The sequence below is a fragment of the Niallia sp. Marseille-Q9988 genome (genome assembly GCF_976954375.1).
The window spans coordinates 57,672-115,342 of sequence record NZ_CDRJSZ010000005.1 but is presented as its reverse complement, the minus strand read 5'-3'; the positions used below and the strand labels follow the sequence as shown (position 1 = coordinate 115,342).

General features: G+C 34.8%; 52 protein-coding genes and 2 riboswitches (2 of these 54 cut by a window edge). Of the genes, 8 read left to right on the top strand and 44 right to left on the bottom strand.

The genetic code is table 11. The features are described 5' to 3' along the window. The 10 genes from ACWNMZ_RS10440 to ACWNMZ_RS10395 form a co-directional block, all read right to left on the bottom strand. Positions 1 to 487, bottom strand: partial view of a glycoside hydrolase family 13 protein gene (locus ACWNMZ_RS10440; protein ID WP_251627390.1) — the 5' end (the start) only. 1,139 nt of this gene lie to the left of the window's left edge; only the first 487 of its 1,626 coding nucleotides appear in the window; its start codon is at positions 485 to 487; its stop codon lies off the left edge, out of view. A gap of 54 nt (positions 488 to 541) precedes the next feature. Then, on the bottom strand, positions 542 to 1,549 hold the full coding sequence (locus ACWNMZ_RS10435) for a LacI family DNA-binding transcriptional regulator (RefSeq protein ID WP_031540693.1): 1,008 nt from the start codon (positions 1,547 to 1,549) through the stop codon (positions 542 to 544). 122 nt (positions 1,550 to 1,671) lie between these two features. Next, positions 1,672 to 2,982: a DUF4179 domain-containing protein gene (locus tag ACWNMZ_RS10430; protein ID WP_031540692.1), complete on the bottom strand. Its 1,311-nt coding sequence runs from the start codon at positions 2,980 to 2,982 to the stop codon at positions 1,672 to 1,674. After that, a complete protein-coding gene (locus tag ACWNMZ_RS10425; RefSeq protein WP_031540691.1) occupies positions 2,975 to 3,493 on the bottom strand; it encodes a sigma-70 family RNA polymerase sigma factor in 519 nt (172 codons plus the stop codon). The genes ACWNMZ_RS10430 and ACWNMZ_RS10425 overlap by 8 nt, the downstream gene beginning before the upstream one ends. A gap of 164 nt (positions 3,494 to 3,657) precedes the next feature. After that, a complete protein-coding gene (locus tag ACWNMZ_RS10420; protein ID WP_031540690.1) occupies positions 3,658 to 5,151 on the bottom strand; it encodes an aldehyde dehydrogenase family protein in 1,494 nt (497 codons plus the stop codon). Positions 5,152 to 5,484: 333 nt separating this feature from the next. Further along, positions 5,485 to 6,237 carry a class I SAM-dependent methyltransferase gene (locus ACWNMZ_RS10415; RefSeq protein WP_251627393.1) on the bottom strand — a complete coding sequence of 251 codons (753 nt, stop codon included), beginning with the start codon at positions 6,235 to 6,237 and terminating at the stop codon, positions 5,485 to 5,487. Positions 6,238 to 6,930: 693 nt separating this feature from the next. After that, positions 6,931 to 9,525, bottom strand: a complete 2,595-nt coding sequence (locus ACWNMZ_RS10410; protein ID WP_251627395.1) for an ABC transporter permease — start codon at positions 9,523 to 9,525, stop codon at positions 6,931 to 6,933. Further along, a complete protein-coding gene (locus tag ACWNMZ_RS10405) occupies positions 9,522 to 10,205 on the bottom strand; it encodes an ABC transporter ATP-binding protein (RefSeq protein WP_031540687.1) in 684 nt (227 codons plus the stop codon). The genes ACWNMZ_RS10410 and ACWNMZ_RS10405 overlap by 4 nt, the downstream gene beginning before the upstream one ends. Positions 10,206 to 10,518: 313 nt before the next feature. Next, the gene (locus ACWNMZ_RS10400) at positions 10,519 to 11,523 is read right to left on the bottom strand and encodes a sensor histidine kinase (RefSeq protein ID WP_031540686.1); all 1,005 of its coding nucleotides are present in this window, start codon (positions 11,521 to 11,523) and stop codon (positions 10,519 to 10,521) included. 1 nt (position 11,524) lies between these two features. Further along, positions 11,525 to 12,208 carry a response regulator transcription factor gene (locus tag ACWNMZ_RS10395; RefSeq protein WP_031540685.1) on the bottom strand — a complete coding sequence of 228 codons (684 nt, stop codon included), beginning with the start codon at positions 12,206 to 12,208 and terminating at the stop codon, positions 11,525 to 11,527. A 167-nt stretch (positions 12,209 to 12,375) separates the two neighbouring features. Between ACWNMZ_RS10395 and ACWNMZ_RS10390 the strand changes: the two genes are divergently transcribed. Further along, complete coding sequence (locus ACWNMZ_RS10390) at positions 12,376 to 13,410, top strand: DUF3231 family protein (RefSeq protein ID WP_031540684.1); 1,035 nt, start codon at positions 12,376 to 12,378, stop codon at positions 13,408 to 13,410. 310 nt (positions 13,411 to 13,720) lie between these two features. Here the strand turns inward: ACWNMZ_RS10390 and ACWNMZ_RS10385 are convergent, their stop codons facing one another. Then, complete coding sequence (locus ACWNMZ_RS10385; protein WP_449598492.1) at positions 13,721 to 15,181, bottom strand: IS1182 family transposase; 1,461 nt, start codon at positions 15,179 to 15,181, stop codon at positions 13,721 to 13,723. 500 nt (positions 15,182 to 15,681) lie between these two features. On the opposite strand from ACWNMZ_RS10385, the gene ACWNMZ_RS10380 reads away from it, so the two are divergent. Beyond that, positions 15,682 to 16,698 (top strand): IS1595 family transposase, encoded by a 1,017-nt coding sequence (locus ACWNMZ_RS10380; protein WP_048717680.1) that lies wholly within the window; start codon positions 15,682 to 15,684, stop codon positions 16,696 to 16,698. Positions 16,699 to 17,163: 465 nt separating this feature from the next. Here the strand turns inward: ACWNMZ_RS10380 and ACWNMZ_RS10375 are convergent, their stop codons facing one another. The 7 genes from ACWNMZ_RS10375 to ACWNMZ_RS10345 all read right to left on the bottom strand — a co-directional run bounded on the left by ACWNMZ_RS10375 (position 17,164) and on the right by ACWNMZ_RS10345 (position 24,560). Next, positions 17,164 to 17,862 carry a polysaccharide deacetylase family protein gene (locus tag ACWNMZ_RS10375; RefSeq protein WP_031539411.1) on the bottom strand — a complete coding sequence of 233 codons (699 nt, stop codon included), beginning with the start codon at positions 17,860 to 17,862 and terminating at the stop codon, positions 17,164 to 17,166. Between the two features lie 149 nt (positions 17,863 to 18,011). Continuing rightward, on the bottom strand, positions 18,012 to 18,176 hold the full coding sequence (locus ACWNMZ_RS10370; RefSeq protein WP_081836705.1) for a YozQ family protein: 165 nt from the start codon (positions 18,174 to 18,176) through the stop codon (positions 18,012 to 18,014). An 81-nt stretch (positions 18,177 to 18,257) separates the two neighbouring features. Beyond that, positions 18,258 to 19,040, bottom strand: a complete 783-nt coding sequence (locus tag ACWNMZ_RS10365; RefSeq protein ID WP_031539410.1) for an ABC transporter permease — start codon at positions 19,038 to 19,040, stop codon at positions 18,258 to 18,260. Between the two features lie 6 nt (positions 19,041 to 19,046). After that, positions 19,047 to 19,850 (bottom strand): ABC transporter permease, encoded by an 804-nt coding sequence (locus ACWNMZ_RS10360; protein WP_031539409.1) that lies wholly within the window; start codon positions 19,848 to 19,850, stop codon positions 19,047 to 19,049. Between the two features lie 5 nt (positions 19,851 to 19,855). Then, positions 19,856 to 20,833 (bottom strand): ABC transporter ATP-binding protein, encoded by a 978-nt coding sequence (locus tag ACWNMZ_RS10355; protein ID WP_031539408.1) that lies wholly within the window; start codon positions 20,831 to 20,833, stop codon positions 19,856 to 19,858. An 810-nt stretch (positions 20,834 to 21,643) separates the two neighbouring features. Beyond that, entirely contained in the window at positions 21,644 to 22,996 is a 1,353-nt protein-coding gene (locus tag ACWNMZ_RS10350) for an amino acid permease (RefSeq protein WP_251630137.1), read from the bottom strand. A gap of 226 nt (positions 22,997 to 23,222) precedes the next feature. Continuing rightward, positions 23,223 to 24,560 (bottom strand): ISLre2 family transposase, encoded by a 1,338-nt coding sequence (locus tag ACWNMZ_RS10345; protein WP_449598625.1) that lies wholly within the window; start codon positions 24,558 to 24,560, stop codon positions 23,223 to 23,225. A 435-nt stretch (positions 24,561 to 24,995) separates the two neighbouring features. On the opposite strand from ACWNMZ_RS10345, the gene ACWNMZ_RS10340 reads away from it, so the two are divergent. Continuing rightward, positions 24,996 to 25,952, top strand: coding sequence for a ribose-phosphate diphosphokinase (locus ACWNMZ_RS10340; protein WP_449598624.1), 957 nt, complete (start codon positions 24,996 to 24,998; stop codon positions 25,950 to 25,952). 194 nt (positions 25,953 to 26,146) lie between these two features. On the opposite strand, the gene ACWNMZ_RS10335 is transcribed toward ACWNMZ_RS10340, so the two are convergent. The 4 genes from ACWNMZ_RS10335 to truA form a co-directional block, all read right to left on the bottom strand. Next, positions 26,147 to 27,346: a phosphoglycerate dehydrogenase gene (locus ACWNMZ_RS10335; protein ID WP_449598623.1), complete on the bottom strand. Its 1,200-nt coding sequence runs from the start codon at positions 27,344 to 27,346 to the stop codon at positions 26,147 to 26,149. A 108-nt stretch (positions 27,347 to 27,454) separates the two neighbouring features. Further along, a riboswitch (ZMP/ZTP riboswitch) is annotated at positions 27,455 to 27,534 on the bottom strand. 92 nt (positions 27,535 to 27,626) lie between these two features. Continuing rightward, positions 27,627 to 28,241 carry a nicotinate (nicotinamide) nucleotide adenylyltransferase gene (gene nadD, locus ACWNMZ_RS10330; protein ID WP_031539401.1) on the bottom strand — a complete coding sequence of 205 codons (615 nt, stop codon included), beginning with the start codon at positions 28,239 to 28,241 and terminating at the stop codon, positions 27,627 to 27,629. A gap of 21 nt (positions 28,242 to 28,262) precedes the next feature. Further along, entirely contained in the window at positions 28,263 to 29,714 is a 1,452-nt protein-coding gene (locus ACWNMZ_RS10325; RefSeq protein ID WP_031539400.1) for a nicotinate phosphoribosyltransferase, read from the bottom strand. A 252-nt stretch (positions 29,715 to 29,966) separates the two neighbouring features. Next, positions 29,967 to 30,704 carry a tRNA pseudouridine(38-40) synthase TruA gene (gene truA / locus ACWNMZ_RS10320; RefSeq protein ID WP_031539398.1) on the bottom strand — a complete coding sequence of 246 codons (738 nt, stop codon included), beginning with the start codon at positions 30,702 to 30,704 and terminating at the stop codon, positions 29,967 to 29,969. 253 nt (positions 30,705 to 30,957) lie between these two features. Between truA and ACWNMZ_RS10315 the strand changes: the two genes are divergently transcribed. Continuing rightward, the gene (locus tag ACWNMZ_RS10315) at positions 30,958 to 31,350 is read left to right on the top strand and encodes an SET domain-containing protein (protein WP_048716905.1); all 393 of its coding nucleotides are present in this window, start codon (positions 30,958 to 30,960) and stop codon (positions 31,348 to 31,350) included. 127 nt (positions 31,351 to 31,477) lie between these two features. On the opposite strand, the gene ACWNMZ_RS10310 is transcribed toward ACWNMZ_RS10315, so the two are convergent. The 6 genes from ACWNMZ_RS10310 to ACWNMZ_RS10285 all read right to left on the bottom strand — a co-directional run bounded on the left by ACWNMZ_RS10310 (position 31,478) and on the right by ACWNMZ_RS10285 (position 38,379). After that, positions 31,478 to 32,995, bottom strand: coding sequence for a glycine betaine uptake BCCT transporter (locus ACWNMZ_RS10310; protein WP_031538745.1), 1,518 nt, complete (start codon positions 32,993 to 32,995; stop codon positions 31,478 to 31,480). Positions 32,996 to 33,092: 97 nt separating this feature from the next. After that, positions 33,093 to 34,160, bottom strand: a complete 1,068-nt coding sequence (locus tag ACWNMZ_RS10305) for a Gfo/Idh/MocA family protein (protein WP_231512578.1) — start codon at positions 34,158 to 34,160, stop codon at positions 33,093 to 33,095. Further along, complete coding sequence (locus tag ACWNMZ_RS10300) at positions 34,157 to 34,834, bottom strand: DUF624 domain-containing protein (RefSeq protein WP_152910788.1); 678 nt, start codon at positions 34,832 to 34,834, stop codon at positions 34,157 to 34,159. Before ACWNMZ_RS10300 ends, ACWNMZ_RS10305 begins: the two co-directional genes overlap by 4 nt. Before the next feature lie 86 nt (positions 34,835 to 34,920). Further along, the gene (locus ACWNMZ_RS10295; RefSeq protein WP_031538750.1) at positions 34,921 to 36,462 is read right to left on the bottom strand and encodes a type 2 periplasmic-binding domain-containing protein; all 1,542 of its coding nucleotides are present in this window, start codon (positions 36,460 to 36,462) and stop codon (positions 34,921 to 34,923) included. 17 nt (positions 36,463 to 36,479) lie between these two features. Continuing rightward, positions 36,480 to 37,400, bottom strand: coding sequence for a carbohydrate ABC transporter permease (locus ACWNMZ_RS10290; RefSeq protein ID WP_051640992.1), 921 nt, complete (start codon positions 37,398 to 37,400; stop codon positions 36,480 to 36,482). Positions 37,401 to 37,416: 16 nt separating this feature from the next. Then, positions 37,417 to 38,379, bottom strand: a complete 963-nt coding sequence (locus tag ACWNMZ_RS10285; RefSeq protein WP_197030897.1) for an ABC transporter permease — start codon at positions 38,377 to 38,379, stop codon at positions 37,417 to 37,419. Positions 38,380 to 38,616: 237 nt separating this feature from the next. Here ACWNMZ_RS10285 and ACWNMZ_RS10280 point away from each other — a divergent pair, with 237 nt between their 5' ends. Both ACWNMZ_RS10280 and ACWNMZ_RS10275 read left to right on the top strand, forming a co-directional pair. Further along, positions 38,617 to 40,323, top strand: a complete 1,707-nt coding sequence (locus ACWNMZ_RS10280) for a sensor histidine kinase (RefSeq protein ID WP_031538756.1) — start codon at positions 38,617 to 38,619, stop codon at positions 40,321 to 40,323. Between the two features lie 3 nt (positions 40,324 to 40,326). Further along, positions 40,327 to 41,949, top strand: a complete 1,623-nt coding sequence (locus tag ACWNMZ_RS10275) for a response regulator transcription factor (protein WP_031538758.1) — start codon at positions 40,327 to 40,329, stop codon at positions 41,947 to 41,949. A gap of 79 nt (positions 41,950 to 42,028) precedes the next feature. Here ACWNMZ_RS10275 and pdxA read toward each other — a convergent pair whose 3' ends face one another. The 6 genes from pdxA to ACWNMZ_RS10245 form a co-directional block, all read right to left on the bottom strand. Beyond that, on the bottom strand, positions 42,029 to 43,033 hold the full coding sequence (gene pdxA / locus ACWNMZ_RS10270; protein ID WP_031538760.1) for a 4-hydroxythreonine-4-phosphate dehydrogenase PdxA: 1,005 nt from the start codon (positions 43,031 to 43,033) through the stop codon (positions 42,029 to 42,031). Next, positions 43,030 to 44,340 carry a four-carbon acid sugar kinase family protein gene (locus tag ACWNMZ_RS10265; protein ID WP_231512579.1) on the bottom strand — a complete coding sequence of 437 codons (1,311 nt, stop codon included), beginning with the start codon at positions 44,338 to 44,340 and terminating at the stop codon, positions 43,030 to 43,032. Before ACWNMZ_RS10265 ends, pdxA begins: the two co-directional genes overlap by 4 nt. After that, positions 44,328 to 45,332 (bottom strand): 2-keto-3-deoxygluconate permease, encoded by a 1,005-nt coding sequence (locus ACWNMZ_RS10260; protein WP_035416584.1) that lies wholly within the window; start codon positions 45,330 to 45,332, stop codon positions 44,328 to 44,330. Before ACWNMZ_RS10260 ends, ACWNMZ_RS10265 begins: the two co-directional genes overlap by 13 nt. Before the next feature lie 149 nt (positions 45,333 to 45,481). Further along, complete coding sequence (locus ACWNMZ_RS10255) at positions 45,482 to 47,179, bottom strand: sigma-54-dependent transcriptional regulator (protein ID WP_031538765.1); 1,698 nt, start codon at positions 47,177 to 47,179, stop codon at positions 45,482 to 45,484. A 175-nt stretch (positions 47,180 to 47,354) separates the two neighbouring features. Further along, positions 47,355 to 47,879: an NADPH-dependent FMN reductase gene (locus tag ACWNMZ_RS10250; RefSeq protein WP_031538767.1), complete on the bottom strand. Its 525-nt coding sequence runs from the start codon at positions 47,877 to 47,879 to the stop codon at positions 47,355 to 47,357. Positions 47,880 to 47,929: 50 nt separating this feature from the next. Beyond that, a complete protein-coding gene (locus ACWNMZ_RS10245; protein WP_031538768.1) occupies positions 47,930 to 48,550 on the bottom strand; it encodes a superoxide dismutase in 621 nt (206 codons plus the stop codon). Positions 48,551 to 48,786: 236 nt separating this feature from the next. Here ACWNMZ_RS10245 and ACWNMZ_RS10240 point away from each other — a divergent pair, with 236 nt between their 5' ends. After that, complete coding sequence (locus ACWNMZ_RS10240) at positions 48,787 to 49,419, top strand: helix-turn-helix transcriptional regulator (RefSeq protein WP_035416586.1); 633 nt, start codon at positions 48,787 to 48,789, stop codon at positions 49,417 to 49,419. A gap of 66 nt (positions 49,420 to 49,485) precedes the next feature. Here ACWNMZ_RS10240 and ACWNMZ_RS10235 read toward each other — a convergent pair whose 3' ends face one another. The 3 genes from ACWNMZ_RS10235 to ACWNMZ_RS10225 all read right to left on the bottom strand — a co-directional run bounded on the left by ACWNMZ_RS10235 (position 49,486) and on the right by ACWNMZ_RS10225 (position 51,084). Continuing rightward, positions 49,486 to 49,731 carry a DUF1450 domain-containing protein gene (locus ACWNMZ_RS10235; protein WP_031538771.1) on the bottom strand — a complete coding sequence of 82 codons (246 nt, stop codon included), beginning with the start codon at positions 49,729 to 49,731 and terminating at the stop codon, positions 49,486 to 49,488. A 329-nt stretch (positions 49,732 to 50,060) separates the two neighbouring features. Further along, complete coding sequence (locus ACWNMZ_RS10230) at positions 50,061 to 50,264, bottom strand: hypothetical protein (RefSeq protein ID WP_031538773.1); 204 nt, start codon at positions 50,262 to 50,264, stop codon at positions 50,061 to 50,063. Positions 50,265 to 50,607: 343 nt separating this feature from the next. Further along, on the bottom strand, positions 50,608 to 51,084 hold the full coding sequence (locus ACWNMZ_RS10225; protein WP_031538775.1) for a methylated-DNA--[protein]-cysteine S-methyltransferase: 477 nt from the start codon (positions 51,082 to 51,084) through the stop codon (positions 50,608 to 50,610). A gap of 258 nt (positions 51,085 to 51,342) precedes the next feature. Between ACWNMZ_RS10225 and ACWNMZ_RS10220 the strand changes: the two genes are divergently transcribed. Next, complete coding sequence (locus ACWNMZ_RS10220) at positions 51,343 to 52,734, top strand: L-cystine transporter (RefSeq protein WP_031538776.1); 1,392 nt, start codon at positions 51,343 to 51,345, stop codon at positions 52,732 to 52,734. A 794-nt stretch (positions 52,735 to 53,528) separates the two neighbouring features. Here the strand turns inward: ACWNMZ_RS10220 and ACWNMZ_RS10215 are convergent. The 7 genes from ACWNMZ_RS10215 to ACWNMZ_RS10185 form a co-directional block, all read right to left on the bottom strand. Beyond that, complete coding sequence (locus ACWNMZ_RS10215; RefSeq protein ID WP_031538777.1) at positions 53,529 to 54,221, bottom strand: hypothetical protein; 693 nt, start codon at positions 54,219 to 54,221, stop codon at positions 53,529 to 53,531. Beyond that, positions 54,211 to 54,702, bottom strand: coding sequence for an RNA polymerase sigma factor (locus ACWNMZ_RS10210; RefSeq protein WP_231512580.1), 492 nt, complete (start codon positions 54,700 to 54,702; stop codon positions 54,211 to 54,213). The genes ACWNMZ_RS10215 and ACWNMZ_RS10210 overlap by 11 nt, the downstream gene beginning before the upstream one ends. A 180-nt stretch (positions 54,703 to 54,882) precedes the next feature. Then, complete coding sequence (gene folE, locus ACWNMZ_RS10205) at positions 54,883 to 55,446, bottom strand: GTP cyclohydrolase I FolE (protein ID WP_251629834.1); 564 nt, start codon at positions 55,444 to 55,446, stop codon at positions 54,883 to 54,885. Between the two features lie 32 nt (positions 55,447 to 55,478). After that, a complete protein-coding gene (gene queE, locus ACWNMZ_RS10200) occupies positions 55,479 to 56,207 on the bottom strand; it encodes a 7-carboxy-7-deazaguanine synthase QueE (RefSeq protein ID WP_251629832.1) in 729 nt (242 codons plus the stop codon). Beyond that, complete coding sequence (gene queD / locus ACWNMZ_RS10195; RefSeq protein ID WP_251629830.1) at positions 56,200 to 56,682, bottom strand: 6-carboxytetrahydropterin synthase QueD; 483 nt, start codon at positions 56,680 to 56,682, stop codon at positions 56,200 to 56,202. Before queD ends, queE begins: the two co-directional genes overlap by 8 nt. 4 nt (positions 56,683 to 56,686) lie before the next feature. After that, positions 56,687 to 57,364, bottom strand: a complete 678-nt coding sequence (gene queC, locus ACWNMZ_RS10190; protein ID WP_285846682.1) for a 7-cyano-7-deazaguanine synthase QueC — start codon at positions 57,362 to 57,364, stop codon at positions 56,687 to 56,689. Between the two features lie 35 nt (positions 57,365 to 57,399). Continuing rightward, positions 57,400 to 57,442: riboswitch (PreQ1 riboswitch) on the bottom strand. A 109-nt stretch (positions 57,443 to 57,551) separates the two neighbouring features. Then, a protein-coding gene (locus ACWNMZ_RS10185; RefSeq protein ID WP_251629826.1) for a CPBP family intramembrane glutamic endopeptidase crosses the window boundary here: on the bottom strand, positions 57,552 to 57,671 show its 3' portion. 798 nt of this gene lie beyond the right edge of the window; 120 of the gene's 918 nt are visible here — the last part of the coding sequence; its start codon lies off the right edge, out of view; it ends in the stop codon at positions 57,552 to 57,554.

Sequence of the window (57,671 nt, the reverse complement as noted above, 5' to 3'; positions counted from 1 at the left end):
ATAAATGCAAGAAATATTGTCCGCTATCTTCATCAAATTCCCAAGCAGAACCGCTAAAAGTAGATTTTAGCTCATTTGGTGCTTCACCATTTACCGGATCACGCCAAATATAGTAATCTCGGTATGGATTGTCTTTTCCTTTTTTGGCTTCAATAAACCATTTATGCTCATCTGACGTGTGGTTTACGACTAAATCCATAACAATTTTAATTCCTTTTTCATTCGCAGTTGCAATTAATTCATCCATATCTGCCATCGTACCAAATTCATCCATAATATCTTCATAATCACTAATATCATAGCCATTATCGTCATTAGGCGATTTGTATACAGGGCTTAGCCAAATCACATCGATTCCTAGTTTTTGCAAATAATCAAGACGATTGATGATACCTCTTAAATCTCCAATTCCATCTCCATCACTGTCTTGAAAGCTTCTTGGATATATTTGATATACAACAGACGTTTGCCACCATTTCTTTTCCATTTAAAAACCTTCTTCCTTTTAAAATATATACCTAAACGTAAAATTCAAAAAAATTTAGTAATCCCTTTTACTCACGGAAGCTCTTTCCACTATAGCAAATGGGAGCATTTCTGTTTTTACTGTTATCTTTTGCTGAATAGCCTCTATTATTTTTAAACAACCCTTCTCTCCCATTGCCTGAAACGGTTGCTCTATCGTTGTTAATGGAGGGACTGCCATTTCTGCAACTCTTGTATTATCATAGCCCATGACAGATAGATCATTTGGTATTTGTATGCCCAGTTCAAAGGCGGCTGAAATGATCCCAAGTGCTACCTCATCACTTACACAAAATACTGCTGTTATATCAGTCTTTTCTGCATGGAAAGCATAGAGCGCTTCTTTTCCTGCTGAAAAACTATAATCTCCTGCTTTTATATAGTTGGCAGAAAAGCTTATTTCATGATCACATAATGCCCTTTTATATCCTTCCATCCTTGCTATCCCAGCTACTCGATCAGAGAAGTCCACACCTGCCAAGCCTATTTTTTGATGTCCATGATCGATTAAATACTTTGTAGCAGCATACGAAGCTTCATAATCATCTACTTTTATAAAAGGTATTCGCTTATTTTTGGTATCTGTTGACAGTAACACATACGGTATACTCAATGATTCAATTGCTTGAATTTGTTCTTCCTTTAGTGGAATGGATACAATAACAAGCCCATCCACTTTTCTTTCTTCCAGCATTTTTAAGCAGTCAATTAATCGATTACCTTTTTCTCCTGCATGGGATAAAATAACACTAAATCCATGTGCTTGCGCTACCTTTTCCATTCCATTAACAATGTCCGCATAAAAAATCGTCGATACACTTGGCATGATAATACCTATTAAATTACTCGATTTTTTTACTAAGCTTCTTGCCATTTCATTTCTCCGATAGCCTAGTTCTTTTGCGATTTGCAGGATTTTAATTTTTGTCTCTTCATTGTAACCACCTGCACCGTTTAAAACTCTCGAAACAGTTGCTGTAGATACTTTTGCAGCATTTGCTATATCTTTAATGGTTATCGTCATTTCCTTCACCCTTTACGTAAACGTTTACGTAACTATACTTTAACACAAAAATGGAACGCTTACAATAAAAAACCGCGTGCTTTGGTAATGGTATGATGAATACCACTACCAAAGCATACAGCTTATTTTACTTCTATCTTTACATCTCCTTCGATGTAATTAGGGTAAAATGTCAATTTCATTTGCAATGGATTTTTGTACTCGCTATTTTCGAAAAACATATTCCAATATTTTTTGTTTTCATGATTGTAAAATTCAGTTGATGGTATACTTAGTTCCTTTCCTGTTGCATCAATAGGCTCATCAAAGATAGTATACATATCCTCTGAATCAGATACCATAAAAAATTCCGCTTGTGCTTTAGACGTTTCTCCTAATTTAAGTTTACCGTCTTTCGGACTTTTTACTAACCTATTTGCTTCCGTATCTACAATAACCACCGCATCTTCCTTATCAATTGCCATTAATTTATTTACCCGCAAATAAAGTTCTTTCGGCTTTTCGAAATAATTAGATTGTAAATAATACATTTTCTCATGCTTACTCAAAGTCCTATTTACAGTACCATTTGCAATAGAAGTCCATACCTCACCGTTTTCATCTTCCAATCGCATATCTTCAAATCCCAAAATTTCTTTTGTATTTGTAGGATCAACTGCTACCTTCACACCAATTCTTAAAGGATATACAATAATTTCTTCTATCGTGATTTTTTGATTCTCAATTTCCACAACTTGGTCTATTGGATAAGTAATATTCTTTTTGACATTTTCCTTTAATTCAAAAGGTATCAAAAACTTTATTTCTTTGTTGTCCATTACTGTTACGAATTCAAAGTTAAACTTTAATTCATCAAAAGAAAAAGAGTCCACAAATTGGTACTCGACCATATCTTGAAATTCATTTTGGATATCATCAGGAAAATATACATTATAGCTACGAGTATGCTCAGGAAATTCTTCTTTATTAAGAAGATTAATATACTTTATTTCTCCTCCTGTGAGAGGGTTTGTTGATTTCAATGTATAAAATACATTTATTCCTGATTCATCCATAATCACTCCATCTATCGTTAACGTCAAATCTCCTTTTGTCTCAGAAACATCTACCTTTTGATAATAATCATTTTCTATAATGGCGGAAAAGCCTTTATCTTGTTCAATAAATCCAATCATCCATTCCATCCCAGGGATAGATGTGAGCGCATTTGCAAAAGTTGGCGATATTCGAATAGATGTTATAAAGGAAACGATGATAATTGCTGCAATCGCAAGCCCAAGCAATCTTTTTTGTTTTTTCTTAAGCAGACTTTTTTCTCGCTTTGCTTTCATAAATCCGCTTAAAATGGCTTCATCTCCCTGTTCTATTGGCAATTCGACTTTTTCATATTCTTTTTTAAATTTTAATAACCTTTGTTCCTCTTCTTCATACATGCTCACTCTCTCCTTTCTCCTTAAAATATAGTCTTAATGTTTTCAGTACTTTATGTAATCGAGACTTTACGGTTCCTTCTGGTATTTTTTCCATTGCGGCAATTTCTTTGATCTTCGTATTTTGAAAATATTTTAAATAGATTAATTGCTGGTCTTCATTAGATAACAATTCAAGAGCTTCCTTTAGTTCAATCAAGGATTGGTCTTGATAAACAGATATATCGTATACTTGGTTATCAGAAATAACTCTGTTTGATCTCTTTACTTGATCTTGACAATAATTAATCATAATCCTTGTTAGCCATGTTTTTAGATAGGCTGGCTCTTTTACCGTATGTATTTTTTTGTAGGCTCGATATGTCACTTCCTGCAATGCTTCTATTGCTGCATGTTCATCTTTTAGAAATGCTAAAGCAGCTCTTAGCAATGATTCTTTATATAATTGCATTACTTCCAAAAAGGCATCATCATCTCCTTTAATAGCTTTCTTACTAATCTCTAACTCTTCCAATTAATCACCTCCCCTGTTGTTCTATACATTAGACCTTGTATCGAGAAAAAAGTTCGCGAAAAATTGTATAAATTTTTTCTTTTTATCTAAGAGCAAATTATACATGAAATTTCAAGCATAAAAAAAGCCACCAAGACAAAGTCCTAGCAGCTTCCTACTTTACTTTAATACAATCCCTCTGTTTCTTCTTTCGTTACGATATAAATATTTTTCGTTTGAGTATAGCCATCCAATATACTCTTATATGTTTCTCTGCCGATTCCTGATTTTTTATACCCTCCAAATGGTGCTCCTGCTGGAAGCTGATTATATGTGTTCACCCACATACGACCTGTTTCCACACTTCTAGCTACACGTAATGCTGTATTAATATTACGGGAGAAAACTGCTCCTCCAAGACCAAACTCAGATTGATTAGCCAGCTCAATAACCTCTTCTTCGGTCTTAAATTTTATCACTGTTGCAACTGGGCCAAAAATTTCTTCTTGAGCAATGCGCATCTTATTTGTAGCATCCGCTAAAATCGTTGGTGCCATAAATGCCCCTTTTTCCAGTCCATTGTTTTCGAGTCGGCAGCCTCCTGTTACAACTCTCGCTCCTTCTTCTTCCCCAATTTTTACATATTCTAAAATTTGTTTTAATTGACGCTCGTTTATTTGTGCTCCCATGATAACATCATCTTCCCAAGGCAAGCCAACTTTTACATCTTCAAATGCAAGTTTCATCTTGGCAAGGAACTCATCATATATTCCTTCCTGGATAAAAATACGGGAACCAGCACAGCAAACCTGTCCTTGGTTAAAGAGAATTCCTAATTGAACCCCTTCCAATGCTCGCTCCATTGGTGCATCATTAAAGATGATATTCGCTGACTTTCCGCCTAGCTCAAGTGTTGATGGGATTAGTCTTTTCGCTGCTGCAACCGCAACTTCTTGACCAATTTCCGTTGATCCTGTAAAAGCAATTTTTGCAAATCCTTTATGATTTAACATATAGTCTCCAGAATGAGAACCACGACCTGTAATGACATTGACTACTCCATTTGGCAATACTTGATCAAATAGTTTCGCCAATTCCAATAAGCTTAACGACGTAGTAGAAGATGGGTGGATAACTACTGTATTGCCAGCTGCGATAGCTGGTGCAATCTTCCAGGCAGCCATTAATAACGGGAAATTCCAAGGAATGATTTGTCCAACCACCCCAATAGGCTCTTTTATTGAAATAGATAAGGTATCCTCATCAAATGCTTGGGCAGTTCCTTCTTCTGAGCGGATTACCCCAGCAAAATAACGAAAATGGTCAGAGCTTAATGGAACATCAATATTTCTTGTTTCTCTGAGCGGCTTCCCATTATCCAATGTCTCCACTAATGCTAACTTTTCCGCATTTTCATCGATTAAATCAGCAATTTTTAATAATAAATTGCTTCTCTCTATCAAACTTACTTTCTTCCATGTTTTTAAAGCTTGCGTTGCAGCCTCTACTGCTTGATCAACATCTGCATAGGTAGCATCTACAAAATCAGCCAACTTGTCTCCATTACTAGGGTTATAGCTGCTAAGGAGATTACCTTCTGAACCTTTTATCCATTGACCATTAATGTACAGACCATACTCCTTGTCCAATACTGTTGTTGCATCTAATGCAGTTACCATTTTCAAAACCCCTTTTTAATATATTTAAAAATAAGGCATAGTAGGAAAAATGCTTTTCTAATAATTCTAGACCTTATTTTTATCCTGGTTATTAAACTACTTGCTAAGAATACGTTTACATAAGCTATCAAAAAAAGGTTACTAGTTTTAAATAATGTGATTATTTTAACAAACTAATTAAATTATAGATTCCATTAAAAGGAATGTCTATTAATAACCGTGTACTTCTTTTGGTTACAAATCCTCGATGAGCAGTGAGAATTTCTCTCTGTCTTTACTTCTCTCTTTTCAAAAAACTTAAAGCATTAAAAATGACATGTGGCTCCCCACACGTCATGCTCTTCTTGCTTTAATAATCATAGTAGTTGGAAATTTTCTTGCTTTGTATAAGGAATAATAGCGATCAGAGATTTCCGCCTCTACTTTTTCAAAGTTTTTGGAAACCTCACTTTCCATTACACATTCAATCGTAAATCCAGCTTTAATTAGTTCATTTATATAGGTGCTCATTTTTCTTTTTGGTATCACTACTGGTGCTTCTTCCCCTTTAAACCTTGGATATGTTGTTATACCTTCTTCCTGATAAGAACCTGTAAGAGAGATTTGACCGTTTTCACTTTGCATATATGCATATAGCGGATGGTCCCAACTAAAAATAAACGCTCCTCCTGGCTTTAAATACGAATAAATAAGGTTAAATGTCGTAGCTAAATCCGTTGTCCACCCAATGGCATAAATCGAATAAACTATGTCGAAATATTCCTTAGGAAGGGCAATATCTTTTTCCATCGCAGCACAATATAACTGGGAAGGCATATCTTTAAGTGTTTCTTTTGCTGTCTCTATTTGCTTTTCAGATAAGTCTACACCCCATAATTCACTAGCTCCTTTGTCAGCCATATACAGTAAAGAATGTCCGCTGCCACAGCCGATATCAAGCACCTTTTTATTTTTTATCTCTTTAAATAACCTTAATTCTTCTTCTGTTTGGCAAAAAGGGCCATAACTAGGTAGTGCGTCAATTCCGTTAAAATGATGGGCTACTTTATCCCAGCTTTTCTTATTTTGTTGTAAAATATCAGTCATCCTTTTTATCCTCCTTCGTCTTTCTTACTGATTCTACATTCCTCTTTTACTTACCTGCTTGCATTTTCATATGCCCCCCCCCAAAAAAGATAATGGGTTCGAATACTTGTCACATTTTATGATAATGCATTTAAAAATGTCCTTCTGTTTGCTATACCCTTTGTCCTGCAAAATGCAGGGCTTTTTGTTATGTGTAAGAACATTACAAAGTGTGGCTAAAAGTATTTTAGGTCCAAGTCTCAATAACTGAATGTTCCTTTCACCGTGACTGAAAATAAACGTAAAAATTCCGCTTAAATTAAGAAATACTCATATTTCCTTAAAAATAAGGTTAGTTTTTCCGCTTATATGCTACAAAACTCTTGATTTTGTCTAATTTAGAGGGGGTAACCGGAAAATTTCCGCTTATTTCTGCTTTTTATGCTTTCTTTTGTACATTAGCCGAAAATTCTCCGCTTATGAATTCTCATAGCTACCCGAAAACCAACAATTGCCAAGACCGAAATTGGACTACAGTTTCACGCCTATTTTCATAATTTTTTCCGATTTATATCAACAGAAAAAGACCATCAAATTCTATTACAAATTAATAGTCTTTTTCATATACATTTTTAGTTTTTGTGATAGGCAACAGAACCCGTCACATAACGGACGAGTTTTTTGTCATTCTTACCTAATTTTAATCGTTTCCTATTAAGCATTCTCTTGCTTTAAACCATCAATTATATTTTCTTTCTTAATTTTGCTGACTGAATAGAGCATTGCAGAAGCAACAATGATAAAAATTGCGATTACTACAAACAGAATACTCAACCACGGAAGTTCAAAGCCATATTCAAATGTATTGCTTATAGACCAATATAGTGCAGCTATTACTCCTATACTAATGGGAATACCATACATCAATGCTTTTATCCCATAAAAAATGCTTTCAAAATAAATCATTTTATTAAAACCAGTTGGCGTCATCCCAACAGAACGCAGCATCGCAAATTCCCTTTTTCGTAAGGAAATACTTGTAGAAATGGTATTAAAAATATTAGCAATACTGATTAAGGAAATAAGGGTAATAAATCCATACATAAAGACAGACATAATCATAATCATCTGTTCAGATTGCTTACGATTCTTTTCCACATTGTATATATACATGGATCCTGACTTTAGATCGTCTAATTCTTCTTCTGCTTTATCCGGATTATCGCTGTTTAAATAGAGATTGTAGTTCATCGTAATATTTTTTTCATTTTCAAATAAATTTTCTGCTACTTCATTAGAGATAATCATTGTTATCATTCTATAATTATCAGCATTCATTCCCATGAATGTTTCATTTGTAAATAAGCCAATTTGAACCTTATTAAACATCTCTTCCTTTTCGCTGCCTTCCCTATACATGTAGAGATCAATATAATCCCCAGGTTTAGCATTCAGTACTTTTTCCTCAACAAATTTCTCTCCATATGGATCAAAATAAGATACATTTTCGATCACAATCCCTTTTGGTTCAGTTGGATTCGTATATTCATTGATATTAAAGCCTACTTCTTGAGCATATTGCTTAAAAGCTGATTCAGATAGAACAAAGAAATTCACTGTAAATGGAAGTTTGCCTTCCTCTAAGAACGCATCACCATTTTCAACCGATTTTTTATTATTTTCACTTAAAACACTTTTATCTAAATAGGTACTTACATATGTGCTTTTAATTAAATTACTTTCTGTAATACTAGGTACATTTGCTAAAATCTGCATCTCTTCCTCTGCAACGTTTGATTCAGCAGACACAGTAATATCATAGTCGATATTTTCTTGTGACAGTTCAACTGATTTTTTCATATTATCAGTAAAATAAGATACGACTAAGAAAAGCAAAATACTAATAATTAAAGAAAAAACGGTTGTTTGATATCTACGCTTATTCCGTTTTAAGTTTTTTAAACCAATTTCCGCTTCTATGCCAAATACTTTGCGAACAAATTTGGATGTTTTCACTTTTTTCCCTGATAATTTAATATCTTGTGTTTGTCTAATTGCATCAATTGCTGAAATCTTTGATGCTTTCCTAGCTGGCAAATAGGTTGAAATAAAAATTGTTACAATGGAAATAATAATAGAAAATAGGATGGAATAAGGCGTTACCACTACATTTAATCCTTGTGTAGAGTTTAAGGCATCTTGCAAATACTTATTGATAAAAGTGAAAGTAATTCCAATTCCAACGATTCCAGCAATTATTCCTAATGGAATGCTGATGCCGCCTATCACCGCACCTTCAAAGAAAACAGAATTTCTTTTTTGCTTCTTCGTTGCACCTACACTTGATAGCATCCCCAAATGTCTTGCCCGTTCCGACACACTAATGGCAAATGCATTATAAATCAGTGCTACAGAACCAATAACAATAACAAGTATGACAATACCTATTAGAGAATACATCGTTAGAAGCAGGTTATCATTCGATGATACGCCATAATAACGCAGTAACTCATTATTAAAATCCACTTTTGCAATAGCTAATTTCTTTGCCAATGATTCCAAGTCCTCATATATAGACTGCTTTACCTTTTTCATCACAACACTTGCATTTACGCTACTACTAGTTGTTAACTCCTTTTGATCTAAATAGCTAATAACAGTATATCCTGGTGACCAGGAAGGTTCCCAAGATGGTGTTTCCATAATACCGACAATTTTGAATGTATAGGATTTTGCCTGCTGAATTTCCTCGACACTTTTTCCTTCTTCATTCCTTTGCAAAGGATCTGTTTGTGTTAGGATAGAATCTTCTTCCTCTAATTGAAAGTGCCTTTCCCCAATGCTAACATTTATCTCCTCACCGATGGCATACTTACTATTCCCCTTCTTCCTCATTTCATCAGGTATGATAATTTCATTAGATGCCTTGGGGAATGTCCCTTCTTTTAAGGTAATTAAAAATTGTTCAAATCCTTGCTCATCATATTGTTTAAAAAATAAATACGGTTTACTGTCATTTTTTGAATCCTTCCAGTTCGCATAGCCCAAATTATTGGATAGGATAACTTTTTCCATGTTACTATCCTTCCTTAACTCTTTGGCTTGCTCATTATTAACCCCAATAAATTGTGCATGCCACTCACCGTCTCTTGCAATACTGTCTCTTTTTAATAAATCGATAAACGAAACACCAAGTGTCGAAACAGCTGTCAACATACTGACAGCTATAATGACACCAATAATCGTCACTAATGTTCTTCGCTTGTTCTCCTTTAAATTTCTTAAAGTGAGTTTATTCATTATATTCATGGACGAATCACCTCATTTTTGGCGATTTTTCCATCTTCAACAGAAATCACACGATCTGCTTGTAGCGCAATCCGTTCATCATGGGTAATAACAATTAATGTTTGATTATAGGTTTTATTAAACATTTTTAATAGTTCCATAATCTCTTCACTATTTTTACTATCTAAATTTCCTGTAGGCTCATCTGCAAGCATAATAGCAGGGTTGCTAATAAGTGCACGTCCAATGGAAACACGCTGCTGCTGTCCCCCTGATAATTGATTAGGCAAGTGATCTAATCTTTGTTGTAGACCTAATATAGAAACAATGCGATTAAATTGCTCCTTATCTACTTGATGGTTATCTAATAGAAGCGGCAGCGTGATATTTTCTTCTACTGATAGAATGGGAATTAAGTTATAAAATTGATAGATAAGTCCAATTTGTCTTCTTCTAAAAATAGCTAATTGTGTTTCATTTAATTGATAAATATCTGTATTATCCACAAAAACTTTTCCACTAGTCGGCCTGTCTACTCCACCTAACATGTGAAGCAATGTAGATTTACCTGATCCAGAAGGTCCAATGATTGCCACAAATTCACCTTTATTAACGGAAAAAGAAACATTATCCAATGCTTTTACTGCCGTTTCCCCTTTTCCATACACTTTAGACAAATTTTCTATTTTTAAAATTTCCATTTTATCGTCCTCCAATTACTTGATGCTCTTAGTGTATCTGTCTAAAGTGACTCTGTAGTGACTTTAAAGTGACAATTTAGTCACTTTCGAATATGTGTACTGCTCATCTGTGCTTTATATGGAGGTTCGATTTCATTCGCTTGATGATGAAGGCTATCTTTTCTTGAAGTACTACGGATTCTGGTTTTCATCCCCTTTATGAACGCTACTTTTCCTACCCGCACAGCAGTTTCTCGCTTTCATCCCTTCTTAGAACGCCAATCTCTTATATTTATTGCCACTTCTTTTCGCTTTCTTTAATATTCCAATCACACTAAATAACCTGTTTATAAAACTTAATATGAAATGTAGTCCCTTCCCCTAACTTACTTCTCACTTCAATATCACCATGCTGGCTTTTGATCATACTATATGCCATCGCCAGCCCTATACCGATGCTATCTTCACTTGCGTTTTCTCCCTTATAAAATCGTTTAAAAATATAAGGTAAATCTTTTTTTGCGATGCCTTTTCCAGTATCCTGAATAACGATTTCTGTAAATAATACATTCTCAGAAAATCGAATATGTATTTCTCCACCTTCAGGGGTATGCTCCACACAATTTTTCAAAATATTAATAAGCGCTTCTGCTGTCCAATTAAAATCTCCTATAAAGGTAACATCCTCATCTCCCATAATTGCATGAGCATGTCCCTTAATATCCATGGGAATTAATATTGGTTCTACTGCCTTATAAATCAATTTTTTGACATCCACTTGCTCCTTTTTAAAAGGAATCGTCCCAGCATCCATTTTCGACAATTTCAGTAAAGAAGAAACAAGCCATTCCATTCTTTCAAGCTGAATCGAAATATTGTTCGTAAATTCACGTCTTCTTATTTCCTCCAACTGTGGATTCCGTAATAAATCAGTCATAACAAACATGGAGGTAAGTGGTGTTTTCAATTGGTGAGAGATATCGGAAATTGCATTTGTTAGCTTTAACTTTTCCTTCTGTAGATGTGCACTCTGCTCCGATAGCATTAATGTAACCTTATAAATATTGTTTTTTAAAATACTCAATTCGCCTTCTACATTATCCCGAATATCCAGACTTTCATCTCCGTTACTTATTTGCTGCAAATAACTCGATAGCTTATCTATTTGCTTATATCGATATCTTGTAAACTGATAAAAACAGCCCAAAACGATAACAAGCACGCTAAGTAAATACACTGCGACTGAAATAGAATAGGCTAAAGCAGCATAGACAATAGCAAAAAAACTAGTGATTACTAAAACAATAGTGAGGATTTTCACTTCTCGATTACGAATCATTTTAATCCCCTACCTTATAGCCAAGTCCACGAATGGTTTTGATAATGGTGGGCTTTTGAGGATCATCCTCTAATTTCTCGCGGAGCCTTTTAATATAGACTGTTAAAGTATTATCATTAACAAAATCTCCCGCCACGTCCCATATTTTCTCTAATAGCTGGCTTCTTGTTAATACTTGTCCGATATTATTAGCAAAAATGAGAAATAAGCGGTATTCTAGCGCTGTAACCATTACTTCCTCATTCCTTTTATAAATTTTCCCTTCCAATGTGTTAATCCGTATAGAATCTATTTCTATTAGTGGATTATTCTGCAACTGCTTATTATACCGTCGCAAAACAGATTTAATTCTTGATAGAAGTTCTCTTATGCGAAATGGTTTTGTAATATAGTCATCTGCTCCCATATCGAGTCCCATAACAACATTCACTTCATCATCTAAAGCAGTCAAAAAGATTACAGGCTTATCCGATTTTCTTTTTACATACTCACATAGCTCATAGCCAGAACCATCTGGTAGAGACAAATCAAATAAACATAATTCAATATCTGTTAATTGCTCTTCTAAAACTCTTTTTGCAGTTTTTGCGTTAAAGCATGTAATTGTTTCATACTTTTCACTTTGTAAACTATATTCTAAACCCGTAGCAATGGTTTTATCGTCTTCCACTATTAATATTTTCATTATCTTCTCCTATATATTTTCTTTTTTCTGTATTATTCTAAACGATTGATGTACAGAGGGAAAGCAATTCTCCTATTAATATCAATCAAACAATCGGTACATACACTTAGCATACAATAAGGAATGATGGAGAATAATAAAATAAAACAAATCAAAGGAGTTTTGTCATGGACACGCGTGAACCACTGAATATACGTTCAACAAAAACGGCCCTCACTAAAAAGCTTACATCAGCAGAAATGGGGAAACTTTGGGCGACTTACACGGGAAACAGCATGTCTAAATGCTATCTCCATTTCTTCCTTCAGCATGTGGAGGATCAAGATATTAAAAATTTATTAAAAAAGGCTTATAAATTATGTAGTGAATTCTTAAATACGACAGAAGGCATATTTAAGAAGGAGAATTTTCCAATTCCAAAAGGTTTCTCTATAGAAGAAGATGTAAATCTTGATGCCCCACGTTTATTTGAAGATGAATTTTATGTGCATTATCTTAAATATACTGCCAAAGCAGGGATGAGTATTTATAATATAGCTGTACCACTAGTCTTCAGAGAAGATATTAGGGAATTTTTTATTTATTGTATGAAAGCTACTATGGATTTAATAGAGCAAATCAACGAACTGCTAATGAAAAAAGGACTGATTAGTAAACCAGCTATTATTCCATTACCTGAAAAAGCTGAATTTGTTCACAAGGATTTTTTAAATGGATTTTTTGGGCACATAAGACCTTTACATGCATTAGAAATCGCTCATCTTTATGACAATATTGAAAACAATACTGCAAGCAAAGCATTAATTATGGCTTTTAGCCAAGTTACAGAAAATGAAGAAATTCGCGAATTATTTATTAGAGGAAAAAATTTCACTCATAAGCATGTAGAGCTTTATATGGAAAAACTACATAATGAAGATTTACCAGCACCATCATTTATTGACCATTTAATAACAACGTCTACCATTTCTCCTTTTTCTGAAAAAATAATGCTATTTCATAAAGTGGATATGTTTTCCATGAAGATTAGATCATTTGGAAATTCGGTTGCTGTGAATGGAAGACATGATTTAGGTTTTATGTATACAAGAGGATTAATTCAAATAGCTTCGTTTGTGGAAGATGCAGCAAAAATTATGATTAAAAACGGCTGGATGGAGCATCCACCTTATGCAGCACAAAGAGATATGTTAAGTAAATAGCGGCTGGGACATAAGCATTTCAACTAATAATAAACACGAACTTTAATATAGTTAACACACATGAAAGTTCGTGTTTATTAGTTTGAAAAAAGGTTTAAAAACGAAGTGAAATGGAGCGGAGGACGCTCGACTCCTGCGGGAAATAGAGGAAAGGCTGAGACCCCGCAGTGCAGCGAGGAGGGCACTGAAAAACCGATGATTTTTAAATCCTAAAAATCATCGGTAAATCTGTTTTCTAGTTTTTTATGTCTTATTTCCACATATCTCCATATATGAAAGGTGAATTTCCTAAATCCTTCAATTCCTCCCCTTATTTTTCGTTCATTAACTTTAGAATTCTTTTTAAATTCACCGCAAATATGGTGGTGGCCCCTTGAATCTGCATACCAAATAAACCCGAGGAAGTTGCTTTTTTCAACCCGTGTCTGTTCTTTAATTCATTATTTTTCGCTTCTATTTTATATCGTTCTTTTGCCATTTTTTTGAATTCTTCTGTCTTTTGGAATGCCTCTTGTTCCAAATGAGTATTGGATTTAATCGTAACGGAAAACGACTTTGTTTTCGCTCCTTCTTTATAACACCCATTTTTAAATGGACAAACTTTACACTTCTCAACATCAAAAAAATATTTTAGTTGCGGATTTCTGTTTTCATCTTTTTCTCGTTTCTTTTTTCCTTTTTTAATGGCTAAGTGACCAGCGGGACAGGCATACATATCGGCATCTTTGTTAAATTCAAATCCCGTCTTACGATGAGGTTGTCCATTGGTTATTACTGGGTGTAATTTTGAAACAAGCTGCATGTTATTTTCCTTGGTATATTCTAAATTTTCTTTTGCAGAATATGCTGTATCTCCTAAGATAGTTTCTACCTTCATTCCTGCTTCATTTGTCTTTTCCACTAGCTCTTTTAAATACTTTCCATCTCCTTGTTCTCCAGAGGTAATAACAGCGGCAGTCACAATACGTTCATCAGACATGGCAATATGCGTTTTATAGCCGTGAAAGGCATGGTCAGCGGATTTATAACCTGTTCTCGCATCTTCATCACTGGAATAAGACGACTGTTCCTGGAAATCTTCTATTATTTCCTTTAATCCATTTACTTTTTCACGTACAGCTGGAATGTGTACGACCTTTGCCTCCTGTTCTATTACTTCTACTAATGCGGAACAATAGGCAAGCTCCTTTTCTACTTCATTCGAAGTAGGTTTGGCCGGAAATTTTTCCTTTATCGATTCATCGAACGAATAAATTAACTTTCGTACTTTTTTGGCTTTCTCTTGTAAATATTCTTTCGGTGATTTATTTCGATAACGGGAAAGGGTATGGGTGGCGTCTACGATAATCGTTTTACTCGTGATTATCTTCTTTTCCACTGCGATTTCTACTGTTTTCCCAATTAATAAGTCTAATAAAGCAATATCTTGAAGCCGCATTCTCCGAAATTTCGTTAGGGAGCTTGGATTGATCACTGGATCTTCTGGAGCCATATCTAAAAAATATTTAAAGGACATATCATACTTAGAACGTTCCACCACATCGATATCGGATAAATCAAAGATTACCTTTAAGAGTAGGTATTTAAACATACGGATTGGTGGGATAGCGTTTCTTCCATTATCCAAACAATACTTGGATGTTAGTTCCTCCAGGATAAAGGAAAAGTCAACCAAATCATTTATTTGGCGAAGCATGTTATCTTTCGGAACAACTAAATCGTAGATAAACATATATGGACTTAAGTTTAATGTCTCTTGTTTTTCAAGCATAAAATACTCCCCACCAACGTTTTTTTCCATTATATAAGAAAAAGGGGGAATATGGGGAGAAATTCCGCATATTCCCCCTTTTTTTGGGAGTTTTTCCAAATTAAATAAGAATTTAATTATTTGAAAGCGAATATTAAGTTGGTTTGGAGAGGTGACCGCTTGACTCCTATGGGAGCAGCGAGAAAGTCCGAGACCCTGCAGGAGCGTAGCGACGAAGCGGCTCGGCGCTCGCCCCAATGAGTCATGTGGTCACCTCGGAAAACAATTTACACATCTAAGTTTAAAAGGCGGTTACGACCAATCATCAATAGCTATCAGTTTTTCAGTGGTCTCGCAGCGAGGAGGCTCAGCTTCCTCCCCGGCGCATCGTGCGTCTGTAGCGCAATGGAACGACTTAGTTTTTAAACTTAACTATATTTAAAAGGCTGTTTTCGTATAAATTGTGGCTATGAAAAAAATAATGTATAATGGTGTCAAAAATTGCGGAAAGGGTGTTCCTGATGGCGATGGTTTGGCACGATGTTTATAAAGATTTTCATTCTTTATCCAAGAGCGAACAATTGGAATTGTTCAAAGCTCTACAACAAGACCTGTTTCCAGAGCCTAAAACCGATATTTCCAAGATGGTTGGCGAGGTTCGTGAAACTCGTTTTTCTAACGGTTTAGCTTGTGTTTATTGCGGTAGTATGTCTGTTAAACGTAATGGCAAATACCGTTCACGCCAACGCTATCTTTGTAAGGATTGTGGAAAATCGTTTAACGATATGACAGGTAGCCCGTTATCAGGAACTAAGTACCCTCACAAATGGCTTGATTATTACAAAATGATGATTGAAGGATTAAGTCTGCCTAAAATAGCAAAGGCACTTAAAATTCACGTTTCAACGGCATTTTATTGGAGACATAAAATCCTGAATGCGGTTCGTTCACTTGGTCATCAAACTCTACAAGGCATTGTAGAAAGTGATGAAACATTCTTCTTGGAAAGTGACAAGGGAAAAAAGATGATTACACACAGAAAGGCTCGCAAACGTGGTGGAGTTGCTAAAAAGCGAGGTATATCGAAGGAGCAAATCTGTGTCGTAGTGGCTCACGATAGAAACGGTCAAATATTCTCTCAAAAGGCAGGGAAAGGGCGTATTACTGCTATCGAAATAGACGAGGTGTTGGGCAAGTACATCGATACCTCTGCTTTGTTATGCACAGATACCGCTACAAACTATAAAAAGTTTGCTCAAATGAAAAGTCTGCAACACGAAGCCATCAACGTAAGTAAAAAGCAGTACAAGAAGAAAGGTATTTACCATATCCAACACGTCAATGGTTATCACAAGCGATTGAAGAAGTGGATGGATAGATTTCAAGGAGTAGCAACTAAATATCTTGATAACTACCTATTTTGGCATTGTTATATGGAACTAAACAAGCAATTACCTTCCAAAAAAGTTGTTAAGCAAATGCTTCTAAGTTCTTGTCAACGAGTAAATTTCACAACTGTTGCTAAACTAAGAGCGTAAAAAAACTTGGTTTAAATCAACCAAGTTTTTGTCGGTACTTGTATAGATAAATTTTTTCGGAAATAAAACTTATCACCAAACCGATTATTAAGGGAACTAACGACCCTGTTGTAACAAAGAACCCACTTGCATTATTTGTGTACTCGTATTGAAACATTAACCAAGGAATAGTAAACACATAACCAAGCAAGTAAAGTAAGGCTGTTGCCAGTGCAAACGACCCAAAAGTAACTATGAACCCCTTTAATTTCATTTAAAAAACACCTCCTAATTAGATATTAACAAATTTTTCTTGTTGTTAGTATAATATACATTTTTTTAATTTATAAGCAACAATCTTTTAGAAAAGAGCCATTTAAAAACAAAAAAACCATCATGAGAAATTAGCTTTATTCAAGAGCTAAATTAGAGATTGTTCGTCTTTAAAGATTAGTTATTTAGTTTTGTCCCAGCCCCTTATCCCCTTTAATTTCCTGCTAATTCCTGTAGCTCATTAACAGTAATAAATGTATAGCCTTCCTCTGTTAATGTTTTTAAAATCCCTTCGATTGCTCTTATTTCCTCCCCTGTTTCATCATACATTGGGTGCATTAAAATAATGGAGCCTGGGTTCACAGATTCTTTTACATAGTTTACTTTATCTTCAACACTTTGATAATAAGTATCTGGTTCGATATTCCATAGAATGGTATCCATATTTGCTTTTTTTAAATAATAAGGAAGTCCAATAAGTTTCTTCCCATTTGGCGGTCTGAAATCTATCTCCCCTGTATAACCCGCTTTTTTAATTAATTTATTTGTATCTTCTATTTCAGTTTTTATAAAGGATTGCGATTTAAAAATCATTCGATTGTGAGAGTATGTATGATTCCCAAGTTGATGCCCTTTTTTTGCTATTTCCGCTGCCATTTGAGGGCTCTTTTCTATTTCATTTCCGATAAGAAAAAAAGTAGCTTTTGCATCATATTCATCTAGCAATGCTAGAATATCGTCCACATTTTTTGTTGGTCCATCATCAAATGTTAACGCAACTACTTTCTCCTTTGTCTCCACATGATTGGTTAATCCACCAAACAACTGAAAGGTTCGTGCATTCACTAATTTATAGGTACTAAATAAAAGCAAAAACAATATGCCAATTAATATTATCCATATTTTTTTCATGCTAACAGCCTTTCTTTCTCCTATCTTTCAATACTCTATAGTATATCTTATGCAAACAAAATAGATAACCAAGAAACTCCAACAGCAAAAAAGAGAAGAATGCCTAAACACTCTCCTCCCTTCCCATTTCTATATATAGGAAACAATCGTTATTCTTCGTCCTTTTCCTTTTTCTTGTCAATCGTTCCTTCTGTTAAACTCTCTTTTGCCTGGTCATGGGTTTCTTTCATCCCTTTTGAAGCCTCATCCTTCTGTTTCTTCTCATTAGGCTCATGTATTTTCCCTGCTAGACTTGTAGTTGATTCTTTACTCATTTATAACGCCTCCATTCTAGTTGATATAAACTTATTTACTAGTTTTATACCACCTTTAATCGAACAGAAAACATCGTCTTTTTACGAACCTGTTGATCGATAGTGTCGTACACCAACTATCCAAACAAAAATGCATGGAAAGATAAATATTATACCTGCAAGCAGCGTTAGCATATATAGCCATCCAGCCTCTCCTCCCTTACCAAGAAGATATAATAAAGGTAAATAATTGACACTTCCAAAAGGAATAACAAAAGTAAAAAAGCGTGTCACCCATTTTTGATAAATATTTAGAGGATACTGAGCCATTTCTCTGCCGCCATCTGTAAAAATATTGGCAATTTCCAAACCTTGTATGGTCCAAAAACTAAGCGTGGCGGCCAAAATAAAAATCCCCGTAAAGATGAATACCCCGCTTATGATCATCAATAAAAGTGTTAGAACTTTTATTAAACTCCAATCGATTGCTAGATTACTTAAAGCCCAAGCTAAAACGATAACACTTTGCAAAAGTCTGCCTACTCTAGTAAATTCAAATTTTGAACCAAGAACCTGTACAAATGTTGTCCTTGGTCTAACAAGCAATCTATCAAAATCACCACTTGCAACGAGACTGGAAAAATTATCGAATCCTCTTGCGAAACATTCACTTAATGCAAACGCCATGTGGATGATGGCAAAGCAAAGAGCAACCTCATAAAAATCCCAGCCCTTTATTTGTCCAAATCGCTCAAATAAGAAGTATAATCCAGCAAAAGCAGAAAACGGAACAAGAAATTGCCCTAATGATAACAGCCAGAATGATGTTCGATACTGCATTTGTGATTTAAATAATACGAGAAGGTATTGAAAATAAAGTTTCATCTAGCTTCATCCTCCTTGCACAATTATTTTTTTCATCGCCTTTTGTAATGCTATCTTCCCAAAAAAAGCAAGTACGAACAGCCAAGCGAGCTGAATAAATATACCCTCAACCGCTTCTCCATTGGGAATATTCCCTGAATAAACGCGGAACGGAAAATCAGCCGTTAATCGAAAAGGAAGGAGATAAACAATTTGTTGGAGCCACTCTGGCATTAATGGAATAGGAACAACCATCCCAGCAAAAAACTCCCCTACTACACCAAAGACTAAAAGTGACCCCATTGGCGATAATGTGATAAAAACAGAAATATAAATAAACATAGAAATAGCTACTAAAACCAATAGTCCTAATAAAAGAGAGAGACAAAATAACAAGAACGTTTTTACATCTGGAGGCAACATCAGCCGATAAGCTGGTGGCAGCAAAAAAGCCAGCAATAATATTGGAAAACACCTTAATAATGCGCTAGCCAATCGCTGGGCAAGTAATTTACTAAACCAATATTCATATATCCCAATTGGCCTGCATAGCTCATAAGCAATATTTCCTGTTGTGATTAAGTCAAATAATTCATTATCACGAAACCATAGCATAATAAAAGCTAAAAAAGATTGCTGAAGCCATAAATAAGTAACCAATTCTTCTAAAGAAATTGGTTGATTTGAGCTTGCTTGGGCATAAAAAGCCTGAAATATCATAATATAAATAAATCCCCAGAAAAACTGTGTAGCCACTCCTGCCAATGCAGCGGCCCGATACTGCATCCCATTTAATAATCGCAATCTTAATACAGCAATATACGGTTTCATTGTCCTCATATCTCATACTCCTTATAAAGCTGTACAATTATATCTTCAATTGGCTGGGATGTCACTGAAATATCAACTAAATCAAGGGAATGAGACAATTTCATGATTACTTCCGATACAGAGACTATCGTAGTATCCACACTTATTATGGCTCTTTCCTCTGTCCAAGAAATCGGAGTAGTACCAGGAATTTGAATGGGACTAGTACTTGATTTATAGTCAAGTGTTATAGTGCGATGGGAACCAAAACGGCTTCTTAATTCCTGTAAATTTCCATCATATAATAAGCTCCCTTTCCCTACTAAAATGACTCGATCACAAAGTGCCTCAATATCGAACATATCGTGTGTTGTAAGGATAACGGTTACGTTCTTCTGCTTATTGATTTTTTTTATAAAATTTCTTACAGCAATTTTGCTTACTGCATCAAGACCAATCGTAGGTTCATCTAAGAAGAGAATTTGTGGGTTATGTATTAGGGAGGCTGCAATTTCACAACGCATGCGCTGTCCTAAACTGAGCTGTCTTACTGGTGAATGTAGAATATCCTTTAATTCAAGTGTTTCTATTAATAGGGATAGCGTGTCGTTATACTCCGTATCTGGTACCTGATAGATATCTTTTAACAAGGCAAAAGAATCGATTACCGGGACGTCCCACCATAGCTGGGAACGTTGTCCAAAAACAACACCGATATTTTTTACATATTCTACTCGATCCATCCATGGTGTATAGCCCATAATTTCACAACTGCCACTATCAGGAACTAAAATACCGCTCATCACTTTTATCGTCGTTGATTTGCCTGCACCATTTGGCCCGATATAACCAACAATTTCTCCAGTATTAATCGTAAAACTCACATCATTTAATGCATGAACAATCTTGTGTTCTCGATGTATGAGAGCTTTCAAACCTGCTGCCAATCCCGTTGTCCTTTTTGCAACCTTAAAGGACTTATTGATACCTTCGACTTTAATCAATGCATTTCCCTCCTTTTTCCAAAGAAGACTATAATAGCATTCTAGTTAAGAAGGTGTCAATTAGTTTTTTGATTTTTTAAAATCTTCTTTCTGGTTTAAATCAACTTACAAGAGAAAGGCTGGAAAAAACCTTTAAACCGATTCATTTGGAGAAATATGTTCTGAAATGACTATTGTATTGGCATCATTTTAGTAATTGGCGAGTTTCTTCATTAGGAATATAAAACTTAGTTACAGGGAATATGATTCGTCGTAATCTTATGTCTTCACCTTTACCGAAGAACCGTGAAAGGAAAATTAGCGGAGTTTTTCCGGTTAAATGCAGAATGGAGCTTGTTTCAAGGTAAATAAGGGGAGTTTTTCCGCTTATCCCCATCAAAATCACCAATTTCTGAAGGTTTCGTTCCAATAGGAGGAATTTCTCCGTCTATTCCTGCCTTTTTTTATAAAAATTACTAATTAAGCGGAATTTTTCCGTTTATTATCAGCTTTGATGCTTAAGCGGATCTCCCAGGCAATCAGTGGCAGACACTCTCCATCCTAGATGAGGGCATTTTATCGACCACCTTATAAAATCAATAAAATTGGTACTCAAAACAACACTGTGTCTTTTTTAATTGTACATTACTTATTGTCCATCATAATAATGATGTCCATTGCTATGTCAAATCTAAAAAACCCCCAAAAGTTAGTACTTTTGGAGGTCGGTACCTATCCTTCTTTTCTTGTGTCATTTAGTAAGAATGAACACGAAAACAGGACCTTTTAAATAACCTTTCCAGGCTTAATCGTTTTTCATAAAGCAACCAATCAATTAGAAGTTCTATTCCACTTTAATTGGTGAATAACTAATAATAAAATAAACCACACTGGTGTCACAATTAAAGCGATTCTTGTATCCTCTGCGAGTGCTAAGACAACAAGTACAAATGCTAGAAAAACAAGAATAATATAGTTAGCAACAGGGTACAGCGGCATCTTAAACTTATTCTTCGCAGCTAGCTCTGGTCTTGTTTTTCGATATTTCATATGACAAATAACCGTAATTGCCCAAATATAGATAAAACAAACCGTAGATATACTTGTTATTAATGTAAATACACCCTCTGGCATGAAATAATTTAAAATAACCGCAATTAACACAACTATAACTGAAAAAAACAAAGCATTTGATGGAACTTGATTTTTAGTCAGTTTAGCTAGTGCTTCTGGAGCATTCTTTTCCTTTGCTAAAGCATACGTCATTCTACTAGTACTAAAAATCGCACTATTACATGCAGATGCAGCAGAAGTTAAAACAACAAAGTTAACTATTCCAGCAGCAGCAGCTATTCCCACTGCCAAGAAGACTTGAACAAATGGGCTTTTCGCAGGATTAATAGCATTCCAAGGATAAATGCTCATAATGATAAGCAATGCTCCCACATAAAAAATCAAGATTCGAACAGGGATATTATTGATTGCTTTTGGAATAACCTTTTCAGGATTCTCTGTCTCACCAGCTGTTAATCCGACTAATTCAATACCGACAAATGCAAACACAACCATCTGAAATGAAAGGATAAATCCGTGCATCCCATTTGGAAACATTCCATCATGGCTCCATAGATTGGTAAAACTAGATGGGCCAGCATTTGTTGAAAAGCCTTTAACAATCATAATAAAACCAATAATGATTAAGGCAATAATCGCAATTATTTTAATTAAAGCAAACCAAAATTCCATTTCACCAAATAGCTTAACAGTAGCTAAATTCATAATCAGTAATACCATTAAGGCGATAAAGCCTGGTAACCATTGCGGAACATTTGGAAACCAGAACTGTGTATACATGCCAATGGCTGTTAAATCTGCCATTGCAATGGAGATCCAGCAGAACCAATACGTCCATCCTGTTACAAAAGCAGCCCTATTTCCAATATAATCATGAACAAAATCAACAAATGAATGATATTCAAGATTCGATAAAAGTAATTCTCCTAATGCACGCATAATCAGAAAACAAATAATACCTGTAATAATATATGCAAATAAAATAGAGGGTCCTGCTAAATTAATGGACTTACCCGCTCCAAGAAAAAGGCCGGTACCAATCGCTCCCCCAATGGCAATTAATTGAACATGTCTGTTTTTCAAGCCTCTAGACAATGTTTCTTGCTGCATTTAAAATCACTCTCTCTTCATTTATACTATTAAATTCTATTATGTAACAAAATCAACGAATTATAGTTTAGCACATTATAAAGGAACATTCACGAATCTCTCTTCTTATGATTGAGTCAAGTTTTTGTGGGAGTTTTTTATAGCTCCCTTTTTATAAAGTAAAACTTCTAATTTTGTATCCGTTTTCTAAATGTTTTCTTTTATCAAAATTTCGTTTTTTTCTTTTTTAAAAACCTTTTAATCCCTGTAAGGCAAAGTGAACGGGTTTTCCAATCACCTGATTTAAGTATGGCATGTTCTGACGTACGGTTTCTGTCACTAATTTTGTGGATATTTTTCTTTTCGGTCGATGCTCTTTCTTTGATTTTTCCGTGGCTTTTTCCCATTTTCCATATATCGTTTGGATAGATAGATCATCCTTCAACCCAATCCACAAACGTGCCATGCTCATGACCCCTTTTTTGCTCCATGCTCTTCCATTTTTTAATCGTTTGGCTAATTGATTCATCATTGCTTCTGCACTTCCCATTGGTCGATACGCTGTCGTGTCCACGCCTTTCTCCTGTAACCAACTACGGTAATCTTTTATGGTTTCCTGATGATGCGTTAAAAAGGCGAGGAAATGCGCTAGTTTTTCTTCTTCTTCTGGTGTATCCATTGTTCCTACCGCGCTATTCAACTCTAAAAATAAGGAATCAACCTGATAATTTCTTAACGCTCTTTTCATGTAGCGATATCGAGGATGGTTTTTCATAAGCTGCTTCATCGAACGAGCGACATGAAAACGATCCATGGTGAAAAAGGCTCGTTCCCGAAAATACTCTCGACATGCCGTTATCCAGCCTGCTCCATCGCCATTAATAATAAGCAAGGTTTGGGTTGGATCATACGCATAATGATTCTGTAAGAATGTTTCAAAAGCTTCCCAAAAGGGTTCTTTTCCTTCATAGAGAAAATGCCTTTTATTTCGGAGCCTGACTCGCTTTCCGTTTTCTTTCCATCCCTCATGTACAGCGGCGAATTTCAACTCCCATCCACGCTTTTTCTTTTCTTGACTCTTCACATATAATCCATCTACTTCGACAAACAATACCTTTTGAAAAGGGCGTTTTTCCTTAGCGGGAAGTACGCTTGTATGAAGAAGATGTTGCCGTAATGCTTCGTGGCTCATCGCCGAATAGCCTAAAAATTGTTCGAACGTTTCCACCGCCTTTCGATAGGAGGAACCATTTGTCGCTAATTCTAGCCCCCATTCTTCTAATAGTGGACTAAACCCTTTATTCCCTTGAAACTGTAAGTAGTGATCTAACAGACATATATATTTTTTGGTCACTCGATCGAAATAATAATTACGCTTCAGCTCCACTGCTCCAAACGCTGTATCTACTCGTATTTCTCGTTTATCTCGTAAAGCAAATCTTCTTTTGTCTCGTTGCTGAGCAATCTCTAGATCCCAATTTTCTAATGTTTGAACAAGGATTTCTTGAAAGGTCATTTGTAGTGTTCGAAATAAAGTTTTTTCCAATTCTTTTAATGATGGTAATTTTATGTTACATTCATTCATGAGAGCCTCTCCTTTTCGTAGTGTTCTAGGCAAACTCTACTTTACAAAAGGAAGCTCTCTTTTTTAATACTTAATTTTTTCCAGCTACCGCGCTTTCGCTTGGTGGCCTTTTTGTCTAGTTGGGGGACTCGTCCCCCAACTAGACAAAAAGGATATTTATTCTCCCACAAACATTTTACTCATACTCTTCTTATTGTGTTAAAAGAGAGATTCGTGAGCAACATGATTAATTTTTATACTTTTAGAATATGCTATTATAGATTAAATACTGTACTATTCTATTGCAATAGGAAGAAATGTTTAAGAAGTTTCATTCTAAAAATGCTATAATTGGTTGAAATACAAATATCGGTATCCTACAATACTTATAGTAGGAGCTATTCTTTAGGTAGATTGAGGTAGCTAAGTCTGTTCAGATTATAGGAGGAACCATTCATGGCCAATACATATCAAGGAACAAAACTAAAAGTTTTTGCTCTTAATTCATCCCCTGCTCTAGCCCAAGAAATAGTAGAGCATCTAGGTACTGAATTAGGAAAATGTACCGTTAAGAAATTTAGCGATGGGGAAATTCAAATTAATATCGAGGAAAGCGTCCGTGGTTGTGAAGTATTTATTATTCAGTCCACTTGTGATCCTGTAAATCAAAGTATTATGGAATTACTCATTATGATTGATGCCTTAAAACGAGCTTCTGTTGAAACGATTAATGTCGTCATTCCATATTATGGATATGCACGTCAGGATAGAAAAGCACAACCAAGAGAGCCAATTACGGCTAAATTAGTTGCCAATTTAATTCAAAAATCTGGTGCAGACCGTGTTATCACATTAGATTTGCACGCACCACAAACACAAGGCTTCTTTAACATTCCAGTGGACCAATTAGTAGGAATACCACTGCTTGCAGACTACTTAAATACAAAAGCGTATGCAAGTGATGTAGTAGTAGTTGCCCCAGATCACGGTAGTGTTACTCGTGCCCGAGAACTTGCAGATCGATTAAAAGCCCCAATCGCAATTATCGATAAGCGTGGCCCAAAAGATATTGGTCCTCGTGAGGTAAACATTGTCGGAAACATTGAAGGAAAAACAGCCATAATTGTAGATGATATTGTTGATACATCTTACCGCATTACGACTGCTGCAAAGGCATTACTTGAGAATGGTGCCGAAGAAATATATGCATGCTGTATCCATCCTGTTTTATCTGAACCAGCAATTGATATGATCCAAGAATCCCAAATCAAGGAATTGATTGTGACAAACAGCATTCCACTTCCAGAGGAAAAGAGAATTGACAAAATTACGCAGCTATCGATTGCTGAATTACTGAGTGATGCCATTAGCCGTGTTTATGAGCATAAGTCTGTGAGTGTGTTGTTTAAATAATCTGTTAAGGCTAAAGGTTGTCCACTGGGCAGCCTTTTTGAATGGATTTAGTAGAAATGACTAGTTGGGTTGGATTATTTCCTCTCTACTTTAGATCATTTAACTAATTACCAAATAATACGAACCCATCTCAAAAATTAAAAATAGACTCCTTTTCAACCAGGAGCCTATCAAATCGTATTTATTTCTCCACTTTAGATAACTCTCATTGTTACGATTCCATCAATCTCTTTTAATTGCTTAGAAAGCAGTGGGATGATTTCATCTGCTACTTCGTTATCGATATCAATCATCGTGTAAGCATACTCGCCACGACTTCTGTTTATCATATCAGCAATATTCAACTGGTAAGTAGAAATTGCTTGTGTTATCTGTCCTACCATATTAGGAATATTTAGATGGAAGGCTGTAACACGACGTTTTCCTGTGTATGGGATGGATGCATTTGGAAAGTTTACAGAGTTTTTAATATTACCTGTTTCCAAAAATTCCTTTACTTGGCGAGCTGCCATAACAGCACAATTTTCTTCAGATTCTTCAGTAGATGCACCAAGATGAGGAATAGCAATCGTATTCTTCATTTGCAGGACATTTTCATTCGGAAAGTCTGTTATATATCGTCCTATTCTGCCTTCTTCTAAAGCAACAGCTATATCAATTTCATTTACTAGCTCGCCACGAGAGAAGTTTAAAATTTGCGTACCAGGCTTCATTAAGTCAAAAGCTTGTTGATTAAACATTCCCTTCGTATCTTCTGTTAAAGGCACATGGACTGTTATATAATCAGATTCTGCAAATAGCTGTTCTAAGGTCATAGCTCGCTGCACATTACGTGATAAATTCCAAGCTGTATCTACAGAAAGAAAAGGATCATACCCAATGACATCCATATCTAGAGCAAGGGCATCGTTTGCAACAAGGGCTCCGATTGCTCCTAAGCCAATGACACCTAAAGTTTTTCCTTTGATTTCGTGCCCAACAAATTGTTTTTTACCCGTTTCCACTAGTTTTGGAATTTGGTCACCTTCAGCGAGGAGTGTTTTTGCCCATGATACACCTTCAAACAAATTTCGAGATGAAGCCATTAATGACATAAGCACCATTTCTTTTACTGCATTTGCATTAGCACCAGGTGTATTAAATACAACAATTCCTTGCATTGTACATTGCTCTACTGGAATATTATTGACACCTGCTCCCGCTCGGGCAATTGCCTTAACATTCTCTCCTAATTCCATACCATGCATATTAAAGCTGCGCAAAAGAATTGCATCAGGGTTATTGCTCGTATCGTCAATTGTAAAATTTCCTTTTTTAAACACACTTAGGCCACTTGCAGCAATATTATTTAATGTCTTAATAGTCTTTACATCTTTAACAGTCGTAGTGCTCATCTCCATTGCTCCTTTTCATTCAATTATATTCTTTTTACGCTTGGTTAATACGTTTACCTTTCTAAATGAAATCATCTAAAAAAGAAAAAGGCAAAGGAGTATATCCCTTACCTCTGCCCAGGCGAACGACATACGACACTATGTGCTCCCCTACGGTTTTCCGTATTTCGCCAGTTACACATAGCCTTTAGATTGCCTTCATTCTATCAGACTATTCAGTAATCATCAATGACTAATTTCTTATTAATTTTGTGTTTTTTCATGCTTTTTTTAGAATGGTTTATTGGTATAATTTATTTTTCTTTATATATTCATAGCATTTTTCTGGCAAAAGATACCTCGGTTCCCCACCTATCGCAAATTCTTCCCGTATATAGGTAGAGCTTATTTCCATTGCCAATCCCTTATCTAAGAGATGAAAAGTGCTCCCATCGTCATGATTACGGAGGATTGGCGATCGGCTTATGGCTGAAAGCATATCAATTCCATTTCTAGCCATTACAATAAACCGATTTTCTGCTATCAACTCCTCTCCTTTTGTCCACATACCTCTTCCAATATCAACCAATAAATCAGCACCCATAATAAAGTACACACTATCCTCTGGAAAAAGCTTTTTAAAATAATTCATCGTATGATACGTATAGATTTCCCATCCATCTTGCATCATTTCATAATCATCTAAAGAAAACTTCTCATTATCCTCTATTGCCATGTTCACCATCTTTATACGATGTTCATCTGCTGTTTCCATTGTTTTATCCCGTCGCTTACTGGAACAAGGAAGAAAAATAACCTTGTCTAATTTACAACGATGGGCAACAGTGCTAGCCGTCCAGAGATGAACATTTGTTATTGGATCAAAGGATGATCCGTAAATCCCTATTTTACCCAATTTATCCTCTCCTTAAAAAGGTTAAACGCTGCGTGATTTCTCTTTCATTTTTTCTATATAGCTTCGCTTGTTTTCCCAGCATGCTTTACTTAAATCGACTGGATACTCTTCTGGATTAAGCGTTCGCTTATATTCATTCCATAGATAATTCAGGTTCTCTTTAGCCTTCATTTGAATATCTTTTAATGCTGGTGGTTCAAACTGGATATGCCCGTTTTTAATAACTGGATGATGTAATTCGATGGTCCTGTAATTCGTCACCACTTTATTCAAATATGGATGAACAGGATGAAACATTTTTAATGGTTCTTGTGTTATTACTTCATTTGCCAGTGCAATGTAATCACCCTCAGCATGGTCATTTTCATTATTTATAATTCGATATACTCTTTTCTGACCTGGCGTAGAAATCTTTTCCGGATTTCCAGATAATTTAATGGTATCCTCCATTATACCTTGTTCATTTTCTATACTGACTAATTTATATACAGCGCCCAGTGCTGCTTGATCAAATGCAGTAATTAACTTTGTTCCAATTCCCCAGATATCAATTTTTGCTCCTTCTGCCCGCAAATTCATAATGGTATACTCATCTAAATCATTAGAGGCAATAATTTTCGTGTCAGGAAAGCCCGCTTCATCAAGCATTTCTCTAGCTCGCTTTGAAAGATACGCCAAGTCTCCACTGTCTAAACGAATCCCCTTAAAGTGAATCTTATCTCCAAGCTCCTTTGCCACTTTTATAGCATTGGGAACACCAGAGCGGAGTGTGTCATATGTATCAACAAGGAAAACGCATTCTTTGTGGGTGCTGGCATAGCTTTTAAAAGCCTCATATTCGTCTTGATATGCTTGAACAAGTGCATGTGCATGTGTTCCAGATACAGGGATATTAAAAATTTTCCCTGCCCTTACATTACTCGTCGCCGAAAACCCACCAATATAGGCAGCTCTTGTTCCCCATATCGCTGCATCCATTTCTTGTGCTCTTCTTGTCCCAAACTCCATTGCCGTCTGCTCTCCAATAACCTGCTTCATTCTCGCAGCTTTTGTTGCAATAAGTGTTTGGTAATTAACAATATTTAATAATGCCGTTTCGATTAATTGCGCCTCCGCAATTGGTGCTTCTACTCTTAGAATCGGTTCATTGGCAAATACTAGCTCCCCTTCCTCCATGCAATATATGTCACCAGAAAAAGTGAAATTTTTTAAATAAAGAAGAAAATCCTCCTTATAACCTCCTTCATTTCGTAAATAGTCCAAATCGCTTTGTGTAAACCGACAATTCTTTATATAAGATAAAATCCGTTCAAGACCAGCGAATATAGCAAAACCATTTCCAAAAGGGAGTTTGCGAAAGTAAAGTTCAAACACAGCTTTTCGTTCATGTTTTTCATCTCTCCAATATGTCTCCATCATATTAATTTGATAAAGATCTGTATGTAGCATCAGACTGTCATCCGCATAGTTCATTTATTTTCCTCCTCTTGCTATATTCATTTCTACTTCAAAAGCAAAGTCCCTTCCCTTAGCATGTGACAAATCTCTGTTTGTTATATAATTATCCGTTTATTTATTAAATCATTCTCTTTTGGGCTAAGCTTTTTATATTTGCACTACAATTTTTTAAGGAGGAAACGTTCATTTAAAACAAAACCATTTTTAACTATAAAAAAAAGCAAGTAGTTTCTTACTAAAGAACCTACTCGCTTTTACCTATTTCTTTTAAAACTGTACCTTTTCTAAAAATAACCCATTTGCTTCTGCCATCATTCCTGTCAGACTACGATCTTTTTCTGCAATAATTGCTGGAATAGCATCTGCTTCGATTTTTCCTAGCCCAATCTCTATTAGTGTTCCCACTATTTTTCTTACCATGTTGTAAAGAAAACCATCACCACTGACACGAATTTCAAGAAACCCTTCCACTTCTTTTATATCAATGGAGTATATTTCTTTAACCATTGACTTCTTCTTAGATTTAGCGTTCGAGAAAGCTGTAAAATCATGTTTACCAACAAAATAGGCAGCTGCTTGCTCCATTCTTTTTACATTTAGCTTTTTCTCTACATGCATACTATATTTGCGCATAAAAGGATTGGTATACGATTTATTCCAAATTTTATACACATAGGTTTTATCCTTTGCATTATATCTTGCATGAAAACGATCAGGAACGATTGCTACTTTCGAAATACTAATATCATTTGGTAAGTAGTGATTTAGATAATTCATGACCTCTTTTTCCGTCATTTCTTTGTTCATTTTGAAGTTAGCAACTTGTGATAATGCGTGTACGCCTGCATCTGTTCGGCTGCAGCCGATAATTTCAATCTTTTCTCCTACCATTTCTGTCAGGACGTTTTCAATTTTCCCTTGAATGGATTGGTCCCCATTACCGAGGCGTTGCCATCCTTTATACCGTCCACCATCATATTGAATAAGCAATTTATAATTTTTCATTTTTTCTCCTGTCTCTTCCTTTTTATGTTCTTTATTAAAAAAACGTAATCCAATTCTAAAATCATTACGAAAACCTAAAGAATCGTACTCATTATACACTATTATCTCCAAATTCTTCATTAGTTAAAAAGTCAGATTATAACTGAAATGCTTCATTTTTTATAAGTTTTTCATTAATTTATTTCCTAAATAAAAGAATCAATGTTAGAGTAAGAGATAGCAGTAAACTATAAAGAGTTGTAGGTGAACAATAATGATAGAAATTAAAACATCCCCCCTAAGCGATGGGGAATTCAATAGAGGCGTATTTGCTACTTGTGATATTAAAAAGGGGACCTTATTCCATGAAGCTCCTGTTGTTCCTTATCCAAATGAACAACATAAGTATATCGAAAGAACGGTATTAGAAGATTATGTATATGAATATGGTATTAATCACAGTGCAGTTGTTCTAGGTTACGGCATGCTTTTTAACCATTCGTATGAACCAAATGCGACTTATGAGATTAATTTTGATAAACATACTTTTGATTATTATGCTTATAAGGATATAAAAGCCGGCGAAGAAATTTTAATCAATTATAATGGGGAAGTCGATGATTACGAGCCATTATGGTTTAATAAAGATAAAGAAGATGAAAATTAAATTCGTCACTGAAAATTTCCCCAAATAAAATATGTTGATGGGAGCGGATATGTAACATTTCCGCTCCCATCAACATTTTAGCATGCAACAAAAAGGTAAACAAAACCTCGATTCTGAAGACTCGATATTATTTCGAGCTTTTTTTCTTCTTCCACTTTGATTCATATTCCGCTTTTTCCTGATGTACTTCCTTCAATAGACTTACTGTCATTAAAATCATTATTAAGGAAAAAGGAAGAGCCGCAATAATCATCATATTTTGTAATCCATCTAATCCGCCAGAATAAAGTAATACAAGGGAAATCGTCGTAAGCAATACCCCCCAAATGACTTTAATCCGATTACTTGGATTTTGTACGCCATTTGCAGATAGCATCCCCAAAACGAATGTTCCTGAATCGGCAGAAGTAATAAAGAACACAGCAACCAACAAAATAGCCAATAGGGATAGTAAAGCACTAAGTGGATAATGCTCTAAAAGGGCAAACAATGTTTCTTCTGTAGCAAAAGTTGATATAGTACCTAACCCTTTATGTTCAAGATACATCGCATTTCCACCGAACACAGAGAACCATAAAAAGCCAATTACTGATGGAATAAATAGTACGAACGTTATAAATTCACGAATCGTTCTTCCTTTGGAAATACGAGCAATAAAAATACCTACAAATGGTGACCACGCAATCCACCAAGCCCAATAAAAAATCGTCCACGCATCTATCCATTGGCGATTCTTACCATTTAAAGGCGCAATTCGGAAACTCATGCGCACTAAGTTTTGTAAGTAGCTTCCAATTGTATCTGTAAATAAATTGAGGATAAAAACCGTATTTCCCATGATAAAAACAATCAAAAATAGAACGAAAGCTAATATCATATTCGTATTACTAAGGATTTTAATCCCTTTGCCTAATCCAGTAAGGGCTGAAAGTAAAAACAGGACGGTGACAATTACTATAATAATAAATTGTGTTAAAAAATTGGAAGGAATATCATAAAGAAAAGAAAGCCCCCCATTTATTTGTACCGCTCCAAAACCTAGCGTTGTAGCAATCCCCGTTACTGTTGCAAAAACGGCGATAATATCAATAATTCTTCCCGCTCTTCCTTCCATTGAATTACCTAGCAATGGCTTCAAGGTTGAACTGATTAATGTTTTTCCACCTTTCCTAAAGGTCGTGTAGGCAAGGCTTAAAGCAACAATCCCATATACTGCCCATGCATGAATTCCCCAATGGAAATAGGTATATCTCATTGCATCTTTTATACCTTGATCTGTACCAATTTCATTTGTCGGAGAGCTAATTGCATAATGACTTAGTGGCTCTGCTGTCCCATAAAAGACAAGGCCGATTCCCATTCCAGCACTGAAAAGCATCGCTAACCATGCTAGTCTTGAAAACTCAGGCTTATCGTCAGGTTTTCCTAATTTTATTTTACCTACAGGACTTATTAATAAGTACAAACAAATTATCACGAAAAACGTGACCACAATTAAATAATACCAACCAAAAGAATCTGTAATAAAGGATTGGACACTAGCTGTGCCTTCCTTAAGTGTATCTGGTGCAAGAGCTCCTACTAACACAATCAACAAGATTATGATTATAGAAACATTAAAAACAAGATGATCTTTAAACTTCATATAATAAATTCTCCTTCTAATCGAATAATAATCTATGTACAAATAGTCGCCTAGTTATTATATCCGTAATTAGGAGAATTAAACAAGGACAACCCTTTCAGCTTTCTAACGCATCTATCATTTTCCCTGGTTGATTACTGGACTGGATTATTGCTTCTAACACTTGTTGATTCCTTAGTCCTACTTCAAAATCTGGAAAACCTGATCCTATTTTCCCCTTTAGCATTTGGGCAAAATCCTCCCATTCAGACAAGTATACAGTTTTTGGAACATGCATTTTTTTCTCCACAACCTCAGCCGTCCCATCATCAAAATGTATCAAATTCACTATCTCTTCTTCCATTGTACTTGCATGAATAGTTCCTTTATCACCGTATATGGACACATCAAACTGATTCCCTGAGCCTATAGCATTTCTTGTTGTTTGAAATGTACCAACTATGCCACTTTCCATTTTTGCCTGAAAACATACAAAGTCGTCAATAACGAATTCTTTCCATTCATTCGATTGCTCCATTTTTCTTTTCTTAATAAAGCTTTCCATTTTAGCTGATACTTCTTGAAATGATCCAAATAAATAATATGCCATATCAATCATATGGGAACCTAAATCGCCTAATACTCCTGTTCCTGTGACCGCAGGATTAAAGCGCCAAACATAGGGAGTATCATAAGGTAGTGCTCCCCACCCTTGCAGATACTGAATAGAAAAATTCATTATTTGACCGATTTCCCCTTTATCTAGTAATGCTTTTACAAATCGAAATGCTGGTGTATATCGATAACTAAACCCTACCATACAAAGAATAGGTTGTTGCTTATATTTTTCAGCAAGCTGTTTCGCTTCCTCATAGTCCAATGTTAACGGCTTTTCTGTTAAGATAGGCATGTTTTTTTCGATACAATATTCCAATATTGGCGCGTGTACATTATTGGGTGTGATGGATACAACTGCATCTACTTTTTGAGAATCAATTAACTTACGGAAATCTATATATTGATTTTCCGATTTAATAGCTAATCGCTCTCCGACTTTTTTTAGATTTTTGTTATTTGAATCACAGATTGCATCAATTTGAAACGTTCCGACATTCTGCAATCCCTTTATATGAGACTGAGCCATCCCACCAACTCCAATTAATCCTATCCGTATTTTCTCCATCATACTTCTCCTCCTTTTTTGTTTTCATATTTTGAAAAAATCCTTTTAAATATAATCGAATTCACAAAAGTCAAAATGGAAAGTCCACCAAAGGTAATGAAATAGACACCTGTTAAAAAACCAGTAAAAGAGGATAAAAAGAAAACAATAGGCACTATATTGATCATTAGTACCAGTAATAAATATGGAAAGTGAAAGCCTCCAATCAATAAAGAATTTACAACTGCTGTTTTTATTGAATCTTCAAATCTAGATATATAGGGAAAAATAATTACGAACAATGTAAGATATAAAAAGCTAAAGATAAGGGTTAGACTCATAAAAATAACTTTCCAAATCCCATTGGTGTATACAAGATAATAAATATCTCCAAGTAGAATTACGCCAATACCTATCAGGAGAAACCAAATAAGGGAGCTCTGTTTTAAATTCTTTTTAAACGACTGGATAAAACTTATCCAAATGGAGGGATGTTCTCCTCTTGCTATTTTAAAATGAACCGAATACAAAGCTGTTAGCGAAGCACCTATCGTGACAATAGGAAGTGAGAAAAGAATAAAAATAATATTCAATAAAAGAACATCTACTATTTTCGCTAAATTCCTGCTGATGGGACTATCGAGTTGAAAGAATGTACCCATTTCATTCACCTGCCTTTTCAACAATAAATAATTCACTTCCTATTAGATAATCAAGTAGTCTTTTATAAAGAAACAACAGTCAGAAATAAAAGTTTAATTCTGACTGCTGCACTTCGTACTTTCTACTTTAATGATTCCTGATATCTGTTAAATGCAGTATTTTGGATTTCCATAAACTCACCGTAACCCATTTTTTCTAGTTGCCTTATATAATCATCCCATTCTTTTTCTACTCCACCTTCTACAACCCATTTAGATTGCATGGAATTCACATAGGAAGTTAAGTCTACATTCAACGTATTTAAACGTTGCATTTCATCTGCTGTAAAGCTTACTGTTGGAAATTGCTCTCTTGCGTATTCGCTTATTTTTTTATCAAGTTCTAGCTTTAATCCATCCCCACTATCAGTTGGCAAAGTTACCTTTTCATTAAATCCATCTTCAATATATTTAGGACCAAAATCACGGAATGAATTAGTCCAAGCAAAAATATCTGCTGATTCTCCTTCAGGTGCATTCAATACTTGATACGTCCCATCATCATTTTTCTCTACCCCAATGCCAAATGATCCATAAAAAGTTTGAATACTAGCATCCTCTGTATAAAATTTATCTGCCCATTGTAATAATTTTGCTGGATCCTTGGCTTGAGTCGTAATAAGTAGTTCATTTCTCGAATAGGTTTCCGTATCAGAAATTACGTATCTTTCTCCATCAGGACCTTTAAGCGGCGCCAATGGAACATATTCCTTGGCATTTGGACCAAATACAGCATCTGGTGTCCATCCAAAGGCGACTCCTACTAATGAACCGTTTTCATCTTTACGTTTTGCTTCTGCCATTGAATCATCCTGTGTAAACAATTCTTGATCGATTAAGCCATCCTTGTATGCTTTATTCATCCATGCAATTCCCTCTTTATATTCTTCCTGTGTAGGAATGTAAGAAGGCTTTCCATCCTTTAAAGTCATTAGACCAGCTTTATCATTTCCTTTCGTTACGCCAAATGGCAATATAAACCCATAAATATTCCCTCCATAAGGAATTTCATCATTTAAATCTCCATTTCCATTTGCATCCTTTTCCTTAAATGCTTTTAGAACATTATAAAAATCTTCATACGTATCTGGCATTTCCAAGCCTAAATTATCTAACCATTTTTGATTAATAAATAGCTGATTTCCTGTTAACGGTCTTAAAGGCAATTTCTTAGGCAAGCTATAAATATGGCCATCAGGAGAGGTAACTAGAGCTCGTAATGATGGCTCTGTCTCAAATGCCGCCATTAGATTCGGCATATTTTCTGCAATTAAATCCTCTAATGGAATAAAAAGACTTTGGTTTTGGGCAATATCCCCATCACTTAAAGCTAACGATCCCCAAAATGCATCTGGTAAATCTCCACCTGCCATCAGTACTGATTTCTTATCTCCCCATTCGGAATTTAAATAGATGTCCCAATCGACTTTAATTCCAGCTTCTTTTTCTGTATCTTCTACAAAGCCTTTAAGAAAATCATCGCCCCAGTCTGCCCAACGAACGGTTGCAATTCGATATTCCCCATCTTCCTTTTCTTTGGTGCTCGTGTTAGCATTGCTACAGCCAACAATTAAACTACTTGTTAAAACAACACTTAGTAACCCTTTCCAGCTTCTCTTTATCATTGCTATTCCCCTTTCTATTACTCTTTTATAGAACCAACCATGACACCTTGATTAAAATATTTTTGCAAAAATGGATATAAACACATAATAGGTGCAGTTGATACAACTATCGCTGCATACTTCATCATTTCGGATAATCTTCTTAATTCTGATGCCAGTTCCCCAGATGCAGTACCAAGCAAAGATTCATTGGAAATTAGAATCCTTCTCAAAACTAATTGAAGCGGCTGCAAATCTTCATTGGAAATATAAATCAGTGCATTAAACCATGAATTCCAAATACCAACGGCAGTCCACAAACCAATTACAGCTAAAATAGCTTTTGATAATGGCAGTACTATCGTTAAAAAATATCTGATTGTTCCACATCCATCAATTTGCGCTGCCTCCCACAACGTATCCGGTATACTATTTTTAAAAAAAGTTCTAGCGATGATTATATTAAAAGAGGACACAGCAAAAGGTAATACCATTACCCAAAAGGTATCAAGTAACCCAAATCCTTTTATAACTAGATAAGTTGGTACCAATCCTCCACTTACAAACATAGGAATAAGTATAAAAATAGATAGCCACTTTTTCCCGAATAAATCAGCCCTTGATAAAGCATATCCTGCAGGAATATTAACGATTAAAGCGATAATCGTCCCCACAACCGTGTAAATAATTGTATTCAAATAAGATCTCCAAATAATTTCCTGCTTAAATAATTCAATATAGCCATCTACCTTCCACTCTTTTGGCCAAAACCATACGTTTCCATTTGTAACATCTGTTGGATTACTAAAGGAAGCGATAATAATAAACCATAAAGGATACACAATCATTAAAATCATTAAAATAGCAGTCGTATAGACAGCAATGTCAAACAAGCGATCATTCCAACTTTTTTTCTTTTGTGATTTTTTATTAAATTTTTGAATAAGTGTTCCTTCCAAGACTGAGGCCTCCTTCCTATAATAAACTTGTTTTTGTTAGTTTCTTGGATAGCCAATTTACAAGAAGTAAAATGATAACATTTACTACGGTATTAAATAAACCAATCGCAGTTGATAAGCTATATTGAAAGTTTTGCATCCCTACCTTATAAACATAGGTTGAAATAACCTCACTTCCAGTTAAATTCAATGGATTTTGTAATAATAAAACTTTTTCAAAACCTACACTTAAAAGACTTCCAGCACGCAAGATTAATAAAATCATAGCCGTAGGCATAATAAGTGGTAAGTCTATATGGATAATTTTCTGTAGGCGGCTTGCACCATCCATCGTTGCAGCCTCGTAATAGGTAGGATCAATAGCTGACAATGCTGCCAGAAAAATAATACTATCCCATCCTAAATGCTGCCATACATCACTCCATACATATACACTACTGAAAAGTGTCGGTTTAGATAGAAGATTCGGCATTTCCATCCCAAATATAGATAAAATATTGGCTATAAGCCCAGTGCTCGGTGATAGAAAAATTAATATCATACCACACATTACCATCGTTGAAATAAAATGAGGCAAGTAAGTGGTAACTTGAAAGAATTTTTTAAACATTCCAATCCGCATTTGGTTACAGAGAATAGCTAATGCAATCGGAAGTGGAAACCCTACAAAAAGACTATACAAACTAATATATAATGTGTTTTTTAGCGTTAAACCAAATTGATAGGAATGAAAGTACTGTATAAAATGCTTCATTCCTACCCACGGGCTATTCCAAATCCCGAGTGCAGGAGAATAATCCTTGAACGCCATGATAATTCCATACATAGGGATATACGTAAAACAAATTAATAGAATGAGAGTGGGCAGAAGTAATACATATAATGGAAGACTTTTTTTCATCCGCTTTAAATAATTTCTCTTATTTGGAAAATCAGGTGTGATTTGCGTGTTTTTTTCCACAGCAATCGTACTTTTCAACTCTACCACCTCCTTTATTTGTTATAATTATTATATGAAAGCGCATTCAATAAAAATAGAGCTAATCCGACCTGAAATAATACTAATTAGGACAGATTTTCTTCTTATTTCTCTATTCCACACTAAGAAATAGCAGTATTCCGTTGTATTTCAGTTATTTTCCTTTTTCAAAACGGAATATTGCTAGAAAAAGTGTATTACGTTTATATAATGAAAATAAGCATTGGAGATGAGTAAATGATACGTTCCATTGATAAGAACCCATCCCGCTCTATAAATTACTATTTAAAAGTACTTTTAATCATTATGGTAATTATCTTACTAATAAACATGTTTATTAGTATGTTAACAATCTCTATTACAAGGAAACAAAGCATTGATACCATTACGAATTCCGTCAAATTTTATATAGAAAATGTTCGCTCCAATTTAAACGCGATAGACCACTTTATGATTTGGACAGTAGTACACGAACCAATAATTGAAGAAATGGAAGAGAATATGGATATGGACGTTTTCCCACAAAATTTAAGTAATTTTCGAACAAGAGTAAATGACTTTCAATACTCGATTGGAAAAGAGTTTCAGTTCTTTCTTGGTCTCAAAAAAGAATCGTTTTTTTCTAACGCTTCACCTATAGAACTACCTTATCAAGATTATCTACAAGCAAAGAATTACTTTTTCTCTAAAAATGATGCGCTACATACATATGAAATATTTAGTACATGGAAAACGATAAAAATAAACGAAACTTTTTATTTTTATCATCTATTAAGCTATGATAATCGAATTTTCGTTTGTTTAGTGTCTGCAGAAGATCTATTAAAACCTTTAAATGGCTTTAACTTAGGGAGTAATGGTTCCATCGTCATGAAACAAGAGGGAAAAACGATAATAACAACTGATCAACAAATGGCAAAAGATGAAGCGGCATCCTCTCCCTTTTTTACAAGCAAGTTACTATTTGAAGAAAAGAATATACTACTGCCGTTTAGCTTACAAATAAACGTAGATCATTTCGGTGCCTTTAAACATGTAGTTATCACACAAGTCCTCTTAATTCTTGCAACTATCGTTATTAGCATTATCTTATTTTTTATTTTTCTCTATATAAAAAATCGTTTAATCTTTCCTATTCAAAAGTTTTCTAAAAATCTATCTGAGCTAAACAATAGTAACGGTACGATTAATTTTGAAAGCAACAGCATTATCGAACTAGAGCAGGCTAATACACAATTCAAGAACCTAATGCAAGAAATAAAAAAATTAAAAATTAATATTTATGAGCAAGAGCTGGAAAAGAAAAGAATAGAGATGGATTTTTTACGATTACAGATTAAACCACATTTCTATATCAATTGTTTATCAAGTATTCATAGTATGGCAGAACTGCATATGTTTGCCGAAATCAAGAAAATGTCTATTGCGACATCCCGTTACTTTCGATACCTTTTTCAAACAAATCATCACCTTGTTTCGTTAAAAAAAGAGCTTGATCATATTAGCGATTATCTTTCTATTCAACAATTATTACATGGTCCTACTTTTCATTATGAAACATCCATTCAACTAAACATAGAGGAGATGCAAATACCTCCGTTGATTCTGCAAACTTTTATTGAAAATAGTATCAAGTATGGATTTTCTGATATAAATTATGAGGAAACTCTAATCATTTCACTAAGTATTACCCCTGCAAAAGACGAACAAAAATTGAACATTACCATAAAAGATAATGGGCCTGGTTATCCATTAGATATACTGAACAAACTTCAAAATCAACTACCCCTATCAGAAGTTAATGGAAAACAAATCGGAATAAATAATGTCATCCAAAGACTTCAAATGTTTTATGGAAATAGCTTTTCTATATCCTTTTCAAATGGAATAAATGATGGAGCTTTTGTTCAATTAGTTATACCAAAACAATTACTGGAGGAATAAAAAATGAATGTCTTAATAGTAGATGATGATCGATTTCTCGTTAAGTTATTGAAGGAAAAAGTTAACTGGGGAACTCTAGGGATTGAACAAGTTTATACTGCTCATAATATTCGCCAAGCAAAGAATATCTTTATTAATGAGAACATCCACTTGCTTATTTCAGATATAGAAATGCCATACGGTAGCGGTCTTGAATTATTAGCATGGGTCCGACAAGAAGGATATTCGATACAAACAATTTTTTTAACAAATTTTGCTGATTTTCATTATGCCCAAAAGGCCATTGAACTTCAGAGCTTTGAATACTATTTAAAGCCAATAGAAATCGATAAATTAGAGTTTAGTATTTTGAAAGCGATAAAAAAAATAAAAATAAGGCAGCAAAGCGAAGAGGCTATCCAAGTTGGCCAGTATTGGCAACAAAATAAACAAAAACTAGTGGATCATTTTTGGAGTTCCTATTTAAGTAATCCAAAATGGCTTAAAGCAGAACTGGAAGAACAATTACTAAAAAATCATTTAAGTTATTCCCCAGATGACTGCTTTTTGCCAATTCTATTAAACATATTTCCATATAAGATTTCGTTAAAAGAGAAAATACCTCCTATTTTAGAAATAGATGAAAACTTGGTCTTAAAATTAAACGTCCATTTAGAAGAATCCTTTAAGGAAACCCCTTTTTCTTTGGAAAGTATTGTTGGATTAGATATTAATAAAGAAAAATATGTACTTCTTATAAAAAATTCCAAGGAGCATTTCGATTATCAGTCATTCATTGCATTATGCCAGAACTTAATCCAGACTCTGCGAAATGATTTGTTAATAGATACTCGCTTTAGTTTTTGTTTTTCTACACCTTTAGAAAAACTTCACAAAGCAGTAAAACAACTACAACAAAAAAGCGAGGATATGATTGATTTTAGAAACACAGTTCAGTTTTTTCAATCTTATGAAAAGAAAACAAATCCGTATACAGAACCTAATTTGGACATTTGGGAAAAACATCTTCAAAACGGTAATAAACAAATGTTTCTAAATAAATGTGAACAATATTTAATTTACTTAAAAGATACCAATAATCTTAACCTTAATGTATTACACAATTTCCGATTAGACATCACTCAATTATTGTTTACTCATTTAAAAAAGCAGGAAGTGCTCGCTCACAAATTATTTGATGGAAATACGAATAACCTACTACAGACTCAATCATTACGTTCCATTGATGATATGATGATTTATATTACCTATTTAGCAGATACTTCACTCCATTATTTAGACTTTATTCATTCACAGAAATCTGTTGTAAATACCATTTGCGATTATATTGATGCACATTATCATGAAAATATCACAAGAGATAGCATTGCAAAAATTGTGTACTTAAGTCCAGATTATATTGCAAGAATTTTCAAGAAAGAAAAGGGCCTCTCTCTTGTCAACTATATCATTAAAAAAAGAGTAGAACTCGCTAAGACGTTACTCATTCAAACAACCTTGCCAGTTCATATCATCTCCGATAAAGTTGGTTATGGGAATTACTCTTACTTTACTAAACTGTTTAAAAAAGAGACAAACTATACTCCTTTTGAATATCGACGTAAAGAAAAAGCCTCCACTCATTAGAGTGTGAGGCCAAATTTATTTATCTCAAAAAAACTTGACTATCTACATCTTCTTTACCAGATTATAGAGACTACTTTGATCACAACTTAGGAGCTAATTCAACAGCCTGACGCATTGCTTCCATTAAGCTTTTTTCATCCGCAATCCCCTTACCTGCAATGTCAAATGCTGTCCCGTGGTCCACACTTGTTCGAATAATTGGCAAACCAACCGTAATATTTACTCCTGCGTCTAATCCCAATACTTTCACTGGACCATGTCCTTGGTCATGATACATTGCTACAACAATATCAAAATCTCCGCGAACTGCTCGGAAAAATAATGTATCTGCTGGAAGTGGGCCAACTGCTTCTATGCCCTCACTTTGTGCCTTCTCTACACCAGGGATTACTTTCTCTTCTTCTTCTCCATAACCAAATAATCCATTTTCACCAGCATGCGGATTTATACCACATACTGCAATTTTAGGGTTTTCAATTCCTGCTTTTTGCAACGTATCATGTGCGAGTTTAATAACATGATAAACACGTTCTGGATTTATCATTTTTACTGCATCAATAATCCCAACATGTGTTGTTACATGAATAACTTTTAGGTTAGGTGCAGAAAGCATCATAGAGAAATCTTGTGTTCCAGTAAGATCAGCTAAAATTTCTGTATGACCTGGATATTTATGTCCACCTTTATGCAATGCCTCTTTATTTAAAGGTGCCGTGCAAATGGCGTGAATTTTCTCTTCTTTTGCAAGCTCAATTGCTTTAGCAAGATATTGAAATGCTGCATTCCCTGCTTCTGGAGATACTGTACCAATAGGAAGCGTTTCATCCAATAAATTTAGATTTAAACAATAAACTGTACCATAATGATAAGATACTTCTGCAATGTCTTCTACAGATATATTCTTTATTATCAACTCGCTATTTACAAACTGTTTTGCTCTTTCTAAAATTTTACTATCACCAATTACTAAAGGTCGGCTAATATCATACATTTCCTCTTTACCGAGACTCTTTAGAATAATCTCTGGACCAACACCTGCTGCATCTCCCATTGTTATACCTACTATTGGTTTTAATTTACTCATACTATCACCCTTCTTTTGTTAATCATAAATTCTAATGCTTTTATTAATGATTCTTCTGCCCCAAATCCACCAGCCTTAGTAACCGCCCAATAACTATTAATCTCTGTTCTAATTTTACCAAAGGGAAGTCCTGCCTCAATCTCCAAATACAATTCCATTTCCGTAACACCTAGTGCTCGACATACTGCCTTGGCTGTATCTCCACCTGTTAACACTAAACCTTTGATAGTAGGAAAAGCCTTTAATAAATGGTTTGCAATAATCCCCAAACCGTTCGATATTGCCTCACTTACATCAGTTTTACTTAAACAAAGCTTCTTACCAGCTTCTACCGCACTCGTTCTGTTAGTATCATCAGCTTCCACATAAAGCACAAAATGTTTACAGCCCTCATGTTGCTCAACTTTATTCGCAAGCTCATCCAATCTATATATTTGATTAACTAAATCAACTGGATTAATTTTCAGAAAATAGGAATTTGTAAAACTCTCAACCTTGCATAATTGCTTTTTGGTTACTTGAGATAAACTTCCTGAAACAATAAGTGTATGATTAATTTCCATTTCTTCTGTATCTTTTACAGAAGCAGAATTTAGGTTTAATATTTCTGGCAAATACTCAATTAGTCCAGCTGATCCTGCCCATACGATTGATTTATTTATCCTTACAAACAGTTCTGCGATATGGAAAAGATCCTCTTCTGTTTCCGCATCACAAACAAACCATTTATTACCTTCCTCTATCGAAGAGCGTATGATGCTATCTATCTCTTCCTTAGATTTATGCCAAATTTCCTTATTTAATAGTTTAATTTTCCTATTATCTGTTGGATTTAAGAGCTTTAGTAGATAGGATTCTTCCACTGGTGTCTTCGGATCGTTTGAAAATTCAGTTTCTGTTATGATGACACCGCCTACAAAATGATGCCCATTGATGGTTTGACGTCCCATTTTGGGATAGGCTGGAGCAATAACAATGACCTCTGGCTCATAAACAGCTTCTATCGCTGTAAGTTCAGCTTCTATGTTCCCTCTTAGCGTGGAATCAACCTTCTTATATATATGTTGATACCCTCTTTTTTTTAGAAATGTAGCAGCCTCTACTACAGACTGATATGCTTCTTCTTCGTTTTTTGCTCTGCTATCCGTATCTAATATAAGAACATCAGAATCTGCGTTTTCAGACGAATTTTTAACATCAAACACTACAGTAGTTGACAAATCTTTCATCGCCAGTTGAACACCTGAATCATTAGCGCCTGTTAAATCATCTGAAATAATGCCCATTTTATTTCTCAAGTCGAACACATCCTTACCTTACATTTTGATACCTTGTTCCTCAAATTTATATCCTTTTTTTCTAATCTTTTCACTAAGAATCCTACATAGATTGGAAGTAGTATTGCTGTGGTCACCACAGAAGCAGCAACCTGAACTGTTGCAATATCCACCACTGATGCGAAGCTGACATTTGCAGCTGCTATTACTGCCGGAGTTGCCACCGCATTTCCAGCTGTTGAACCTTCCGCGGCTCCAACAATTGGATTCCATTTTAGAAGTTTAAATACATAATAACCAGCTGTTCCTGTTACAAAAACAGTTAATAATCCTAGAATGATTCCTGCTAAACCACCTTCTATAATGGCAGAGAAATTAATCCCCATTCCAAGAGCAAAAGCAAAGAATGGAATTAACATAGAACTTCCGCTATCTAAAAATTCTCTGATTTTATCATCTAAATTCCCTAACACCATCCCGACAACAATAGGAAGAAGCACGGAAATAAAGGAAGTAACAGAAAACAATCCATCAACAAATCCCATCGCACCAAAGATTGATAAAGCAACCATTGTTAAAAAAGGTCCATCATTAAGAGCTAAAAGTGAATAAGCTGCTCGGTCTTCTTTACTGCCGTACTGACCAACTAATGCAACAAATAATCCACCATTACTATTTGTCATTGCGGCAATAACTGCAATAGGTGCTAAACCTAACCAAAGACCATTATCTCCAGCAAATAGATACGCTAATAATCCAAAGACGGCACCAACTACCCATTTTGTTAGTAATAAAGTTGCCCCTTTCCCAACAGAAACTCCAAAAGATTTTACATTGATTTGTGCTCCAGTACATAAAAGAAATAATGCAATTAAAGTAGGTGCCCCATTAACAAATAAAGCCTCTGTAAAATTTCCAATTCTTAGAAGATTGGGAGTGAATGTATTTAACAGTGCTGCAATTAGCAACGGAACTACCATCATCCCTCCAGGAATCCGATCCAACGTTTCTTTTATCTTCATAATTTTAACACTCCTTTTAGTATGTTTCAATTTAAAACAATAAGTAATCGTTTACAATAGTAATTGTAATTGCTTTCATTTATTAACACAATGAAAATAGTATAAAACGTTGCAAAATTAAACACTAAGAACAAAAAAAAGCTGAAAATTTATTGTTTCAGCTTTCTCCATAGAGTCGTTCGATTTATCCCTAGTCTTTCTGCAACTTTTGTTTGATTATATTGCTCTTCTTCCATGACTGTATCAATAATTCTTTTTTCAATTTCTACTAAAGTACCTTGTAAAAATTCATTATCTTTACTTTCTAATTTATTTAACCTATCCCCTAAAAGCAGTTGAATTAACCTCTTCCCGATTACGAACCCCTTCTCTTCCTTTACAGCATCACGAATAAGAATATATAATTCTTCCACATTGCCTGGCCAGGTATAGGATTCCAATATCTCCATAGCATCTTCCTTTATTTTAATTGCTGAAGTTCCAAATTCCGCATGAAAAGCAGCTAAAAAAAATGCTACTAATGGCCTTATATCCTCTTTCCGCTCAGACAATGCTGGTAAATCAATACGTATGAAAACAGTATAAGAAAGAGAGTGATATATTTCAGTGTCTATCGTATCTATTGCAATAATCACTGTTATCCCCAAAGCATGTAACTTCTTTACTTTTCCAATAAATAATCTTAACTCGCTAGCATTTAACATTTCGATTTCATTAAAATATATCGATTTTATATCCGAGTCTATTTGATTTTTCATCGTAAGGAATGCAGCTGCAGATAGGATTCCTAAAAAACCAATCCCCCTATTTTTTTTGTAATGAATAAGTTTTGAAATTTGTTTTTTTCCAGTGCCCGATTTCCCTATTAGTATCCAATAATTATTATTAAGATTACTATCTATCTTATCGATACATCTCTTCATCTTCTCACTTTTAGAGATAATCACCGGTTGAGTTTGGACATCTATAATATGCAAAGGATTTTCCGGCACTAATTCATCTAATAAAGAGAATGCAAACAAATAATGATTCTCTCCCTCAAAATTTATTGGAACAATCATCTGTTTTATTCTTTTATGCTGATTCGTCTCTATTATATCTAGTTCTTCTTGAATATATTTTTTTTTATGTATCACATTTATCAATTTTTTTATTGGAACTTGCGTACGATCGAATATTGCCCAGTTTTCATAGACAATAGTCCCTTCACCATTCACTACAATAACATCCAATAATTGTCTCTCTATGGCGGTTTGCATAATAGTCATTTGCAAACGTTGCTTTCTCAGCATTCGGTAAATGCTCTTAACTTCTTTAATGGCTTCAAATATAGCTTCTCTTCCTGATTGTATCAGTATCCCTTCTAGATTATACTTAGCTGCTGCATCCCGTGTAATAACGTCCCCAATGATTAATTGATAGCCATCTATTTTCAATTGATTCACCAATGGTTCAACTTCTTTTGCATCCTCAATCGTAAATACCTCAATTGGAATTTCTAACAAATCTGTTATTGCTTTAGCTCCAATGGTAATGTTAGAGAACCCAACAATTGCTTTTTTTCCTGGATAATCATTTGCCAAGGTCAGTACGCGTAGCATATCATAGCCAGAAACATGTATATCAACAACTGGAATATTCACTTCTTGCTCTATTAATTGTGCCGTTCCCCCACGGCTTATTATTATCTCAATTCCTTGCTTTTCCGCCTCTTTTGCAATTGGAATTGCCTCCTGTAGATTCGCCAATTCAATATGCATATTAAGTTCATGATCAATTTTTATACATTCTTCCATTACATGCTCCAATGCAGGATATGGTGCAATTAATAAAGTTTTAATTTCCATCGTATTCACCTATCGTTCGTTATTACTTTATACATTGAAAGAAATAAGATTAGATGTCAAGTACCTGTTCCATAATTTAGTGGAGCTAAAACAAGCAAGAACCCTTTTAAATAATAAAAAACAGACCTACTAATATATAGCAGATCTGTCATGTGGTCATATAGATAAGCTTAAACTAGCGCTTTAAATAAACAATTTCCTCCGCTAATTTAGCCATTCGCTTTTTAACATCATCATCTGTTATTTCGTTTTCATCATCAAAATAATCATTATGCACAAAAACATTTTGTACGGTAACCAAACTTTTGAAATACGTAAGAATTGGCTTTAATTGGTATTCCATCACAAGAAAATGTTTATCTGTACCGCCTGTGATAACCATTCCTGTCACTTTTGATTTAAACGCATCTACTGGTAGATGATCAAAAAGATTCTTTAATACGCCTGTTATGGAAGCTTGATATACAGGCGTTCCTATAACAAGAGCATCTGCTGCTAATATAGTGTTTACTACTTTAATCGTATCATCATTATAATAGCTAAGTGGAGCACCGTTAACAAATTCAATCTCATACTCTCTTAAATCAATCAACTCCACTTGAACGGCTGGATCAAGCGACTTAGCTGCAACTAAAACTTCATTTACTGCTTTGGAAGTTTTTGCACCCACTAATGAGCCGGAAATTCCTACAAGCTTCATATTATCCTCCAAGCTTAAAGATAAGCATGAAACACTTAATCTTCGTTATCTTATTCGTTATTATTAGCAAATTTCCGAGCAACTACACTCCAATTAATAATAGAGAAGAAATTGGAAATGTATTCAGGTCTTCTGTTTTGATAATTTAAGTAATATGCATGCTCCCAAACATCTAAACCTAGGATTGCACGTTCTCCATCCATAATTGGATTATCTTGATTTGGTGTGCTTGTTACTTTCAAGTTACCTTCTTTGTCAACAACAAGCCATGCCCAACCAGATCCAAATCTAGTTGTAGCTGCTGCAGTAAACTGCTGTTTAAATGCATCAATGCTTCCAAATGCTTTAGTGATTGCTTCTGCTAGTTCACCAGAAGGAGCATTTTCTCCTGTAGCAGGAGCAATTACTTCCCAAAATAAAGAATGATTTAAATGACCTCCACCATTATTTCTAACCGCTGTTCTAATTTGTTCTGGGACTTCATCAAGATTACTTAATAGTTCCTCTAATGATTTTGCTTGTAATGCTTCCTGCCCTTCAAGTGCGGCATTTAAATTATTGACATATGTTTGATGATGTTTTCCGTAATGGATTTCCATTGTTTGTTGATCGATATGTGGCTCTAAAGCGTTAAATTCGTAAGATAAAGCTGGTAATGAATATGTAGTCATTTGTAATTCCTCCAATATTTTTATTTTTATACTTAACGGTTTAAAAAGTATAATTAAACAATAAACCAAGGTAAGAAAAAATGCAATCCTTTTTACTTCTGAATTTTGTAAATATATCTTTACAGACTTTGTACACATTAACTGCTTTCAACATTTTATACTATCTGGTATAATAAATTTTACTACATTTTAATTTACTTATATTTTCTCTCCAATGTATAGAATGGAGGTTTATGATGACCACTAAACAAAAAACTACAAAAGATAAAATCCTTCATTTCCTAAAAAAAGAAGGAGCTTTAACGGTAAATGAGTTTACAGATCGTTTGCAAATTACACATATGGCCGTGCGAAAGCACTTAACAATTTTAGAAAAAGATGGATTGATTCAATCAGAACTAATAAAACAGCCAATGGGACGTCCTATTCAAAGCTATACTCTGGCAGAAAGGGCAGAGTATTTTTTCCCGAAAAGCTATGAAGGAATTAGTATAGATTTATTGAATGATGTGAAAGAGCTGTATGGTGATGATTCTGTTCAGCAGCTATTTAATAAACGGGAAGAACGGCTTACAAATGAATATATCTCTCGGATGAGTGACAAGACTCCTTCTGAGAAAATGCAGGAAATGGTTGAGATTCAAAATGAAAAAGGATATATGGCAGATTTATCGAAAGTGGACGACCATACTTTTGAAATAACAGAATACAATTGTCCTATCTTAGAAGTAGCAAAGGAGTTTAAAGTAGCTTGTCGCTGTGAGACAGAAATGCTAAAAAATGTGCTAGGAACAAATACAGTAAGCAGAACATGTTGCCGTACTGAAGGAGATAACCACTGTAAATTTTTAGTGCAGTTTGTTTCTTAAAATAAGGAAAATAGAAAAGGGAAGTCTTTAAGCACTATTTGCTTAAAGACTTCCCTTTTTAAGATATTATGCAAAAATAGCTAATTCAGCTTCAATTTGCTTCATAATTAATTGGAGGCATTCTTCTGTGGTTTTCGCAAAAATTCTTTTTCCGTTTACAATGGCATATGGCCGTTTCGCACACATGCCACAAAATGAAAGACAGCTGCTTTCAATCACTGCCACTTCTGGATATTTTGATTCTATTATTTTTTCTAAATCTATTTCCGTAATCAGGCTTCCGTCACAAATTTCTACAACTACAATCCCCATCTTTAAAGCGCTCCTTTCTCATTTTCTGTACTAGCTATATATATATAACGATTTCACAATAGTTTCTATTAATAATAAATCATAAGAATTACTTCTTATTAATAATCTAATCCATCTGTTTTTTATACCGTATAGTATAAAAAACAAGTATATACATTTAATCACTTTCTGTATAAAAAAGCAAGAAAAGAAACTTAAGGATAACTAATCTTTTTCTTGAAAATAAAAAAACTCCTCCGTAGCTGACTTGTATGAAACAAATCAGAGATGATCTACATAAGGAGTTTCGTTTTATGCGTCTTTCCATTCCTTCTATGGAATAATTGTTCCTACCCTCCAAAAAATTTCTTTAACTTTTCCAATTCTTCTTCGCTGTAGGTTTTCGATTTATCAAAATAAGGGTTGTCTTTCAGCACATTTTTAGGGTCAAGATTTGTTTTAATCGATACACTAAGCACGTCTGAATCTTCAGCAATAACTCTGTCTGTTACGCTATCATAGTTGGATAGATTCGTTCCTTTTTGCTCTTCCATATAGTACCTCCTTTTTTCCTATAGGATTTTCTATTACCAATAATTTATGCTAAATATTATAGGTGAAAAATACTTCAAAACAGCCCTTTTCCCTCCCTTATATCAAATGGGAATATTATCCTAATTAATAATAATATTCGGAATAATTCGCTCAGGCATTCACAATATTTGCTTTTGTAATCGTTTTCAAATATAATATACATTAGGTTGGATAACATCAGTGGTTATCATCGTACGCAGCGCAGGTGGAGCTGGTACTCTTATAGAGCTTTTTTAAGTTCTAAAAAAGAAGCAGAAAATCTTCTTATTAATGGAGGATTTTCTGCTTCTTTTCTTTTCCTTATTAGATTGTTCGCTTAAATTTTTGCTCATGACTAAGCAACCATTCTTTTCTCCATAAGCCACCAGCATACCCAGTTAGGGTTCCATTTGCACCTATAATTCGGTGACAAGGAATGACAATACATAGCTTATTTTTTCCATTTGCACTTCCAACTGCTCGTACTGCCTTTTCGTTCCCTATGTTGTTGGCGATATCTTTATAGGATCCAGTACCAGCATACGGAATAGTCGTTAACGCGTCCCAAACTTGCTTTTGGAAAGGTGTCCCCCCTATTTCCATCGGGAAGGAAAAGTCACGGCGCTTCCCTTTAAAATAGTCATCTATTTGCTTGGAGCACGTAACTAATACATTTGGTGTAGATGCATTAATCAGATTTTCTGCCAGTTCTTTTTCCGAAAATAAGATAGAAGAAACAGCCTTTTCCGTTCCACTTATTTCTATTACTCCAATTGGAGAATGATAATCGATTGTATACATCCTAATCCCCCATATAGCCTTATTTGCTTTTTATTTTAACAGAAAGTTCTGTAACAAACACTATTCATCATGTATTTTATCTTCACCATATTTGCTAATTGATTAACAAGAATAAAAGCACCATATATTAAGTATCATAATTCCTCCTTTCTCAAAATTTTTATTTACAAATGTGATAAACAATGGTAGGATTTTAAAGAATTTAATTAATTCCTATTTAACCTATATGAATTAACAAAATTAAAGGAGGACATAGCATTGAACTTATTCACTATTTTAAACATTATCATCTTACTTATTTTGCTTAGCGTTCTTTTCTACATGCAAAAGAAACATATTTCCTTTTCTAAACGTGTGTTTACAGGATTAGGACTTGGGGTTGTATTCGGAGCTATCCTACAATTGATTTATGATCCTACTTCTGAGGTAATCACGAATACAAATGATTGGTTTGGTATAGTCGGAAGCGGATATGTAAAGCTATTACAAATGATTGTTATGCCGCTAGTCTTTATTTCGATCATTGCAGCATTCACAAAGCTTGAAAAATCAGCTAATCTTGGCAAGATCAGCGGTCTTGTAATTGGAACACTATTAATTACAACAGCTATTTCTGCTGGAATTGGTATTGCCACAACAGCTGGCTTTGACCTAAAAGCAATTGATGTAAGTGCTGGAGATGCAGAAATCCTTCGTGGACAACAACTAGAAGAAACTTTAGGAGAAGTCCAAAGCACAACAGTGCCACAAAAAATTCTTAGCTTTTTACCTGCTAACCCATTTCAAGATTTAACAGGTGCTAGACCAACATCTACGATAGCAGTGGTTATATTCGCCGCATTTGTTGGAGTTGCTTTCCTTGGTATTAAAAGAAAAAATCCAGAACAGGCAGCATTTTTTCAAAAAATCGTCGAGGCTATACATACGGTTGTTATGCGAATTGTAACATTAGTTCTACGATTAACTCCATATGGAATCCTTGCATTAATGGCAAAGACCGTTGCAGGAAGTAACTTCGATGCCATTGTGAAGCTAGGTAAATTTGTTATTGCTTCGTATGTTGCGTTAATTGCGATGTTTATTATTCATTTAATCATTCTTGCTATTATGGGACTAAGCCCAAAACAATATGTGAAAAAGGTTTGGCCAGTTCTTACTTTTGCCTTTACATCACGTACTAGTGCAGGGACAATGCCCTTAAACATTGAGGCACAAAAAAATAAACTAGGTGTACCTGAATCTATTGCAAACTTCTCTGCATCCTTTGGAGTATCTATTGGGCAAAATGGCTGTGCTGGAATCTATCCAGCAATGCTTGCAGTTATGATTGCACCGACACAAGGGATTAATCCTTTATCCCCTTCGTTCATCGCAACTTTAATTATTGTTGTTATGATCAGTTCTTTTGGGGTAGCTGGAGTTGGCGGAGGAGCAACATTTGCAACATTGATCGTTCTTTCTACATTAAACTTACCAGTTGCTTTAGCTGGGGTATTAATCTCTGTTGAACCATTAATTGATATGGGTCGTACTGCTTTAAACGTGAGTGGATCCATGGTTTCTGGTGTTGTAACAAGTAAAACACTCGGTGAATTAGATACGAAAAAATACCAGTCTAACGACATCAATGCTTCTGAAACTATCGCATAAAAAAACAAAGTTTTATTTAACAAAGGTTTCTGTTTTGAGGTGTTTTTCTTAAAGTGGGTGCCAATCTGACAGTAGCTTTGGCATCGTTATTAGTATATAAAATGGAAAACTCGCCATTGGAATTGGCGAGTTTCTTTATTTGGAATGCAAAATCCTTATTTATATAAAGTCTCACTTACTTTTGGTATGGTTCGCCGTAAGGCATTAAAACGATGGCCTCTTGGACTCACCCCCTTTTAAAAAAAGGTTTTGTCCTGAATCAAGTAACCTGCAAAAGGAAAATAAGCGGAGATTTTCCGGTTAAATGCAGAAATGAGCTTGTTTCGGGGTAAATAAGGGGAGGTTTTCCGATTACGCAAAGTAAAATCTCCCTTCTTCGCATTTTTCGAGTCAATAGACGGAATCTTTCCGTCTATTTAAGCATTCTTTAATAATAATTACTATATAAGCGAAATTTTTCCGTCTATTTTTCAACTCAGATGCTTTTCCTTATACCCCAACAAATAAGTGCGGATCCTCTCGAACCCTCGATACTCAAAACGGCACTGCAAATGTCAACTGACTTGACAGCTTTTTTATTTGTACAGTACTTATTGTCCATCATAGTATCCTTTTAATGGATGTGCTTTGCTTTTTTGTTTTGACAGTTTCACATATTTGATGGTTTATTATGAAGTTAAGCATTGTATCAAGTTCATCTCAATTGTTAAATGTATTCCGAACCATTCCACTTTCGGATTAAAATATACTTTTAAAAAATAACAATTTTTGTGAATCACCTTACTTTTTTTAATTTATTTGCTTAATTGATCGATAAGTTCAAAGTAATTGATATTCATAGCTTCTATTTTATGTTCTTCATTTAGATTTGCTTGCCCAGTAATCATTCCTACTGCTGCTGAGGTACTGCCTTCCTTTTGATATTCTACTTTCGCAGAAAAATTATAAATAATTTCCGCTGAATTGGTTTTTTCACATTTAATATCCAGTGCCCTTAACTTGTAATGATGTCTCTCAGGTTCAATCCATACTACCGAACCGTAGATTGATATATATTCATCGAATGCTCTATCACTTGCAAAATATTCTCTATATAAAGCCTTTTCATATTCCCTTAACCCTTTAATTTCTCCCTCCTCTTCTGTATCTGTATTATTCATTATTTTTTCCCATTCTTCATCTGGACTTGTAAAGTTATTTTTTATAACAGCTTCGATTGTTTTTATATTCTCTTCTTCTTGTTTTGTTATATAATCCTTTTGATTGGAGTCTGAATCATAGGGTAATGTACTTAATCCAAGTGGTATTAGGATAATGATAAATGCTACAGCAGCTAAATATGGGAGTAATCTGAATGATATCCCACTCTTTTTCCGAGTCGAAGAAACCTGTATCCATAACTCTTCCTTAACTCCATTAGGTACTTTAATAGAGTTAAGTTCCTTTTCTAATTGTTCCTTTATTATTTCTTCTTGATTATTCGTCACTTCTACCTTCACCTCCTGTTTGGTACTGTTCAAATATTTTTTGTTTCGCACGAAATATTCTTGATTTGACTGTTCCTAATTTAATGGAAAGTAGCTTAGCTATTTCTTTCTCCGTAAGATCATCCATATACTTTAAAATTAAGACTTGTTTATGTTCAGGTGGTAAGTTAGCTAAATAATTTTCTAATTCATCTTTCTGATAATTAGAATCATCAGAATTTAAGACATAGTTTTCTTCTTCAAACATATAGGCCGATTGTCTTTTATTTTTATTATAGATATCAATAGCAGTACGTGTAGCAATTGTAGTTATCCAAGCATTCAGACTTGAGGGTTTATTTATCTTTCCAAGATTTTTAAACACCTTTATAAAGGTATCATGTGTAGCATCCTTCGCTAGCTCCTCATTTTTTAAAATATAAAAAGTTGTTTTAAATACCTTTTCAAAAAAGATTTCATAAATTTCCCTTTCGTTTAACACACTAATTTCGAACACCTCCCTTTATCTATAAAGACTCGTTAATAGATGGAAAAGTTCCTTTTTTCTTACCAAATTTCTCACTCACTTTTGTATAGAAGGTTTATTGAAAAGCATATAAGTTAATAAAAAAAATCCTGCTAATAACAGGATTTTTTCAAAAATTCAATACAAATGTCATGCCTATTTAATCATCGCAAATACTTCTGCACGCTTATCACTGTCTGTTTGGAAAACACCACGAACAGCAGAAGTAACTGTTTTAGCACCAGGCTTTTTAACCCCACGCATGGTCATACACATATGCTCTGCTTCCACTACAACCATCACTCCATGTGGTTCAAGTGTTTCCATCATTGTATCTGCAACCGTGGACGTAATTCTCTCCTGAAGCTGCGGACGTTTCGAAACTGCCTCGATTGCTCTTGCAAGCTTGCTTAATCCAGCCACTCGTCCACCCTTAGGAATATAAGCTACATGTGCTTTTCCGTAAAAAGGAACTAAGTGATGCTCACACATAGAATAAAAAGAAATATCCTTAACTAATACCAATTCTTCATGGTCTTCATGAAAAATCGTTTCAAAATATTCTTTTGGATCGATTGTAAGTCCAGAAAAAACCTCTTCATACATTTTTGCTACACGTTTTGGAGTATCCAATAATCCTTCTCTATTAGGATCTTCTCCAACGGCTTCTAATAATAAGCGAATTGCCTCCTCGATTTGAGGAATATTCATTTTACTCATCCCAAAATCCTCCTATATACCTTCCCGGTTATCTACACTCCACGCTTATTTCCCCAAATATACGTATGCAGCTGCGGAAGTACCTTTACATTTTTGAACTCATGATCAAGCATTGTTTTATCAATCAGCCACTCGTATTTAGTCAGTAATTGCTGTACTAATTGCGCGTTATCGATTGTTTTATTATCATCGTTACCAACCTGCAGGAAAAAAGGAACATCTGGATAGCGCAGATGAACCTTTTTCGCATATTCATAATCTTCGTCTGAAAATACAACTACCTTTAGACTCATATGATTACTTCGATTTGCATCTCTTAATCTTTGCATAATCGAATCTAATATGTCAAAATCCGTGTTCATTTTCGAGCTAGGCGGTTTTGGTGAAATAGTTAGCTCATCAATATCTACAAACCAATCCTGCCATCTACTTCCCTGTGTTTCAAGACCAATTTTTATTTCCTTTTCTTTTAATAAATGTACCAAAAAGGACAGGTTTTTCAATAGGGCTGGATTTCCTCCAGAAAGCGTGACAAAGGAAAAGCCATTGCCGCCTAAGCGAACTAATTCATCCCATATTTCTTCAGCCTGCATTTGCTTGATTAGATCTTTCCCGCTTCCATCCCATGTAAAAGCAGAATCACACCAAGCACAGGAATAATCACAGCCTGCCGTTCTGACAAACATCGTTTTTTGCCCAATGACCATTCCTTCTCCTTGAATCGTTGGTCCAAATATTTCCATTACAGGTACTTTACTCACTCTCCATCCACTCCCTTCTCATTTCTGCATAACTAGTAGGAGTTTCAAAGAGACGCACAAATTCCACTCTTGCCCCATTATTTGCTTGTTTCATCTCATCCTTTTTCAATGCTTCTTCCATTTTATCAAATATCCAATAAACAATATTTTCTGCAGTTGTATTCATTGGTGGAAGTGTTTCATTTAAATAACGATGATCCAAATAAAATTCGATTTCCTTTTTCCATATCTTCTTAATATCACCAAAATCAATCATCAATCCACGGTCATCTAAATATCCGCTAATACCGAAAACAACCTTATACGTATGTCCATGAAGATTCATGCATTTTCCTTCGTAGGCATGCAAGTGATGTGCCGCATCAAAGGTAAACTCTTTGCTAACCATAACGCGCTTATAATGATATTTTAATTGCTTAGAAGAAATATCCTCCCCAAACTTTTGCAATCTATCAACTATTCGAAAGTCATTCATTCTCTTATAACCCCTTTCGGACAGCTAAATAATCATCCAAGCCTTTTTTACGTAGCTTACAAGCAGGACATTCCCCACAGCCATCTGCAACCATTCCGTTATAGCATGTTAGTGTCTTTTCGCGAACAAATTCGAACGCACCTAACTCATCTGCAAGCCCCCATGTTTCTGCTTTATTTAACCACATTAGTGGAGTATGAATGACAAATTGATTGTCCATTGAAAGGTTTAAGGTTACATTCAATGATTTAATAAAAATGTCACGGCAGTCTGGATATCCGCTAAAATCTGTCTCACAAACGCCAGTAACAATATGCTTTGCTTGTATTTGGCTAGCTAATACACCAGCAAATGACATAAATAATAAGTTTCGTCCAGGAACAAAGGTGGAAGGCAACGCTCCATCTTTTCCTTCTTCAACTGCGATATCATCTCTTGTTAAAGCATTTGGCGCAAGTTGATTTAGCAATGACATATCAAGAATATGATGTTTAATGCCAAGCTCTTCTGTAATCTTTTTCGCACATTCAATTTCTGTAATATGTCTTTGATTGTAGTCAAACGTAACAGCTACTACTTCTTTGAAGTTTTTCATTGCCCAAAATAGACAGGTAGTGCTATCTTGACCACCACTAAATACAACAACCGCTTTTTCGTTTTTCATTTCCAAAATCTCCTTCATATAGAAAAAACAGCACTACTAAGAAAGCAGTCCTGTTTTTCTTAGTTTTTTAAAGAGGGTAGCTAGAACCTCCACCGTAATATACGGATTTACTATATAATTGGTTTAACTCGACTTATTATAACGTAAATTAAGCAATTATTCTATGAGAATATTACTTTTTCTCCGTATAAGATTTAAATGAACACTATGCTAATCTTTTCTTTGTATATAAATTGGTCACAATGTAGCCACAAGCAATCATTAAAGTAGCTAGTATTCCTCCTTCTAGACCAAAGGAACCACCTGTTAACCAATCATTTCCCAT

Bases quoted from the DNA above. Each gene is read 5' to 3' on its own strand.
- ACWNMZ_RS10435 (WP_031540693.1), bottom strand. From the start codon at position 1,549: ATGACGATAACCATTAAAGATATAGCAAATGCTGCAAAAGTATCTACA.
- ACWNMZ_RS10430 (WP_031540692.1), bottom strand. From the start codon at position 2,982: ATGTATGAAGAAGAGGAACAAAGGTTATTAAAATTTAAAAAAGAATAT.
- ACWNMZ_RS10420 (WP_031540690.1), bottom strand. From the start codon at position 5,151: ATGGTAACTGCATTAGATGCAACAACAGTATTGGACAAGGAGTATGGT.
- ACWNMZ_RS10415 (WP_251627393.1), bottom strand. From the start codon at position 6,237: ATGACTGATATTTTACAACAAAATAAGAAAAGCTGGGATAAAGTAGCC.
- ACWNMZ_RS10410 (WP_251627395.1), bottom strand. From the start codon at position 9,525: ATGAATATAATGAATAAACTCACTTTAAGAAATTTAAAGGAGAACAAG.
- ACWNMZ_RS10405 (WP_031540687.1), bottom strand. From the start codon at position 10,205: ATGGAAATTTTAAAAATAGAAAATTTGTCTAAAGTGTATGGAAAAGGG.
- ACWNMZ_RS10400 (WP_031540686.1), bottom strand. From the start codon at position 11,523: ATGATTCGTAATCGAGAAGTGAAAATCCTCACTATTGTTTTAGTAATC.
- ACWNMZ_RS10395 (WP_031540685.1), bottom strand. From the start codon at position 12,208: ATGAAAATATTAATAGTGGAAGACGATAAAACCATTGCTACGGGTTTA.
- ACWNMZ_RS10390 (WP_031540684.1), top strand. From the start codon at position 12,376: ATGGACACGCGTGAACCACTGAATATACGTTCAACAAAAACGGCCCTC.
- ACWNMZ_RS10385 (WP_449598492.1), bottom strand. From the start codon at position 15,181: ATGCTTGAAAAACAAGAGACATTAAACTTAAGTCCATATATGTTTATC.
- ACWNMZ_RS10380 (WP_048717680.1), top strand. From the start codon at position 15,682: ATGGCGATGGTTTGGCACGATGTTTATAAAGATTTTCATTCTTTATCC.
- ACWNMZ_RS10375 (WP_031539411.1), bottom strand. From the start codon at position 17,862: ATGAAAAAAATATGGATAATATTAATTGGCATATTGTTTTTGCTTTTA.
- ACWNMZ_RS10370 (WP_081836705.1), bottom strand. From the start codon at position 18,176: ATGAGTAAAGAATCAACTACAAGTCTAGCAGGGAAAATACATGAGCCT.
- ACWNMZ_RS10365 (WP_031539410.1), bottom strand. From the start codon at position 19,040: ATGAAACTTTATTTTCAATACCTTCTCGTATTATTTAAATCACAAATG.
- ACWNMZ_RS10360 (WP_031539409.1), bottom strand. From the start codon at position 19,850: ATGAAACCGTATATTGCTGTATTAAGATTGCGATTATTAAATGGGATG.
- ACWNMZ_RS10350 (WP_251630137.1), bottom strand. From the start codon at position 22,996: ATGCAGCAAGAAACATTGTCTAGAGGCTTGAAAAACAGACATGTTCAA.
- ACWNMZ_RS10345 (WP_449598625.1), bottom strand. From the start codon at position 24,560: ATGAATGAATGTAACATAAAATTACCATCATTAAAAGAATTGGAAAAA.
- ACWNMZ_RS10340 (WP_449598624.1), top strand. From the start codon at position 24,996: ATGGCCAATACATATCAAGGAACAAAACTAAAAGTTTTTGCTCTTAAT.
- ACWNMZ_RS10335 (WP_449598623.1), bottom strand. From the start codon at position 27,346: ATGAGCACTACGACTGTTAAAGATGTAAAGACTATTAAGACATTAAAT.
- ACWNMZ_RS10325 (WP_031539400.1), bottom strand. From the start codon at position 29,714: ATGAACTATGCGGATGACAGTCTGATGCTACATACAGATCTTTATCAA.
- truA (WP_031539398.1), bottom strand. From the start codon at position 30,704: ATGAAAAATTATAAATTGCTTATTCAATATGATGGTGGACGGTATAAA.
- ACWNMZ_RS10315 (WP_048716905.1), top strand. From the start codon at position 30,958: ATGATAGAAATTAAAACATCCCCCCTAAGCGATGGGGAATTCAATAGA.
- ACWNMZ_RS10310 (WP_031538745.1), bottom strand. From the start codon at position 32,995: ATGAAGTTTAAAGATCATCTTGTTTTTAATGTTTCTATAATCATAATC.
- ACWNMZ_RS10305 (WP_231512578.1), bottom strand. From the start codon at position 34,160: ATGATGGAGAAAATACGGATAGGATTAATTGGAGTTGGTGGGATGGCT.
- ACWNMZ_RS10295 (WP_031538750.1), bottom strand. From the start codon at position 36,462: ATGATAAAGAGAAGCTGGAAAGGGTTACTAAGTGTTGTTTTAACAAGT.
- ACWNMZ_RS10280 (WP_031538756.1), top strand. From the start codon at position 38,617: ATGATACGTTCCATTGATAAGAACCCATCCCGCTCTATAAATTACTAT.
- ACWNMZ_RS10275 (WP_031538758.1), top strand. From the start codon at position 40,327: ATGAATGTCTTAATAGTAGATGATGATCGATTTCTCGTTAAGTTATTG.
- pdxA (WP_031538760.1), bottom strand. From the start codon at position 43,033: ATGAGTAAATTAAAACCAATAGTAGGTATAACAATGGGAGATGCAGCA.
- ACWNMZ_RS10260 (WP_035416584.1), bottom strand. From the start codon at position 45,332: ATGAAGATAAAAGAAACGTTGGATCGGATTCCTGGAGGGATGATGGTA.
- ACWNMZ_RS10255 (WP_031538765.1), bottom strand. From the start codon at position 47,179: ATGGAAATTAAAACTTTATTAATTGCACCATATCCTGCATTGGAGCAT.
- ACWNMZ_RS10250 (WP_031538767.1), bottom strand. From the start codon at position 47,879: ATGAAGCTTGTAGGAATTTCCGGCTCATTAGTGGGTGCAAAAACTTCC.
- ACWNMZ_RS10245 (WP_031538768.1), bottom strand. From the start codon at position 48,550: ATGACTACATATTCATTACCAGCTTTATCTTACGAATTTAACGCTTTA.
- ACWNMZ_RS10240 (WP_035416586.1), top strand. From the start codon at position 48,787: ATGACCACTAAACAAAAAACTACAAAAGATAAAATCCTTCATTTCCTA.
- ACWNMZ_RS10235 (WP_031538771.1), bottom strand. From the start codon at position 49,731: ATGGGGATTGTAGTTGTAGAAATTTGTGACGGAAGCCTGATTACGGAA.
- ACWNMZ_RS10230 (WP_031538773.1), bottom strand. From the start codon at position 50,264: ATGGAAGAGCAAAAAGGAACGAATCTATCCAACTATGATAGCGTAACA.
- ACWNMZ_RS10225 (WP_031538775.1), bottom strand. From the start codon at position 51,084: ATGTATACAATCGATTATCATTCTCCAATTGGAGTAATAGAAATAAGT.
- folE (WP_251629834.1), bottom strand. From the start codon at position 55,446: ATGAGTAAAATGAATATTCCTCAAATCGAGGAGGCAATTCGCTTATTA.
- queD (WP_251629830.1), bottom strand. From the start codon at position 56,682: ATGAATGACTTTCGAATAGTTGATAGATTGCAAAAGTTTGGGGAGGAT.
- queC (WP_285846682.1), bottom strand. From the start codon at position 57,364: ATGAAGGAGATTTTGGAAATGAAAAACGAAAAAGCGGTTGTTGTATTT.